Below are 57,671 nucleotides of genomic sequence, written 5' to 3' on the forward strand. Positions count from 1 at the left end.
AGCGGGAGAACATCCATTGTTCCCCGGTTCCGCAATAATATTTTAGTTATCGAAGATAAATGACTCGATCTCTTTCATAAGTTTTACTCTTCTTTTATTTCTCCCATCGGGAGAAATAAAAGGGATTTATGCAAGAAGTCTACTGATCTCGATCATGCGGATTGCTGATTAACGCTTTTAGTTGATCAGACATCTCAAAATTTAGGTTAATGTTTTTAGGTGGAATCGGTTGCTGGAACCATTTTTGATACATTTGATTGATTTCGCCTGAAGCATAAGTCGCTTTGATTGCATCATCGACCACCTGTTTAAAGCCTGTATCGCCTTTGCGCAGCATACAGCCATAAATTTCTTGGATAGGTGCAGTACCGACAATATCCCATTTACTTGGATCTTTGGCTTTGGATTTCTCACCTGCAAGTAGAATGTCATCCATCATGAACGCGACAGCACGACCATTTTGTAACATCAGGAATGACTCAGCATGGTCTTTGGCTGAAATGATTTCACCAATTCCTAATTCTTGTTGATGCTGGCGAATATAGCGCTCAGATGTGGTGCCTGCGGTCGTAACTAATTTTTTACCTTTTAAATCAGCAAAATCCTTAATTCCTGAATCCTTCGCCGTTAACAGTCTTGAGCCGACCTCAAAGAAACCGATAGAGAAATCGACTTGTTGCTGTCGCTCTTTATTATTCGTGGTAGAGCCACATTCCAGATCCACAGTACCGTTCGACACCAACGGGATACGATTTTGACTGGTGACGAGGTTATAGCGGATTTTCAGATCAGGCATGTTGAGTTTTTGCTTAACTGCCTCTACAACTTTAAGTTGTAAATCATGTGCATAACCCACAGGTTGGTTCGGGCTTGCTGCAATGTAGGAAAATGGAATGGACGAGTCTCGATAACCCAGCACGATCGTGCCAGAGCTTTTAATTTTGTTTAAAGTACCTGATGTGGATGTGTCACCTTCAGTGGCTTTATCACCAGCAGCAGGTGCTTTGTTGTCACTACAAGCACTTAAGCCGAACATTAAAGCGCTTGCGCAAAGCAGAGAGGTCATGGTGCGTTTATGTGTCATGTACAAAACTCCTTTTGTATCGTTATGGACGCATTCGTCATTGTTACTATTGAGCGGTCAGTTTTTATGAAAATTAATATCTTTTTATATGTATAAAAATACATTCATTTTCATATTAATAGACTTCAATACGGTTGCTCAAGCGATATTCTTTACGGTTTTGTTACCAGTAACTATTGATGAATTAAGCAATTTTTAAATCGGTGAATTACAGTAAAAATTGCAGGAAATAGAAAGCATAATGTGTGCCATGATTTGTGTTTTTTAAACAGGGTAAGAGATAAGATTTCAGTGCGTATCGAATGATTATGAGAATCTAGAATAGATGTGCCGCTTTCACTGAGACAGAGGAGAGGAGAATAAGCGAATCAGAAGATTTCTTTTAGACACAAAAAAAGCGGCATTAAGCCGCTTTAAAATATTGAAAAATTAGAACATTGATTCGTCAGAATTTGCTGAAACCTTATGAATCGAAAGGTCAGCACCACGATATTCATCTTCTGCTGATAAGCGGATGCCAATCGTCAGTTTTAATAAACCATAGACGATAAAACCACCAATCAATGCAACGCTAATCCCTAAACCCGTGCCGATCAATTGAGAAATAAAAGAAACACCGCCTAAACCACCAAGTGCTTGTTGACCAAATATTCCTGCTGCAACGGCACCAAAAGCACCACAGACACCATGTAAAGGCCATACCCCGAGTACATCATCGACTTTGAGTTTGTTTTGCGTGTAAGTGAAGAAATAGACAAATATTGCGCCTGCACATGCACCAATCATCAATGCCCCAATTGGATGCACAATATCAGAACCAGCACAGATTGCTACAAGACCTGCCAGCGGACCATTGTGTAAGAAACCAGGGTCATTTCTACCCATAAAGTTGGCTGCCAACGTACCACCAGCCATCGCCATAAGTGAGTTGATGGCTACCAGTCCAGAGATGGCTTCGACACGTTGCGCACTCATCACATTAAAGCCAAACCAACCAACAATCAAAATCCATGAACCTAAAGCAAGGAATGGAATTGATGACGGTGGATGAGCACTAACACGACCATCTTTTTTGTAGCGACCATTTCGAGCACCTAACAACAGCACCGCCGCTAACGCAATCCAACCGCCCATGGCATGCACAACCACTGAACCAGCAAAGTCATGGAAGGGTGCACCAAATTGGTTTTCTAACCACGTTTGCACACCATAGTTACCATTCCAGATCATACCTTCAAAGAATGGATAGATCAGGGCAACCAGCAGTAAAGTCGCTAATGCTTGCGAACGCATCTTTGCACGTTCTGCAATACCACCAGAAACAATCGCTGGAATGGCGGCTGCAAAGGTGAGTAAGAAGAAGCAACGCATCAGGTCATAGCCATGATTGGCTGATAACAGCTCACCTGTTACAAGGAAGTTTTGACCATAGGCAATCCAATAACCAACGAAGAAGTAGGCGATGGCTGAGATACAGAAGTCTGTCAGGATTTTGCTGAGTGCATTGACTTGGTTTTTGTGACGTACTGTGCCTAACTCGAGGAATGCAAATCCTGCGTGCATTGCAAGCACCAATACGGCACCAAGTAATAGAAAAAAGATGTCTACATTTTGCATAACATGCTCGATATAAGTGCTAAATCTAATTTTGATGCAAAATAAATGATCATTTTTTGCACCAAAATGGATTTATCGAATCTAAAGAACTTGAGCCATCTTAAGGAAGCTCATTTTGATGCACTGAGCTATGCAAAAAACGCACCAATTTAGAGGGTGTGTTTTATTTTTGGTGAAAAGTGGTGCGTCTATAAATATATGTCAGATAGATCGCGCTATTTTTAATGAGCCGTGCAACATTGCAACGCTTGAATGAGAATTAGAAGTACGATGTTCTAGCCTTCAAAAATCATGTTGGGTGTATGAGCAGGAAAAACAGGTTTTAATATGTGAGCAAATCATCTTTAATAAATGGCGTGTTGGGTTCATTGAAAAACACCAATGAACAGTAGAAATAAAAGCTGAGTAAAGTAATGAATAATATTGTTCTGGCCCTGTTTCCTTTAGTTGCGTTCATTGCATCAGGATATATTTTCAAAAAATACCATTTCTTGAGTAAAGAGTTTTGGGCTGGAGCGGAGAAGTTAAATTACTATATTTTATTTCCAGCTTTATTATTCAATACTTTAGCCACCACAAAAATTGATTTGCACAGCCTGAGTAGTGCTGTTATCGCGATGTTGATCGTGGTGCTGACGGTCACTGCTGTCATGTATGTATTACGAATGTTTTGGGATATTCAGCCCGCGCGTTTTGGTGTGCATGTCCAGAGTATGGTCCGTTTCAATACTTATATTGGTTTAGCGTTGGTCGCCTCTCTCTTTCAAAAAGAAGGGATGGCGATTTTGGTGATTTTACTGGCACTTTGTATTCCATTGGTCAATGTGATTTCAGTGCTAGCTTTAACCACCAAAGAGCAGATGGCGATCAAGCCTGTTTTGATTGCGTTGCTGAAAAATCCGTTGATTGTTTCTTGTATTGTGGGTGGGTTGGTCAATGTATTAAACATTCCGATTTGGGATGGTCTTTCTAATTTGATCAAGCTTTTTTCAGCGTCGAGTTTGCCACTAGGTTTGTTATGTGTTGGCGCGGCTTTACAGTTTATGCAGATGAAAAAAGATATTGTGGTGTTATTAGCTGATACTTTTGCCCGACTCTTGGCTGTACCTGCATTGGCTTTTCTCGTATGTACATGGTTGGGTTTGCCAAGTTTACAAACTCAAATTTTAGTGGTGTTCTTTGCTCTGCCAACGGCTTCTGCTGCTTATATTTTAACAAAGGTGTTGGGTGGAGATAGCCAGCTGATGGCTGCCGTAATTAGCTTTCAGACCTTATGTGCTGCCGTGACCTTGCCATTGGTGATTTGGTGGATATCTTAAGCGATGAATACCTCAGCTAGCCATTTTGGGTTCTTTTAAAAATAATATGCTGTTTCATACACAAAGGAAGGTTTACTACCTTCCTCGTTTGATTGTTGCTACACTTTTTCCTTTTCAGGTGGATGAGCATGTCCTTTGATCTCAAAGTCAGCTTACAGCAAGGAGCTGAGCCGTCTGTACAGCAGAAAAAGCTGAATCGCCTGATTGATAAAATAGAACAGCAAAAAATCAGTCTTGCCACATGGAAAAATGCCCAAGCCGAAATTCAACAGCACACACGGCAAAAACTGATGCCTGTGTATCATGAACTACATGAGGTGTTATTTCAGCAGTTAGATCAACTTTGGAATCTGTTACACAGCCATGAGTTTTCCAAAGTTGATGTGCAACAACTAGATGAGAAAATTGCCCAACTTGCGCACATGTTGAAACGCTCTCAGATGTTGACTGATGAACAGTTAAAGCTGGTGCAGCAAATCGATAGCTTTTATCAGCAACATGCACAACAATCGATTAAAAAGTCTAAGAAGGTGCAGTCAGCCAAGTTTGAACAAAATGAGAGTTTTGAGCAAAGTGCAGAATTAGAAGAAGATAATTTTGAGCAGTATGCTGCGGAACAACAACAAGCTCGTGAACAAGCCAAACAACTTAGACAACAACAGAAACGTGAACAAGCTGAGCAAATGGCAGCACAGTCGCTAAAAACAGTGTATTTAAAAATTGCTGCCATGATTCATCCTGACCGTGAACAAGATGAGACCAAGAAAGAAGAAAAAACTGAGTTGTTTCAGCAGGCAAGTCAAGCCTATGAACAGCAGGATTTGTTTTATTTGCTGAAGCTGCAGTTACAGCTTGAACAGAATAAGGGGTTAGGGGCGAAAGAATTATCTGCTGAACAATTGAAGTTTTATAGACTGGCTTTGGATACACAGAGTCAGCAGCTAGAAAGTCAAATTAGCGAGATTTTAGACTCGTTTCAGTTGGCGAAGAAAGTAAAAGTGGAACATGTACATATTGGTGATGTATATAAAGCCATAGATGCTGATTGTGCTGAGTTAAAGCAACAGTTGAAATGGGAAAAAGAGCGTTTAAAGCATATGAAGAAGGTGAGTGGGGTGGAGATGTTGTTAGGCCATGGGGTGCTTTGATGTATTGAACCCTGTTTGCCAAGGACAGGGTAACGATACTTCTAGCTATCAATTAATAAGAGTCAGCAGTTGTAGGAATTTTTTGCTCAGCTAGATCAAATTTTTTATTAGCTATTCCGAAAGGAATATGAACAGAAGCGATGCTATCTGCCGTTTTTTCTAAATGAGTAACTTGATCATCAAAGAAAATATGAGGATTTAATATTTCTAAAACTCTACGTTTTTCAATGCCACCTAAGAAAAATGCTTCGTTTATTGTATCTATTCCCCACGCTCTCAAAGAGTTTATCACTCTTTTATGGGCAGGTGCATTTCTTGCTGTAACAATTGAAAGTCTTAATCTACTTTTATAATCCGAGTTTCGAGACTGATAGTTAATTTCTTCTTTTTGTAAAGTTGAAAGTTCTTTTAATAATTTATGTAAAGGACCAATATTTGCAGGTTGATTAGCTAAATTTTCTTCATTTTCAATAAATGCTGAAAGTCCACTTTCTTTATAGACTTGTTCTGAGGAATCATCTGCTATAACACCATCAAAGTCGAAAGCAATTCGTAATTCTTCATCATGTTCAATATCAAAGATATTGCCTTTTAGAATTAAGCCAGCGGGATAACCAGCGGTAATTGCTTGGTTTACATCAGTCTCATTAGCAGACAAAAATAAACTGATATTCAGAGCATCAATATATTTATGGGGTGTTCGACCTTGTAAAAAAATTGCTCTTTTTATATTTAAGCCATAATGCTCGATAGAGTTCATAACCCGTAAACCAGTGTTTGGGTCATTTCTAGAAAGTAAAATAACCTCTACAAATGGCTTATCTTTAGGAAAAATACTATTTAAACTTAGAAGGCGCTGAATAAAAGGGAATGCAACGCCTAGGTCTAGAATCACATTTTCATTTTTATGCTGGTATTCTCGGTATACAAGTTCACCTTTCGTTCTAAATACTTCATCGGATTCTTCTAAGTTGAATAGTGCGCTTGAGGCTAATCCGATTACTAGTTTTTGGTCTAAATTATATCCGCTCATATAGTCCTGGTTAATTAATAATATTAAATTAAAGTATAAATCATTAATTTAGGTGATCTATAATTATTTAATTGGAGTAAATTTTTATTAATATTGATGTAAGGGTGAATGCTTTTAAAATTAAAATATTCCTAGAGTTAATCCTCCCAAAAAGGTAAAGCTTAATAGGAAAACAAAAGTTCTATATATTAAACTACACTGACCTAAAAACCCTTGATGGGCTTTCATGTAGTCTTTTGCTATTTTTTTATAGGCTATGCTAGTTTTATCCAAATTTGTTGTTAAGTAAAATATACTTAATATTAAGCAAAAGATAGCCACTTTTTGAATAAATAATGAATCCGCGCCAGTATTCTTTGCTAAGAATAAACTTAGAGATATAGGAATAATGGCAAAAAATCCCAATTTATTTAAATAATTATAATATTTATTAGCGATATAATCGTTATGATTGGAAATAATCATTGTTAGTTAATCCACATCCTAATTTTTATAAAATATAGAACATTTTTATGAAAAGGAAAAGCCCATTTTAGGGCTTTTCCTTTTTTATTAAAGCGCTGCAATCTGATCCATATTGTGCTTAATTTTCACTAACTGATCAGCAAACTCAGCAAGTTTAACTTTTTCACCCTCAACCACAGCCGCAGGTGCTTTAGCAACAAAGCCTTCATTTGCCAATTTTCCAGCGATTTGATCATGTTGCTTTTGAACCTTATCCAAGTCCTTCTGCAAACGACCTAACTCAGCTTTAGGATCAATCAAGCCTTTCATTGGTACAAATACCGAAGCATGGCTGACAACGCTAGAGCAAGAAAGTGGTGGTTCTTGATCTTTGGTTAAGAATTCAATGCTTTCAACTTTTGCGAGTGCTTTGAATAGCGCTTCAATACGAATGATTTGTTCACGCTCAACATCAGAAGTGTTTTGCAACAACACTGGCAGTAAACGTGCATTACCTAAGCCCATTTCACCACGAATATTACGTACCGCACCAATCAAACCTTGTAGCCAATGCATATCAGCTTCAGCCTGTTCGTTTACACGCTCAGGGTTCGCAACAGGGTATTGCGCAAGCATAATACTTTCGCCTGAAATACCGAGTTTCGGTGCAAGTGTTTGCCAGATTTCTTCAGTCAAATACGGCATCAACGGATGTGCAAGACGTAAAGAGGCTTCCATGACTGCAAGTAATACACGACGCACTTCCGCTTTACGCTCAATAGAGACATTCTCATCGTTCAGAACAGGTTTGGTTAACTCAACGTACCAGTCACAATACTCATTCCAAATGAACTCGTAAATTGCTTGCGCAGCCAAATCTAAACGGTAAGTCGCAAAAGCTTGTTGTACCGCAGCTTCTGCTTTTTGCAGACGGCTTACGATCCACTGTTCAGGCAGTTCCCAAAGATCTTGACGAATTTCAGAACTAATTTCTTGGTTTTCACAGTTCATCATCACGAAACGGGTTGCGTTCCAGATCTTGTTGGCAAAGTTACGATATCCTTCAACACGCTTCATATCGAACTTAATGTCACGACCTGTATTAGCAAGCGCACAGAATGTGAAACGAACTGCATCCGTACCGTAAGCTTGAATACCCTCTGGGAATTCTTTACGCGTTGATTTTTCAATCTTCGCTGCTTGTTTCGGATTCATTAAACCCGTGGTACGTTTTTGTACGAGGTCTTCAAGGTCGACACCGTCGATCAAATCGAGAGGGTCTAGTACGTTACCCTTAGACTTCGACATTTTCTGACCTTCGCCATCACGGACTAAGCCATGAACGTAAACCGTTTTAAACGGTACTTGTGGCGTACCATCTTCATTCTTCATGAAATGCATCGTAAACATAATCATACGAGCAACCCAGAAGAAGATGATGTCAAAACCAGTGACTAATACATCTGTTGGGTGGAAAGTCTTGAGGAAATAGTTTTCCGCATCTTTCTTGGCATCGCCCGTCCAACCTAAAGTTGAGAACGTCCAAAGCGCTGATGAGAACCATGTATCGAGTACGTCTTCATCTTGGTTTAATACAACATCAGCAGGGATGTTGTTTTTCGCACGCACTTCAGCTTCGTCACGACCAACATAAATATTGCCTTCAGCATCGTACCAAGCTGGGATACGATGACCCCACCAAAGCTGACGAGAGATACACCAGTCTTGGATATTGTTCATCCACGCCATGTACATGTTGCTGTACTGTTCAGGTACAAATTTAATGTCACCATCTTTCACTGCTTTAATCGCAGGTTCAGCCAATGGCGCAATTTTTACATACCATTGATCCGTTAATAAGGGCTCAACGATCACACCTGAACGGTCACCGCGAGGTGGTTTCAACGTATAAGGTTGAATTTGGTCTAACCAACCTTCAGCTTCTGCTTGTTCAACCAGTTTTTTACGTGCTACGAAACGCTCTAAACCAATATAGTCCGCAGGAGCAGGGATGGTTTTAGAAATTTGTTCGCCTGCTTTTGCGATGTATTCAAATTCAGCCAACACTTCTGCATTTTTATTGAAGATATTGATGATTGGTAGTTCACAACGCTTACCGACTTCATAGTCATTGAAGTCATGTGCAGGGGTGATTTTTACACAGCCTGTACCGAATTCTTTATCAACATATTCATCTTTAACGATTGGAACGGCACGACCTGTAATCGGTAGGATAATGTTTTGACCCACAAGGTGCGAGTAGCGTTCATCATCAAGCGCCACGGCAACCGCAGTATCACCCAATAATGTTTCAGGACGCGTGGTTGCAACCACGATGTGGTCTTTACCATCATGCGTACGCAGTGATTTGTCTTCAAAGAAATATTTGAAATGCCACAGTGAACCTGCTTCTTCTTTATCAGACTCAACTTCTAGGTCAGAAAGGGCAGTTTGTAACTTAGGATCCCAGTTAACGAGACGTTTACCACGATAAATCAAACCATCTTCATGTAGTTTTACAAACACTTCTTTTACTGCATTGGACAAACCTTCATCCATGGTGAAGCGTTCACGTGACCAATCTACCGAAGAACCTAGACGACGGATTTGACGTGTAATTGTACCGCCTGATTGTTCTTTCCATTCCCAAACTTTTTCGATGAATTTTTCACGACCTAAGTCATGACGGCTAACACCCTGAGCACCCAATTGACGTTCAACCACCATTTGCGTTGCGATACCTGCATGGTCTGTACCTGGTTGCCACAAGGTGTTTTTACCCGACATACGGTTATAACGGGTCAGTGCATCCATGATGGCATTGTTAAAACCATGCCCCATATGCAAGCTACCAGTGACGTTCGGCGGTGGAATCATGATACAGAATGATTCACCTTGACCTGACGGTTTGAAATAACCTTTTTGTTCCCAAGTTTGGTACCATTTTTTCTCGATCTCAGTTGGATCGTAAGTGGTTGCGATATTTTGAGCAGATTGAGCGTCAGTCATAGTACAGAAGATCAAAATAGAATAAAAAATTGTGTCTATTGTAGCAAAAATCTGTCGAATCTGTTGTCATTTCACTGACGCCTAAGCTTATCTCATTAAATAACTTCACAAAGTGGCAACAAGCCGACGAAATGCGTTGGTTTTTTACGAATAAAACGTTAAGTTTATGTATATTGGATCACATAATTAAATAATGATGATGCATAAAACAACAAAATAACAATGCTAAAAACTTAAATAAAGGGATGGTTCATATGAGTTATTCAATTCTTTTGAAAATTAACGACGTTACCCATGGGCAGTTTGAGTCGATCCGTCAACAATTAAATACGGGCAGTAATGAAAGCCAATCCCGTGTTTTGGGGGAGGTGCTTTCCGAGATCGCATGTGACATCGTAGAGCAAGTATTCTCGGTTTTACTGATCCAAAATCGTAAACCATCCCATTTGACCCAACAAAATTCAGCAGAATCAGAAAAAGTCATTCAGCAAATCACGGGTGCTGTACGTAAATATATGCCATGGTCGATTGCTTTATTTAGCAATGATCGTTTATGTCCTTTTGCCAATTATTTTTCAGATATGATCAAATATCATGATGAACAGGTCTATGTTTCTTATCCGATAGACCCGCAATTGGTACAGCAGGTACATACCTTAGTAGAACAATTAAAACAAAATGAAATCAAGGATATGATGGATGTTTTTCAAACATTGATTCAGATCGTCGATTTGGGTGTGACCAATTTGGTTCGTGAACCGAAGAAATGTCTGAATTTTAATCGTGTAGTGGATAAAACCTTAAGCGGCGTCATCAATATGACCGCACAATTGAGTTATAAGCGTTTAGAGAAAATGGGAACGCAGGTCGACACTGGCGCGGCAACAGCATGTGTGAACCATTTTTTGGCACTTATGCATACAGAACCGAATTAGGTTGTGCTAAAGTCGGTAATGAAGAGCCAAAACGATAGAAAAGATCATTTAATTTGATAAAAGGCTTGTTTTGACAAGTCTTTTTTTTATGGAACTCAAAAAATTAAGGTTGTGAGGATGAAGACCGCCGTTTTTTTAAATATTCATGCGGATACATACGCCAGATTTGCCCATATTCGGACACAATTATTGCAAGCGAGCAAAGAAAGTCAGGCAAATGCATTAGGGAGTGTTTTGTCTGAAATGGCTTGTGAAGTGGTTGAACAAGTCTTCATGGTGCTATTAAACGAAAACCAACAGCACTCAAAAACAGGTGAATCTGAAAAAGTCATTCAGCAAATATTAGAAGCGATTCGAAAATATATGCCTTGGTCGATTTCTTTTTTTAGCAATGAACGTTTAGTCCCTTTGGTAGAGTATTTATCGAAAACACTTTTAATCGAAGATGACAAGATTTACATGACTTATCCTGTAGAGCAACAGCTTGCTCAGCAGGTGATCGCCTCGGGACAGAAACTCGCTGAAGGCGATAGTCGTGAAATTGCAAATGCTCTGAAACGATTGACAGAAGTGATTGATGTAGGCGTTACGCACTTAATTCGTGAGCCTAAAAAATGCTTAAAGTTCAATTTTGTGGTCGATAAAACCTTAAATGGCGTGATCAATATGACCACGCATCTCGGTTATAAACGTTTAGAAAAGTTAGCCACTCAACTCGATCAGCAAGTGGCGGTAACCTATGTTGATTATTTCCTAAAATTTATGCGTCACCCAGCGGACGGAGGGTAGAAATATGGCAAAGCTTAAAACGCTTGAAAATAAAGTGGTATGGATTACCGGAGCATCTTCTGGTTTAGGCAAAGCCTTGGCACGTGAATGTGCTTTGCAAGGTGCGCAAGTAGTGTTGACATCACGTCGTTATGACGAGTTAGAAGCTGTTCGCATTGGTTTATTAAAGCCTGAGCAACATATTTCGATTGCCGCTGATATTACCGATGAAGCACAAGTTCGTCATGCTTATGAGCAAGTCTTGGCATGTAAAGGGCGTATTGACTGGCTCATCAATAATGCAGGACTGAGCCAGCGTGCTTTGATCCAAGACACCACCATGCAAGCTGAACGCACCATCATGGAAGTGGATTACTTTTCACAAGTATTTTTGACCAAAACGATATTGCCGACTTTTCTAAAGCAAAAATCAGGTCGTGTCGTCTTTGTTTCGAGTGTCGCTGGTTTGTTGGGTACGCAATACCGTGCGAGTTACTCTGCTGCCAAAGCCGCTATTCACATGTGGGCAAATAGCTTACGTGCTGAAGTGGCTAAAGATGGAGTTGACGTATCGGTGGTTTTCCCAGGTTTTGTCAAAACCAATGTTTCCTTCAATGCCTTAAATGGTCAAGGGAAGCCCCAAGGTCATCAGGATGAAGCGATTGAAAATGGCTTAGATGCTGATATTTTTGCGGAACGTGTGGTTGCATCACTGATGGCAGGTGAAGAATATATTGTTGTAGGTGGCAAAAAAGAGCAATTGGGTGTGTTGGTATCGCGCTTGTCACCAAGTTTGTTGTACAAAATGATTCGTAAAAGCAAAGTGAAATAAGTGTGAGTAGTCGTAAAAAAGCAGTCTTTAATTGGAGTGGCGGAAAAGATTCAGCTTTAGCCCTTTATACTGTATTGCAGCAAAATGAGTTCGAAGTTGTTGCGTTATTAACAACGGTCAATGAAGAAACTGAATTGTCTTCGATGCATGCCATTCCACATGCACTGCTTGAAAAGCAAGCTGAAAGTATTGGGATTCCGTTGTACCCAGTGCTATTGCCCAAAGATATAAATATCTATGAACAGCGGATGCAGGATGCTGCCAATCATTTTAAAGCACAGGGCGTTCAACATTTTATCTTTGGGGATATTTACCTCAGTGATGTACGCAAATATCGAGAAGATCGTTTACATCCTTTAGGGATCGAAGTGGTTGAACCGATATGGAATCTCAACTCAACTGAAGTGATGCAGGATTTTCTAGCCTCTGGGATTCGCACCAAAATTATTGTGACCGATGCGACCAAGCTAGATGACAGTTTTATTGGGCAAGATATTGATGCAGCCTTAATTGAGCGAATGCCCGCAGAGGTTGATGTATGTGGTGAAAATGGTGAATACCACACTTTCGCTTATGCAGGGGCGATATTCAAGCATCCTGTAGATTTTGAAATTATTGAAACTCGCAAGATGTCTTATGAGTTTAAATTAGAGGATGGTGAGGAAAAAATCTATCACTATTGGCAAGCGATTTTTGCAGCGTAAGGTGGATGTCCTGTCCAATTGAAATTGAACAGGACATTTTTTTAATGCGGCTTGATAATGACTGTGCCATAGGCAAACACTTCAACCATTCCACCTTGCATTCCCATTTCAGTGGTGCTGAGGCGCACGCCTAAAATCTGATTGCCTCCCATGGATCTGGCTTGTTGTTTTAAACGGACAATCGCTTCGCGGCGAGCGCGTTCGACGACACTTTCATAACTGATTAAGCGGCCACCTAAGATATTTTTAATCGATGCAAGTATGAATTTGAAATAATCATGTGAAATGACCACATTGCTGCTAATTAAATGCCCAGCATGCTCGCTGCTTGCAAATCGACGGCTATCCAATTGAATATCGGCCAACAAGCGCTCTTTTTCATCGAGCTCTCTCAAATGTTTTTGTTCGTTATAACGACCAAAGCCCCAACCTACAGAAAAGAGAATCAGGAAAATGACAATTTGAAAAATTAAGCCATCCATTGCATTTTCCTATGAACTAAATGGATCTGGGAGTTTTGGAACAATTGGTTGTACCACCACAGCAGTGCCATAGACGAAAAGCTCCGAAGCACCCTGCGCAATGTTAGAGGTAGAAAAACGAATCCCAACGACAGCATTGGCACCTAAGCCTTTTGCTTTCTCAACCATACGTTGCATCGCTTCTTGGCGAGACTCTTCTAACAATTCTGTATAGGCCGTTAATTCTCCCCCGACAATATTTTTTAGACCTGCGAGAAAGTCTCGTCCGACATGTTTACTGCGAACTGTACTGCCATAAACGACATCAATTTGACGTAAAATCTCATGACCGGGTACTGATTCTAAATTACTTAATAACATCGTATTTTTTATACCATTAGACATTCCCCTTGAAGATAAGAAATATTGAGCATGCTTGCAATAAAAAAGCCCACCGAAGTGAGCTTTTCTTTAAAATAAGAAAGATTATGGTGTGTAATGCTTTTCAGAACTCGAAAGTTGCGGTGCCACTGTTTCATTCGTGCTGGCTTTTAACCCGCCACCCAGTGTTTTATACAGCTCAACCTGATTGTTTTGTTCAGCTTGTTGTAACAACAATAAACCTTGTTCTGCTGAGTACGCAGAGCGCTGAGCATCCAATACAGTTAAGTAGCTATCAATACCTGCACGGAAACGGGCATTAGATAGTTTATAGGTGGTATTGGTTGCTTCAACTAAACGACGTTGTGCCGTTAAGCGTTCACCAATATTGGCGCGTGTTGCCAGTGCATCATTCACTTCACGGAACGCAGACTGTACAGACTTTTCATAGTTAGACAGCGCAATTTTCTGATCAGTTTCAGAGATTTTGATATTGGCTTTACGAGTGCCCCAGTCAAAAATTGGTAAATCTAGACTTGGTCCGATTGACCATGATGCATTGCCTGATTTGAAAAGATCACTCAAATCAGTTGATGCATAGCCAGCGGTACCTGTCAGACTAATGGTCGGGAATAATCTCGCTTTTGCAGCACCGATATTTGCACCTGCAGCACTTAAATTATATTCCGCAGCTTTAACATCTGGACGGTTATTGAGTAAATCACTCGGTAAACCAGCAGAAGATACATTTTGCTGCGTAACACGTTGCACAGGTTGCTTAGGCAATAGGTTTTGCGGTACAGGCTGACCGACCAACAGGTTCAACAAGTTGCTTGCTTGAGCAATTTGAGTTTTATAATTTGCAACATCATTACGCGCAGTTTCAACTGAAATCTGAGCCTGACGCAAAGGTACTTCACTGTCGATACCGACATCAAAACGCTTTTTGTTCAGGTTATAAGAGTCGAGCTGCGCTTTAAAGGTCTGTTCTGCAAGTTTCAAATTTGCAGTCGCAAATGAATAACTCAGCCATGCTTGTGTCACTTCACTAATCAAACTGATTTGTGTTGAGTCACGCGCACTTTGGGTCGAAAGATAACTGTCGAGCGCAGCATCTTTTAAACTACGGACGCGGCCCCAGAAATCTAACTCATAAGCGGTCACACCCAAACCAACTTGATAAGTTGAATATGGGTTATTTGGATCACGGGTAGGGGTAACTTGACGAATCGCACTACCACTCGCCCCAATCGTTGGGAGTTGGTTGTTTTGTGTAATTCGATACTGTTGTTGTGCACGTTCAATATTTAAAGTTGCTGTGCGCAAGTCACGGTTGTTACTCAAAGCTAAATCAATCACTTCAAGCAGGCGAGGGTCAGCAAAGAACTGCTTATAACCCTGTTCAGCAATAGAAGTACCAGAAGCGCTGTTATATGCATAGCTTTCTGGAATATCGGTTTTCACGACCGGTTCTGGGCCGCGCATGCTTTGACATGCAGTCAAAGCAAGCGCAAGTGCAGATACCGCAATGCTACGACCTGAAATAGACCATACTGTTTGCATCACGATTTATGCTCCTGAATGTTTGTAGTTTTTGGTTGGTACTTAAAGATACTACGAATCCACACGAAGAACACTGGGATAAAGAAGATACCTAAAAGTGTTGAGGAAATTACGCCACCCAAGACACCGTAACCCACTGAGTGCTGACTACCAGCACCAGCGCCAGAAGAAAGCGCGAGTGGAAGAACACCGAAACCGAAGGCAAGGGTGGTCATAATGATTGGACGTAAACGCATTTTTGCTGCATGTAATGTTGCCTCAAGCAGCTCCTCACCTTGTTCTTGTAGATCTTTTGCGAATTCTACGATCAAGATCGCATTCTTTGCAGAAAGACCAATCACGGCAATAATCGCGACTTGGAAGTAGATGTTATTCGAAAGATTTGGATCATCTTTCAGTACCATACCAAAGTAAGTTAACAAAATTGCACCGATGATGCCGAGTGGTACAACCAGTAATACTGAGAATGGAATAGACCAACTCTCATACAATGCGGCTAAGCAAAGGAAAACGATGAGTAATGAAAGCGCGTATAAGAATGGCGCTTGAGCACCTGATTCACGCTCTTCAAGTGATAAACCTGTCCATTCGTAGTCGAAACCTGTTAAGCCCATCGATGGCAGCTTGGCAATAATTTCTTCTACGGCTTTCATGGAATCACCAGAACTTGTACCTGGCGCAGGTGTTCCTTGAATATTCACTGATGACACACCGTTATAACGCTCAAGACGCGGTGAACCATAAGTCCATTTGCCTGTCGCAAACGCTGAGAATGGAACCATTTCACCTAAGCTGTTACGAACATACCATTTGTTCAGGTCGTCAGGCATCATGCGGCTGTCTGCCTCGCCTTGGACGTAAACCTTTTTCACACGACCACGGTCAATGAAGTCATTGATATAAGAACCACCCCAAGCCATGCTCATAGTACTGTTGATGTCTGCAATGCTGACACCCATCGCACCGGCTTGTGCCTGATCGATCATGATTTGATATTGAGGTGTATCTTCTTGACCATTTGGACGTACGCCAACCAGTCGTTTGTCTTGCGACGCTAAGCCTAAAACTGCATTACGTGCCGCAATCAGTTTGTCATGACCTTGACCCGCAGAGTCTTTCAGTTGCAAGTTAAAGCCAGCAGTAACACCCAATTCAGGCATAGCAGGGAGCTGTAATGGCATGATGTATGACGCATCTTTGACGATCATATTGAGTGCCATACCACGCTGAATAAGTGCACCAATCTGCGTCTCTGGTGTCGAACGACTAGCCCAATCTTTTAACTTAATAAAGCCAATACCCGCATTTTGTCCCACGCCTGTAAACGAGAAACCAGAAACGGTAAAGATAGATTCGACAGACTCTTTTTCATTCATAAAGAAGTCGGTCATGGTATCAATGACTTTATCGGTACGATCAAGTGTTGCATTCGGCGGTAATTGAACCAACGTCATGACCACACCCTGATCTTCTTCTGGTAAGAATGAAGACGGAAGTTTTTGGAACATGAACACCAATAAACCAATCACGGCTACATACAGAATGCCAGAGAAAAACTTAGCAGTCAGCATACGACTCACGCCGTTTTGATAGCTATGTGAAACGCGTTCAAAGCTACGGTTGAACCATCTAAAGAAGCGAGCAAAGATATTATTGCTTGGTGCTTTATTTGGATCATGCTGTTTCAATAGTGTGGCGCACAGGGCAGGAGTGAAGGTTAATGCAACAATCAAAGATAAAACCATCGCAGTAACGAGGGTAATCGAGAACTGTCGATAAATCACCCCAGTGGTTCCGCTAAAGAATGCCATTGGTACGAATACCGCACTCAGTACGCTGGTAATACCGACAAGCGCACCAGAGATTTGTTTCATTGACTTTTCAGTCGCCGCAACAGGATCAGAGTGTTCCTCAGTCATCACACGTTCGACGTTTTCAACCACGACAATGGCATCATCGACCAGTAGACCGATCGCCAGTACCATCGCAAACATGGTCAATGTGTTGATCGAGAAACCAAAAATATTGATGACAGCAAATGTACCCAATACCACGACAGGGATTGCCAATGTTGGGATAATGGTGGCACGCCAGTTCTGTAAGAACAGGAACATGACGATAAATACCAAGATCACCGCTTCAATTAAAGTATGAACAACACTCTCAATCGATAGCTTAATAAATGGTGTAGTGTCATACGCCAGTTTATCTTCAAGACCCGCAGGGTAGTTTTTGCGTAATTCAGATAAACGTTCTTCAACGGCTTCTGCGGTATCCAGTGCATTGGAACCTGTTGCCATTTTAATGGCCAGACCACCTGCAGGCTTCCCGTTAAACATTGAGTTAAACGCATAGCTATCAGAGCCTAATTCTACACGAGCAACATCTTTTAAGCGGACTTCAGCACCAGCAGCAGTGTTTTTTAAGAAAATATTCTTAAACTGCTCAGGGGTTTGCAATAAACTTTGCGCATTTACAGTGGCATTGATCACTTGATCTTTAACTGCAGGTGCACCACCCAACTGACCCACTGCAACTTGTGAGTTTTGCGCTTGTAGCGCTCTAGCAACATCACTTGGGGTTAACTGGTAGTTTGTTAGTTTTGCAGGATCAAGCCAAATGCGCATTGCATAAGAGCCACCAAAGACTTGTACTTCACCTACACCGGCAACACGACTAATCGGTTCTTTAATCGATGAGTTTACATAGTCCTTAATATCGGAGTCTGACAAACTATTATCTGGTGAATAAAATGCAATTACTTGCAAGAAGCTTGCACCAGATTTTGTGACAGTTACACCTTGACGTTGTACGTCTTCAGGTAGAAGTGCCGTTGCTGATTGTAGTTTGTTTTGAACTTGGACTTGAGCAATATCAGGATCAATACCTTGTTCAAAGTTGATTTCAATCGATGCTTGACCATTACCAGAACTGTTAGACGAAATATAACGTAAGCCATCTAAACCATTCATCTGTTGTTCGATGATCTGGGTGACCGTATTTTCAACAGTTTCTGCTGAAGCACCAGGATAGGTTGCAGAAATGGTAACGGTTGGTGGAGCAATCGTAGGATATTGGGCAATAGGCATCTTTGACAAGGTTAAAATACCTGCCAACATGATAACTAGTGCGATCACCCATGCAAAAATGGGGCGATGGATAAAAAATTGAGCCATTCAATCTGCCCCTTATGCTTTCACAGTTGCTTTTTGTTCTGCTTGAGCTGGTTTGGTTGCATTTTGTGGATTTGCTGGTTGAGCTTGATAAGGTTTTGCTGAAACTTCCTGACCATCTTTCACTTTAGCAACACCATCAACAATCACTTTGTCTCCAGCTTTAAGCCCATTGGTGATGACCCAGTTTTGACCTTGTACATTTGCAGTCTCGACTGGACGTGTTTCAACCGCACCTTTGGCATTGACCAACATCACTGTCGCCTGACCTGTTGGTAAGCGTGTCACTGCAGCTTGTGGAATCAAATAAGCATTTGGAACCACACCCTGAACAATTTGCGCTGTTGTATACATGCCTGGAAGTAACAAATGGTTTGGGTTCGAGAACACCGCACGTAAGGTTACTGTTCCAGTATCTTGGTTAACAGATGCATCAGAGAAAGTGAGTTGCCCTTCGATTGGATAGGTTGAACCATCTTCAAGTTTCAACTTTACTTTGGTGTTGTTGCTGTTGCTTAAGCTGCCTTTGCTGAGTTGTTGGCGTAAACGCAATAACTCTGCACTAGACTGGTTAATATCAACATAAATCGGATTAAGTTGTTGAATCGTCACCAATGGCGCAGTTTGGTTCGCTGTAACTAACGCACCCGCTGTTACAGATGAGCGACTTGACTGACCTGAAATAGGTGAACGAATGGTTGAATAACCAAAATCAACTTCAGCATTATTAACTTGAGCCTTAGCTGCTGAAACTTGCGCTTCAGCGACATTCACTTGGCCAAGTAAGTCATCATACTCTTGCTTTGATACAGCGTTGCTAGAAACAAGCTGTTGATAACGGTTTAGCTTGGTCCGAAGAGACGCTAAATTTGCTTGTTGTTGCAAGAGCGAAGCTTTGGCCGTGTCTAATGACGCACGGTTAGCACGAGAATCAAGCTCATATAGTGCTTGACCTTCAGAGACATAACTGCCTTCAGTAAACAGACGTTTTAAAATAACACCACTGGTTTGTGGGCGAACTTCTGAAATTTGATAAGCAGATGTTCGGCCTGAAAGTTCAACGTTTTGTTCAATACTCTGTGGTTGTGCAACAATCACACCGACTTCAGTAGGTGGCATTTTTTGTGCAGCAGCAGCTTGCTGTGCATCTTCTGGATCTTTGCTACAACCAACAAGTGCAATGCTTGTTGCTAATGCGCAAGCAGTGAGGGCGGGTGCCCAAAGCTTAGCCGACATCATTGTTCCACCTCAATTTAGATTTTGGATCTAAAAAAATTGTTGTTGAAATTGCTTTGATACAGCCATAACCAAAGCAACGAAGTCCAAATTAACCCTATTCCCCAACCAGCGAGCACATCTGTCGGGTAGTGAACCCCTGCATAAATTCGCGATAACCCCATCATAATAAACCACAAAGTAGATACTAAAATGACAGGAGTACGGTATCTGTGCTGTTGCAGCAGCAACATGACTAAACTCGCAAGGGTTGCAGCATAAAGACTATGGCCACTTGGGAATGATGCGCCATAAGGTTGGACCAAGTGGTAAATCTCTAAAGGTCTTGCTCGATCAACGCTCCATTTCAGAAGCCAACCAATCGTAATACTTCCACTTATACTCAATGTGATAAAAATTAAACTTTTATAGTTTTGAATCCAAGTTTGATATACACACAAAAAAGCAGTGAAAAAGAATAAAAATGGCATTCCGCCGAGTAGCGAAAGCACAATAGCAGCATGGTTCAATGGAGTTGAACGATGCTCAAATAATGCTTGAATACTCAATGGATCTAAAGTTGATGTGGTTGGATAAAACAATCCAACCCCACTTAAAACTAAAAAAAAGCAACCAATACAAAGTAATAGGTACGGCATGCGGAACTCGTTATTGGCATAACCATTTTCAGGGCTATAGAAAGTTTAGTGTACTCTTGAGTACACTTTAGGTCAAGTCTTGAAATTTTATGATAATTTATTTCAATGTTTTTTTAAGGTTTAGTAAAAAAATATAACAAAATTTGATGAGCGTCTCACTTTTTATCTGTTGTACTTTTTTCTTCCACGGCAACAGGTTGCTTAGGTGGCCAGAAAAAATCACTTGTCCGAGTGAGGAAATGCGTCATGACCAAATTCGCCAAAGGTTTCCATTGTGCAAAACGAACACGACGGGCACGTAAAGCCACGATAATGGTCAGGGTAAAGCTCACAAATAAGTTGGTTAAACCAATCAGCAGAACACCCAAGAATGACACAACGATTAAACCAATATCAGGTGATCCAATGGTCATCAAACCTTGAATGAAATTGGCCGAAGCAAAGGCGATGTGACGGATATCTAAAGGAAGACCTAAAATAAAGCCAATCGTTCCCATGCTGCCTAACATGATCCCAAATAGGAAATTACCAGCCAAAGCTCCTAAGTTGGTTTCAATATAATTGGCAAATTTGTCGAGTCGTTGTTGTCCCATCCAGCGTTTCAAACGGCGGTGTTGTTTTAGTCGAGGACCGACGTTGCGGTAAACAGCTAAATTATCGAAATAACCCGCAATCAAACCTGAAAAGAATAAACACACGCCCGCGATTGCTGCATGAGGAACTGCAAGCGAGGTAAAAGGATTTAAGCTATGTAGTAGCGCTGCAGATTTGGCGTGATTGAGTAAAGGTTCATCCAAGTAAAACTGCCATGAAAAAGTGATCAGCGCTGCAATAGGGATCGCAATCGAGATATTGCCGAGGATCGCAATAAATTGAGTACGGATAATATTAATAATCAGCGCTGCTAACTCAGCTATTTGTGCGGTTTTACTACCTTTTTGCTGTTGAACGGTCGAGGCCAGTGCAGCGGCGGTCATTGCCGGTTGTTTGGTTGCAACAGTGAAATGCAACACATGGATCAGCATAAAACCCAAAGAATAATTCATGCTATACAAAAATGCATGTGCAAAAGGTGCGAGTACCAACCGAGCGGTTAATATCTTCAAGGTTGCCATCATGGCAATAATTGCACCTGCACCAGCCGCTGCTTTGTACATGCCAAAGAAACCTGCTTTGTCTGTACTTACATAATGCTCGCCTGTTTTACTGGCATTTTCAGTCACTTGCAGCGCGATTAGTTCACTGGTAGAAGAAAGTAAGTGTCGGACACTTTTTTCATCATAATGGGCTTTGGTTAAATCGATTAGAAGTTCGCCCAGTGATTTATATCGAACCTCATCTTTACTGGCCAACAAGCTCAGTAACAGTTCGATGCGATCTATGGCTTGTTCTAATAACGAAAGCAAATAAGTCAAACTAATGCTGACACCAATTCGCCTAGTGGCGCGGCGAATCTTGAGTACAACATCACGACATTGATCTAGCATTACAAAGGCTTGCGAAGCATCTGGCGGTGGAAGCACCACAACTGCATCTTGGTCGTCGATTTGCTTTTTATACTTCTCAATAAAATCAACAATATCTCGGTTTTGCGCTAAAAACGGAGATTCATATTCGGTAATATCAGGCTGAGCATTAATAAATTCAGGGTATAAACCGATACCACTAATCCGATAGGACAAAACCGTAATGGCTTTAATCAGCTCACTTTTAGAAATTTGCTTTTCGAGTGTATTACTTTGACCTTCACCAATTAAATTAAACAGCGTAACCCAATCTTGGTTTTCAATCAGCTCTAACCACTCATGATCATTTTCTTGATGAAAAACTTTTCCAATCAGTGTTCTGAGTTGATTGCCTTCTTCTACTAGAGGGAGGAAATGCGCGCCTAGACGTTGACTTAACTGATTCCAGAAACCATCTAAAGATAAAATCCCGCTGTCAGCATATAAGCTAATTTGTTTGTATTGACTCATCAATCTGACGATGAAGTCTTGTAATAAAGTGGCGGAAGTGGGCGTCAATAATAATATTCTGACGAAAGCTTGAAGAAGCTGTTTAACCTCTTCAGCGTCATTGGGATTTTTGGGACGTAAACGATTGACCAATTCAATAATCAGGTTTTCGTCAAGAACAGCTTGTGGTTGATCAAGCTGTTCCTGCATTTTTAAAAATAAATCAGATAAATTTAAATGCATGGACACTCAGAAAGTTATTGTAGTCGATGTAATGCCATTAAAGTCAAATTGATCAATGCTTGGCGATATTCATTATCTGGTAGAGCTTTTAAAGCCTCTAAAGCGGCGTCCGTTTCCTGTTGGGCACGTTTTTGACAATAGTCTAAACCGCCCGAGTTGTGCACTATTTCAATGACTTTATCCAAATGTTCAACACCACCAGTAGCGATGCTACGACGAATAATCGCATGATCTTCACCAGTAGAGTGAGCCAATGCAGAAATTAACGGTAAAGTAGGTTTACCTTCCATCAAATCATCGCCAATATTTTTACCTAATGTTTCTGCATCAGAGGTGTAGTCTAAAATATCATCAATAATTTGGAATGCATTGCCAAAATGACCTGCAAATCGACGTAAAGGCTCACGATATTCCTCTGTACCCGCCAAAATCGCAGCACCTTCGGTTGCGAGCTCAAATAAACGAGATGTTTTTCCGTGAATAATTCTTAAATAGGTTTCTTCAGTGGTGTCTGGTTGATGTTGTGATTGAAGTTGTAACACTTCACCTTCAGCAATTTCACAAGTACCTGTCGAAAAATCTTTTAACAAGGTCATGTTATTTAAATCGACCAAAAGATCGAATGCACGTGAAATCAAGAAATCGCCGACTAAAACAGCAGTCTGATTGTTCCATGTCGCATTGGCCGTTGGTCGTCCACGACGCAAGTTAGACTCATCGACAACATCATCATGAACCAAGGTTGCCGTGTGTAGCATTTCAATCACAGCCGCCAAATGTTGGGCTTGCTGCATGTTGGCTAAACCACAGGCACGAGCAGCGAGTAGGCACATAATTGGGCGCATACGTTTACCGCCAGCTTCAACCACATGTTTACTAACCGACATAACCAAGCCAACTTTAGAGCTGATCCCTTCATTGATGAGTTGATCCATCGCAGCAAAATCTGTCGCAACAGGGGAGAGAATGTCTTGCTTGAAATCGACGACCATATGAAGAAGAGCCTCGTATAGATGGGTGAATGGTGTAAGTGTACCAAGTAATCTGTTGCTAAACAGTGATAGCAACTGGGTAATTTGTCATTTAAAACATGACGATGTATTTTCTGATCTTAATTTAGCCACAAACAGCGCGCTTCTCAGATAATGCAGAGACGGCACTGAGTGAGACCTTCTATAAACACAGTTCATTTTGGTCATATTTACTTTTTGAAAATGTATTGCAAATCACAGAAAGAATCAATCAAAACAATGTGTCATCAATCTATTTGATTTTATTATAAAAAATAAATAATGCGTGTATATGTGTGCATTTATGCAAAATCACTTGTTGTTTGATCAAATTTCACTTAAAATTTGTCCCCTTATATACCCCAGTGGCGTTCGTTTTAAGCTCGATATCTTCCTTTATCGGCACGACGACACGGGCATGTTGGAGTACATTATGTACGCAGTAATCCAAAGCGGTGGTAAACAGCACCGTGTGGTTGAGGGTGAAACCCTTAAAGTTGAATTATTGAAAGCTGAAACTGGTGCAACGATTACGTTTGATGACGTACTTATGCTTGTAAACGGCGATAGCATTCAAATCGGTGCTCCAGTTGTTGCTGGCGCGAAAGTAACCGCAGAAATCGTTGGTCATGGTCGTCACGACAAAATCCGCATCATCAAAATGCGTCGTCGTAAACATTACCGTAAACAACAAGGTCACCGTCAATGGTTTACCGAGTTGAAAATTACGAGTATCGCAGGCTAACACGAGGAGTAAATAGACATGGCAACTAAAAAAGCCGGTGGATCGACGAAGAACGGTCGTGATTCGAATCCTAAGATGTTAGGTGTTAAAATGTACGGTGGTCAAACTGTGACTGCTGGTAACATCATCGTTCGTCAACGTGGTACTGAATTCCACGCTGGTGCAAATGTTGGTATGGGTCGTGACCATACTTTATTTGCAACTGCTGATGGCGTGATCAAATTTGAAGTGAAGGGTCAATTTGGCCGTCGCTATGTAACTGTTGAAGTGTAAGCTTTAATCGTTCAGAAGAACCCGCATTTGCGGGTTTTTTTTATGACTGCTTTTTGGACTTATGTGTTTTCGTTTGAATATTTCCCAAACTTTCCTGTTTTTAAGTCTTCGTAAGCTTGTAAAATTTCATCATAGTTATTCATCACAAAAAAACCATGCCCATTTAGCGGTTCATGTAGAGGCTGGGCTGATAAGAATAAAAAATCGCAATTTTCTAAAGCGGTGATTTCAACATCTGTGTCGAAGCTAGACATCATCGCCATCGCTTGTTCTTCTAAAATATCTTCGTCTACGCTGAACTGAATTTTTCCTCTACGCAAATAAATGAGCGTGGTATCACCATGACTCGCAGGAAGTATAGTTCGATGACCTTTTTTAAGGTGTACATCTAACACGTTCATTGGAGTAAAGGTTTGGGCAATGCCTTGAGTATTTTGGTATTGACCAGCAACGATACGGACATAGCCAGTATCATTTTCAAATAAGATTTTAGGAATATCTTGGTTTAATAAACTTTGGTAACGTGGCGCAGACATTTTATCTTTTGCTGGTAAGTTGACCCATAACTGCACCATTTCGAAATAACCACCTGTCTCACGAAATTCAGGGCTAAATTCTTCAATATGCTGTATGCCTGATGCAGCGGTCATCCACTGCACGTCACCTTGATGAATAATCCCGTGATTACCGGTCGAGTCGATGTGCTGTAATTCACCTGAGAAAACAAAGGTAACTGTTTCAAAACCACGATGTGGATGTTCACTTACACCCTTTTTATTACTTTTAGGCTCTAAACGACCGGGTCCGAGATGGTCCAGTAACAGAAAAGGCGATGTGGTATTGCCAAGTTCATGGTGAGAAAATACAGAAAGTGCAGGGTAGAAGTCCCCGATGGCAAATCGAGTGTCATTGCGATGGATAAAGGCGAGGCTTTTCATTATTTATACTTTTCCAGTGAGTCGTCTTTAGACTAAAAAATCCCGTATTGCGTTTAGTTTATTCTTTATCCAACACTTCTACTATCTTAAAAGAATGGGAAAAGTTGCAGGGCTGTTTTAGTCATTCAAAATCAAATTTTTGCTATTACAATATCTACATAAAGGCTGCAACTTCATACATAATGCAGAACTTTGCGACACGAACTACACAAAACCGATGCTTTTCTTCATTCTTTTCATGATTGAAAACAGTAAGATGTCGTCATTACAGTAGAAATTTGATAGAAGGTTCACTTTATGAATTTCGTAAAAAAAATAGCTTATGCTGCAACGCTTAGTGCAATGACACTGGCTCCTGTTGTAACGACCCAGTCATATGCTGCACCTGTCGCTGCATCGGCTCAGCAAGCAACCACAAGTTTGGTTCAGCAGTTATCCAGCTTACAACGATTCACTGCAGATTTTGAACAAACCACCAAAGTGACCAATAATAAAGCTGTACAAAGAAAAGGACTGACTGCTCAACACATGAATCAAACCTTTAAAGGGGTGATGAAGGTTGAACGCCCAGGAAAATTCTTCTGGGAAATCACCAGTCCATCTAAACAAACAATTGTGACGTCAGGAAAAACTGTTTGGATTTATGATCCAGATTTGCAGCAGGCAATTCGTCAAAATTTAGATGATCAAGTTGCCAATACTCCAGCATTGTTGTTATCGGGTAATACTAATCAGATCATGCAGTCCTATCGAGTGACTCAACCTGATCGCTCTAAGCGTTACTACACGTTATATCCTAAACAGGAAGATAGTACATTTCAGAGTTTAACCATTAGCTTTGGTGCAAATAAAGCGCCAAACTTGATGATTTTACAAGATTCATTGGGTCAAACCACGTATGTACGTTTTAGTAATGTAAAAGTCAATCAAGCCATTCCTGCTTCGGTCTTTAATTTTGAGCCCCCGAAAGGCACAGATATTATTGATCAGTGATTATTTTGATCAACTCAGCAAAAAGCCGCATTTATTGCGGCTTTTTGCTAGATACATTTCTTAATTTCAACTCTGAACAAAGCTTTGTATAGTGGGCTAAAAGATCTGAGACTTGTATGACAATGAATCCGTTAAAATTATCAAAAATTATTCCAGCACTTTCTATTGTTACGGTGATTGTATTTACAGGGTGCCAACCGAAGCAAGATCCACAAAATAACAGTGCGACAGACACGACAAACAAAGTCGATATTCCATTGATTCAGGCGCAAGTGGTGGCAGTTAAGCTGCCTAAACAGCAAGTATGTTTGGAAGATGGTTGTACCAATTATGATCTTCAAACCATAAAAACCAATCAGCAGTGGATTGATGATTATTTTATCAATCGTATGAAGAAAGCAGAGCCGAATGCATTTGCTGATTTATCAGATCAACCAGTAAAAGTACCAGAAGGTGAGCCATCTTTAAGTGAGAGTAGTACTTATGTACGCTTTGTGGGGCAGAACTACAATCTAGCGACATTTGCCATTCATAGTTATGCCTATCCCGCTGGTGCGGCGCATGGTATGTATCATCAAGAATTTGTAAATTTTGATTTAGCGACTAAAAAACATATTAGTGCGAGTGAATTGATCAAAGACGGTGTGGAACAAGAATTGCGAGATGAGCTGTATGTTGCAAATCAAAATTGGTTAGATGAGCACAATATTAAAAAAGATCAATTACAGGTCAGCGATAATTATTACTATGGTGTAAATGGCATTGTTTTTGTTTATCCACTGTATGAGCTGGCTTCCTATGCAGAAGGGATGAGTGAGTTGAACTTGCCATATTATGCTGCAAAAGAATTTATCAAAGCAGAATACTTACCAAGCTTGCCTAAAGTCCCGAACTAATCTAAATACAACATCTGCAATTGCGAGGTAGATGCTGTATTTTTTTAGGTTAAAGCCTTACACTATAGCCAGTTTTTTCTCTATTCATGATTGATTATGATCGACCCAAAATTACTTAGAAATAATATCGAAGTGGTAAATGCTGCTTTGGCAAAACGTGGTATTCAGCTCAACGTACAAGAGTGGGCTGATTTAGAAGTGCGCCGTAAAGATTTGCAATCCAAAGCTGAAAACTTACAAGCAGAGCGTAATGCTGGTGCAAAGCAAGTGGGTCAGATCAAAAAGTCGGGTGGAGATGCTTCAGAAATCATGGCGCGTATGGCTGCGATTGGTGATGAAATCAAAGCGGCTGAAGTCGCTTTGGCTGAGTTGCAAGCAGAACTTGAACAAAAATCGCTTGCGCTTCCAAACTTGCCAGATGAGTCTGTACCCACAGGTAAAGATGAAAGTGACAATGTCGAAATTTTGAAGTGGGGCACACCGCGTCAATTTGACTTTGACATTAAAGACCACACTGATCTTGGTGAATGGATGGGCGGTCTTGAGTTTGAAACTGCAACCAAACTCACAGGTTCACGCTTTAGTGTATTGAAAGGACCTTTGGCTCGCTTACAACGTGCTTTAACCCAGTTCATGCTCGATACGCATACCCTTAAAAATGGTTATACCGAAGCTTATGTTCCGTATTTGGTAAATGCGGATACCTTACGTGGTACAGGTCAATTGCCAAAATTTGAAGAAGATTTATTTAAGCTTCAAGGCGAAAAAGAATACTATTTAATCCCAACGGCTGAAGTGCCAATCACAAATTTCGTTCGTGATGAAATCATTGATGCAGATCGTTTACCGCTTAAATACACTGCACATACTCCATGTTTCCGCAGTGAAGCTGGTTCTTATGGCCGTGATACACGTGGTTTGATTCGTCAACATCAGTTCGATAAGGTCGAAATGGTGCAAATCGTGAAGCCAGAGCACTCAATGCAGGCACTCGAAGATTTAACTGCACACGCAGAGGGCATTTTGCAGGCGTTAGGCCTACCATATCGCAAAATTTTGCTCTGTGGTGGTGATATGGGATTCGGCGCTATCAAGACTTACGACTTAGAAGTGTGGGTACCAAGCCAAGAAACTTACCGTGAGATTTCTAGTTGTTCGAATATGGGCGATTTCCAAGCACGTCGTATGAAAGCACGCTACCGTGTGGATCAGAAGAAGATCGAATTGGTGCATACTTTGAATGGTTCAGGTTTAGCAGTTGGACGTACGCTACTTGCTGTGATGGAAAACTATCAGCGTGCTGATGGTTCTATCGAAATTCCTGAAGTTTTACGTCCATATATGGGTGGTATTTCCTATATCGACTAAAATGCATCGAATTTGTGCATAGTTTTTGCTTTAACTCGATCAGATCTAAAAATATAGAGGCATAGCGTGGATATTTTCCCAATCTCTTTAAAGTTGCAACAGCAACGTTGTCTGATTGTGGGTGGTGGGCATATTGCCTACCGCAAAGCAAATCTGCTAGTCAAAGCTGGTGCAATTGTTGATGTTATTGCACCAGATATTGAGCCTGAACTGCGTTTATTGTTAGAAAAATCATCAGGGCAATATATTCAAACGGCTTTTTCTGAAAATATTTTGGCAACACCATATCGTTTAGTTATTGCGGCAACAGATCAAGCCGAAGTGAATAAAACGGTATTTGAGCAATGCGAACAGCGTAATATTTTAGTGAATAGTGTGGATGATATTCCACACTGTCGTTTTATGGTACCCGCGATTATTGATCGCTCACCTTTGGTCATTTCAGTTGCTTCAAATGGTGCATCACCTGTTTTATCGAGACAGTTGCGTACTCAGATTGAAACGATTGTGCCGCATGGCATGGGTAAGCTTGCAGAGTTTTCTGGACAATGGCGCAAACAAGTCAAAGCTAAAATAGCCAATCCTGATGAGCGTCGTATCTTTTGGGAAAATTTGTATGCCAGTCCATTAAAAGAGCAGGTCTTTAATGACAACGTGGATGTGGCAAATGATCTGATTCAGCAAGCACTCACTGAATGGACTGCACCCAAGGGTGAGGTCTATTTGGTCGGTGCTGGGCCGGGTGATCCTGAGTTATTGACATTAAAAGCATTACGTCTCATGCAACAAGCCGACGTGGTGATTTACGATCGTTTGGTTTCAGCACCGATTATGGAACTTTGTCGCCGCGATGCCACTAAGATTTATGTTGGTAAGGCGCGTTCCAATCACTCTGTTCCACAAGATGGCATCAATGCCTTACTGGTTGAGTATGCGCAACAAGGTAAACGTGTTTGTCGTCTAAAAGGCGGCGATCCATTTATCTTTGGTCGTGGTGGTGAAGAGATTCAAGAGTTGGTTGAAGCACATGTCACTTTTCAAGTGGTGCCTGGTATCACCGCTGCTTCAGGCTGCTCTGCCTATGCGGGTATTCCGTTGACACATCGTGATTATGCCCAGAGTGTCCGTTTCTTGACTGGACATTTAAAAGAAGGCTCGCCTGAGCTACCTTGGAACGAACTGGTTTATGAAAATCAAACCTTAGTTTTATATATGGGCTTGGTCGGTTTGGAGCGTATTTGTGAGCAACTCATTGCGCATGGGCAGCGCCCAACCATGCCTGTTGCTTTAATTTCTAAAGGTACAACCCCTGAGCAAAAAGTTGTGGTGGGAACATTGGCGGACATCGCCACCAAAGTATCCGAACATCAAATCGTAGCGCCGACTTTAACCATTATTGGTGAAGTCGTCAGTCTACGTGAACAGTTAAAATGGCAATAAAATCTCTCCCAGCCTCTCTTTAAAAAAGAGAGGAGTTCCTCCCTTTGAAAAAGGGGGATTAGGGAGAATTATGAAAAGTAGAGAAAATTTGTGATTCATGTCGTCCTATACGAACCTGAAATTCCAGCGAATACAGGTAATATCATCCGTCTATGTGCCAATACAGGTGCGCAACTACATTTAGTTAAACCTTTAGGCTTTGAGCTAGATGATAAAAAGTTGAAACGTGCAGGACTGGATTATCACGAATGGGCGAGAATGCAAATTTGGGACAATATCGAATTATGTCTTGCTGATTTAAAAGCCAAAGGCGTAGAACATGTCTTTCCACTTACGACAAAAGGCTCTGCAACACCGCATACTGTTGATCTCAACCGTCCTGTTGCGTTGTTAATGGGACCAGAAACCCGTGGCTTACCTGAGCAAGTACGTTTGATGTTTCCACAAGAACAGTGGATACGTCTGCCAATGGCTGAAAACTCCAGAAGTTTAAACCTTTCCAATGCAACTGCAGTTATTGTGTATGAAGCGTGGAGACAGCAAGGCTTTAAACAACTCTGATTTTATAGGGCTTTATATATCACCACAGCCCGCTTTGTAGACCAAGCACAGTTTGATACCAGTGACTGGTTTTCTCAGTTGGCTTATTGGTCCAGTCGCCATCTGATGCGAGTATTGATGAAATTCCAGCCGGGGATTTAGAAACGGCAAAACACTATGCCCAACGTGTAAAAACGATTGTAGATCGTCTTAGTACTGCTTAAAAGAAAAGGTGCAGTTTGAAAACTGCACCTTTTTAAATGAGTCAGATAGCGACTAAATTAGTGTTTATCGTCAAACTCATTGTATTGTGGCGCATTGTACTTAAAGCCTTTGGTTTTATAACCGAGGTAAAGCACACCAAACATCGCCCACCATAAGCCATATTTCAATGCTGTTTCTTCAATCTCGAGCCATAAGGCAAAGATACTGATGAAACCACATAATGGCACGACCACATAGTAGATGATGTCCTTTATATTCTTGGTTCGACCATCACGTAGTGCATAACGTGAGATTACCGACAAGTTTACAAAGGTAAAGGCTGTTAAAGCACCGAAGCTGATTAATGAAATCACGGTATCGAGTTTCATAAAGCCTGCAGACAACGCCACGATACCTACGATCACGATGTTATACGAAGGTGTAAAACTTTTTGGGCTGATGTGACCAAAGATCTTTTTGTTAATGATGCCATCACGACCCATCACATACATCAAGCGAGAGACGCCTGCATGGGCAGAAATTCCCGAAGCCATGACCGTTACAATTGCAAAGGCCAATACATACGATTGGAACAGTGAACCACCCACGAGCAATAGAATTTCTGGTTGTGTTTCAGCAATATCTTTAAAGTAACTGCTTGGGTTACCAGGGAAATAAAGCTGAATGAAATACGTGCTGATAATGAAGATTACGCCTGCAAATAAAGCAGTTAAGAAAATTGCTTTAGGCAGAGTCTTCTCAGTATCTTTGGTTTCCTCAGCAAGTGAGCTCAATGAGTCAAAGCCGGTAAATGAGAAGCAGAGCAGGGTTGCACCAGTGACTAACGCACCAACTGAGGTGAGCTCATTCCAGAATGGTTCTAAACTCCAGAGTTGGTATTGGGTTTCGGCAGTGATCGGACCATCCGCGTTTACACCCATCTGCAATTTGCTGTAAACCAAGTAGGTAAATGTACCGATAACAATTAACTGTACCAGTACGATCCAACTATTAAAGTTTGCAACGAAACGCACACCGCGTAAGTTAACGCCCGTCATAAAGGCGGTCAATAGAATCACCCAAACCCAATGATTAACACTTGGGAATAGTGCAGTAAGATAAATTCCTGCAAGGATGATATTGACCATTGGTGACAGTAGATAGTCTAACCAAGACGACCAGCCCACCATAAAACCGACATTCGGATGAATCGATTTTTGAGCATAGGTATAGGCTGAACCGGACGATGGATAGCGTCTAATCATATGTCCATAGCTAATCGATGTCAGCAAAATGGCAACCAGTGCGAAGATATAAGAGGTTGGGACGTGGTGATTACTTGCTTCCGATACTAGACCGAAAGTATCAAATAACGTCATTGGTTGAATATATGCCAAACCAATAATGATGACGTGCCACAGACCTAATGTTTTTTGCAGTTTAGCTGCTGATTGAGTCCCAGAGATGTTTGTCAACGGCGTTACCCTCGTTATCGTTGATCAAGGATCAGCTATGGTTTAAGGATCATTCGAGACGAAAATGATCCCCCCTACAGAAAAAAAAGCGAAGTGCGCCAATCTATCCTAAATTGGCATAAATTGTCAGCCCTTTTATGCTTTTTTAGCAATTTTTTTGCCAATTGGGGAGAAAAGTAGATGAATTATGGGTTCACTTGAAATACAAAAAACCCTGAGTACCATTCTTGCGGAGTCATGCTCCTTGTGCTTTAGTTGCACTGCAAGGGTAGGGTATCAGGGTTTTGAGTAATAATTATTTATTTAAATAATTGAATTACCATGCTTTTTGTAAAATCTCGCGAAGTTCTTTAAGGTTGGCTTCTTTTGGATTGTAAATGATAGAACCATCATTCAAAGCCTTTTCTGCCACTTCATCGAGTTGTGCTTCAGTAATTTTACCTGTTTCACGTAATGTACGTGGGAGTTTGGTCAGGCTATATAAACGATCACGCATGGTCAAAATTGTCGCAATTGCTTTATCTGCACGTTGATTTGCAGGGGTTTGAGCATAGATGTCTGCACCCGCAAGTGGCAATAATAACTCACCAATTTTTTGACCATTCACTTCTTTGTTGTATTCCAACACATACGGCAGGAATAAACTCATGCATAAACCATGAGGTAGGTGAGCAACTGCACCCAAAGCATGACCAAGTGAATGCACTAAGCCAACCATTGAGTTAGAGAATGCAATCCCTGCCATAGTTGACGCTTGCGCTAGTTCTAAGCGACCTTGGGCATCACTTGGATTGTCTAAAACTTTAAATAGATTTTCGCTAATCTTTTTGATACCTGCACTCGCATAAGCATCGCTTAATGGATTCGCAGCTAAACATGTATAGGCTTCAACACAGTGTGTAAGCGCATCCATACCTGTCATCGCTGTCAGATGAGGCGGTAGCGTCATGGTCATCCGTGGATCAAGAATCGCAGCGTGTGGCATCAGGTAATATGATGCAAAAGCCAGTTTTACATTACGTTGCGTATCGGATACCACAGCCACCATGGTTGCTTCTGAACCAGTACCTGATGTAGTCGGAATAACAAAGAATGGTTTTAATGGTTTTGGTAGGTTATGCGCACCTGAGTACTGGAGTAGGTCATCGCCGCCCTCAGATACTAAGATGTTAGTTGCTTTAGAGGTATCAATGACCGAACCACCACCAATCGCAATAATCGCATCACAGTTTTGCTTACGGTAAAGTTCAGCCGCTAAACGTACAACTTCTAAGCTTGAATCTGGTGGAACATCATCAAAGATTGCACCGATGACGGCATCTGTGGTGCTAAAAGCAGCTTCAATTGGGCTAAGCAAACCATTTGCACGCACGCCTTTGTCGGTAATGATGAGCGGGCGTTTAGAGCCTAAAGTCGCGAGTTCAAATGGGATATGCTCTAACGCAGCGTTACCAGCAATGACTTTTACAGGACAGAAAAATTCGTAATAAGGCTTAGCCATGTTAAGCGCTCCGTTTGAAATATGATTTAGCGACTTTGAGATAAATGTTTTTTGCACCTGTGAATTTTTCTTTTAATGTCAATTCAGCTGGGTAGCGTTTTACTGCAAGTGAAGCGACCAATTTAGGCAAGATCAACGCTTCCATTTTATTTAAGCAACGTACTAGACGAATTGCACTGGATACATCGCCATCAGCAATCATACGATCATTGGCAAAGGCTTGAGCTGTACTTTCCTGAAAAGAGAAAACCAAGAAAGCATGGGTCAAATGTTTAAAGGTAATGGTTAAATCAGGCTTGCCTTTGTAATTAGATAAAAGCTCTAATGTTTTATCTTCTGTCACTCGTGCAACAAATGCAGGTCCATTTGGAAACACATTCATTGAAAGTATAAAATGAACAGGAAACTTTGACACTTCCTCGTGTACTTCATCATCCACTTGACTTGCCATGACTAAACCGCGACCCACGACATCCATCATGAGTTTGACGTAGGCAAGTTGCAAAGTGGGCTTCACTGCTTTGGTTGAAATCACTTGCGTATCCCTTGTTAAAATTATGCAAAAGCAAATTTAGAGTATTTACTCTAATTTATTTTTTTGAAATTGAAAAGTAGTTTATTCAGATTTGACTGAGAGGTCACGAAAGAAATCTGTATTCTGTAAATAACAAATAAAATCCTGACTGACTTGCTCAAAGCTTGGGTAATTCTTCAGCAAGTCTTGTAAGCGTACCATTTCTAAACCTGCGTATCCACAAGGATTAATGGTTTGAAAACCAGCGAGGTTACAATCAATATTGAGCGCTAAGCCATGATAACTCCGACCACGGCGAATTTTAAAACCCAGTGAACCAATTTTACGTTCATCGACGTAAACGCCGGGAGCATCGGACTTGGCATAAGCTTTAATTTGGTATTGTTGAAGTGTATCGATCATGGCTTGTTCAGTGAAACTAACTAAGCTACGCACATTCCATTTCAAGCGATTTAAATCAAAGAGGAAATAAGCCACCAGTTGTCCTTGGCCATGCCATGTGATTTGTCCACCACGATCAGTCTGAACGATCGGGAGATCACTTTGCATCAGGATATGTTCAGCTTTGCCTGCTTGTCCTTGAGTCAGTACATCTTGGTGTTGTAATAACCAAACCTCATCAGGTGTATGTTCATCCCGAATCTCGGTAAAGTTTTTCATGGCTTCAAAGCGATCTGTGTAGTCTTGAAGATCATTGAAGCAACGAATGATTAAAGAGGGCTTATGATCAACGCTCATTACAACCTTATTTCCTTTGGTTTTTTCAACTTTATGTAATTATTTGAATGATATAAACAGAGAACCGTTAAAACGCTGTGCCATGATCTAAGTTTTTACGTATTTTTCCCGTTTAAAAGAAAAATCCAAAACACTTTCGTATTTTGGATTTCTTCATTAAAGCGCTGTCTTAATTAAAGGACAAGCGGCAAGATCTGCGTATAAGGCATGAACTTGTTCCAATTCTTCAAAACGCAATTGCGCTGTTAAAGAATGGTATTTGCCTGTACGTGAAGGCTGAACTTTTACTGTTTCGCCATCAAATTCAGGGAAGTGCTTCTGCAAAATATCAACAACAGCCACTCGAAGTTCATCCCCTGCATTACCAATCAATTTGATCGGATAGTCCATCGGGAAAACCCAAAGATGTTCTTGCAATTCACGAGAAGGAGTGCGGTCTAACATGAGCAACCTCTTTAATTTGAAACGCCTGCATCAGCGCAGGCGTTTTTGATCTAATAGATAAATGGGGATGAAGTGCTTAACTTCAAGTCCTGCACGATCACCTTGTAGCGTATGCTTCTCAAGCTTTGATCGTAGCGCAAAACTTCCCAAATATTAGTCGTTTTCCAAGAATGAACGTAAGTGTTCTGAGCGAGAAGGGTGGCGAAGTTTACGCAAAGCTTTTGCTTCAATTTGACGAATACGCTCACGTGTTACATCAAACTGTTTGCCCACTTCTTCTAAAGTATGATCGGTTGGCATATCGATACCAAAACGCATTTTCAATACTTTCGCTTCACGTTCAGTTAAGTTTTCAAGTACTTCGCGCGTTGCTTCTTTTAGACCTTCTGAAGTGGCTGCATCAATTGGAGAAGTGATGTTGCCATCTTCAATGAAGTCACCAAGATGCGAATCTTCATCATCACCGATCGGTGTTTCCATCGAAATCGGTTCTTTTGCGATTTTTAGTACTTTACGAACTTTAACTTCGTCCATTTCCAAACGTTCGCCCAATTCTTCAGGTGTAGGCTCACGCCCCATTTCCTGAAGTAGCTGACGAGAAACACGATTGATCTTGTTGATGGTTTCAATCATGTGTACTGGAATACGAATGGTACGTGCCTGATCCGCAATCGAACGCGTGATCGCTTGACGAATCCACCAAGTTGCATAGGTCGAAAATTTATAACCGCGACGATATTCAAACTTATCTACGGCTTTCATTAAGCCGATGTTACCTTCTTGAATAAGATCGAGGAATTGCAGACCACGGTTGGTGTACTTTTTCGCAATCGAAATAACCAAACGTAAGTTTGCTTCAACCATTTCTTTCTTAGCACGACGAGCTTTCGCTTCACCAACAGCCATACGTTTAGAAATATCTTTAATATCCTTAACGTTTAACTCAAGCTCTTTCTCAATATCGGCAATCTTTTGTTGGAAAGCCAATACATCAGGGCGAACTTTTTCTAAATGTCCTTTGATCTCAGCAGGTGCCTTCGCGATTTGCTCATCTAACCATGCTGGGTTAGATTCTTGCTCAGGGAACGAAGTACGGAACTGGTGACGATCCATACGACCACGACGTACTGCATAGCGCATGATTTCACGTTCATTGGTACGGATTTGTTCATGTGTACCACGAATCATTTCAGAAATGATGTCAAATAGACGCGGGGTAAATTTGAACATCATAAAGACAGTTGCGAGTGACTCGAGCGCAACTTTTGCTTCTTCGCTATTGCGACCATGCTCTGCGATAACTGTCTTTGTTTCGTTCCAAGCTCTTTCTAATTCAGTGAAACGCGCTTTAGCGATTTCTGGATCTGGACCTGAGTCAGCTTCAGAATCATCATCACTTTCAGATTCTTCTTCGTCATCATCGTCTAGTTTAACTTCTTTGGTTGTTTTTACAGAATCAGTTTCTTCTACAAGTTCTGCTTCTTCAATGACTTCAGGAATTTCTTCGTCAGATTCTGGGTCTAAATAACCAGACAGAATATCGGCAAGACGACGTTCACCTGTTAAATAATCATTATATTCTTGTAATACCACTTCGACTGCGTTTGGCCAGTATGCGATAGAATGTAAAACATCACGTATGCCTTCTTCGATACGTTTTGCAATACTAATCTCGCCTTCACGAGTAAGGAGTTCAACTGTACCCATTTCACGCATATACATACGTACAGGGTCAGTCGTACGACCAGGTTCGCTTTCAACCGACGCTAATACAGCAGCAGCTTCTTCTTCAGCAACTTCATCTGTTGTTTCAGTAGATTCACCAAACATGGTGTCATCGGTTTCTGGTGCACGTTCATGCACAGGAATACCGACATCTTGAAGCATTTGAATAATGTCTTCAATTTGCTCACTTTCTGTAATTGAGTCTGGGAGATGATCGTTAACCTCAGCGTAAGTTAAGTAACCTTGTTCTTTGCCTCGGCTAATCAGAGCCGCTACTTGTGAAGTAGGGGAATGCATATCGCTCATCTTTGCTTACTCTTTGTTGAATCTGTGGCGGTGAAAAACCGTGCATGATAGCACAATTCACTGGGAATGTTTTGGATTTGATCCGTTTGCTTTAAATAAAAAATATGTTTGATTTTAAGGTCGTGTGTTGAATATGGGGTTAAGCAATAATTTTTCAAGACTTAAATTCCTAAAAGCGTTTTTTATTGGTGATGTCCTTAGACTATAAATACACAAAAAAACCGCCGAAAAAAAGTACAAAACATCATTTTATAGCGAAAAAATCAAATAAAACTTGACACGGAAATCTAAGACAGATAAATAGCGGCTAGACCCATTTATATTTTTGCATTACGAGGTAGTGTTAGTGTCTTCTACAGATTTTGAATTAGATGATGATAACTACGGTGAGGACGATGCTGGTTTTGATGAGTCGTCAAGTAAACTCACCGCTAAAGAATCATTAGAAAAGCGCCGTTTAATTGATGATCTACTGGCTCAGCGCCGTTTGGAACGAGAATTAAAAGATTTTGACTATGATTTCGACGACGATGATCTTGATGACGAAGACTAAGCAAAATTGCTGAGACTTTATGTCCTAAAATGTTATGCTGTTGTGGATGAATTTTTTAGAATTGGATAGAGAATGAGCACGTTAGATTTAGACTTATTGAGTAATTATCTTGACGGTGATCAAAACGAATACGGTCTAGATTTCGCTGCGACTCATGGCTTTTTGTGTGCGATTGCGGTCGGCCCAAAATTTGATCGTTGGTTAGATGAGTTATTCGATAGTAATCAAAAGAAAGTTCCAACTGATGTGATTGAGCAAATCAAGCTTTGGTTGGAGGCGCTTCGCCAAAATTTAGCCAATGAAGATGGAATCGAATTTCCATTTGAAATCGAAGAAGCAGATGTGGAATCGAGCTTGGGTGATTGGAGCGTTGGTTTTGTTGATGCGATGTTCTTAAATGAAGATGCTTGGTTTGCACCTGAGTTCGAAGAGCAGTTGATTGATCTAACTTTGCCGATCATGGTGTTTAGTGGGATTGATGAAGAAGATCCGCAAATGGAATCTTTCCGTCGTAATGGTCAGTTGATGGACGAATTAGCTGAAGAAATTCCAGATAATTTGAATGAGCTTTATTTAATGTACCACACGCCAGCGTGATGGTACGGCTTGCGCCGCTACAATCGCCTTGCGCCGCTACAATCGCGGCTCATGTACCACACGCCAGCTAAATAAGTCTCAACGATCTAAGTTTAGTCGCTTACGATCTGTGTAAAAGATTAAACGTCCCTAGAGGACGTTTTTTTTCATGAGTAGATCAAAAGCATTGATCGCTAAAGAGATTAATCAATACTTTTGTGTCCGACATAAAGTTTAATCATTCGTCGAATGTTTGCTTAGACACCAAGCATGTTCATATGCGGTGAGTTTGCCTTTTAGATTTTCAGTATTTGATGCTAATAATTTAATATCGTAATAACTTGCATAATGTGCCACTAGTTCATATTCAGGAACAGAAAAGGGTGGTCCTGCTAATAGTTTTTGATCGTAGTCTAGGCTGATAAGTAATTGTGGTGCTTGGTTTGTGATTTTTAAAAGATGTTGCGTATATGATGTGCGCATTTGCTCTGGTAGTGCGATTAGCGCTGCTCGATCATAAATTGCATCAATCTTACCGATTTGGGCTGCTGTTAACTCAAAGAAATCACCGACAAAGAGGTCAATCTGAGTATGCTGAAAATGAGTCAAGTGACCTATTTGGGCTTCTTGAAAAGAGAGCCCTAAGTCTAAAATTAGATCTTGAATCGCAATTGGACTCAGATCTATCGCTATCACATGATAGCCTTGCTCAATGAGCCAGTTTATATCTAGGCTTTTACCGCATAGAGGAACAAAAATGGTTGCGCCTTTTGCTAAATTTAAGTACGGAAAATATTTTGTAAGTAAGGTGTGAGGCTGATTTTGATGAAAACCGATGTTATTGGTTTGCCATTTGTCATGCCAGAAATCATGTTGCATTTTTAAGTCTCAATCTTTATTTAGAATTATCTTTTTGACAAATAAAATTTCTTTGCCAATCGCCACAGAATATAACAGACAGCAATTGTTAAAATGATATAACCGACGCGTTGTATGACCGCTGTCATTAATGCCTGATTTTCACTAAAATAATAACCGACACAGGCAAGAAAACTGGTCCAAATTACGGTTCCAGCAGCGCTATACGTCATGAATTTACCAAAAGGCATCTTGCTCATTCCTGCAGGAATACTAATCAGCGAGCGAACTGCTGGAATCATTCGACCAAAAAAGACAACACGATGCCCGTGCTTTTCAAACCAAGTTAAAGATTTTTCCAAGTCAGTTGTGCTTATTCTTAAATATTTGCCATAACGTGCGATAAAATTGAATAAGTGTTGCTGTGGAATCTTTCGACCAACCCAATACAACAGCATTGCGGCTAACAGTGAGCCTGCACTTCCTGCAATAATCACACCGATCAAACTCAGGTCACCTTTCGCAGCCGTGTAGCCCGCTGAGGGCATAATCACTTCTGATGGTATAGGTGGAAAAACATTATCGAGAAACATGAGAAACGCGATACCTAGATAACCTAGTTTCTCCATGATCGATATGACCCAATCTTCTAGCCCCATAGTGCCTTTGAACGTTATTTGTGAATTTAAAGCAGCTTAATTGCGATTCGATGAATGCTCAATATGGTATTGGTTAACCGTTTTAACAAAACAAAAAAGCCTTAGTCGGAACTAAGGCTTTTGAAATTCTGGTGTATATACGCTTATAGGCGTTTGCGTTTTGCAGCAGTAATTTGTGATTGACGCATACGGAAGCCTGCTTTTTGTTTGTCCGTTGTTTTATCAATACAATAAGCACATGAAACACCGTGTTCATAGCTTGATAACTCTGATTCGGCTTTGGTCAGAGGCCAACCACACGCATGACATTTGATGTTTTCACCTTCTTCAACACCGTGCGTCACCGCAGTTCGACCATCAAAGACAAAGCATTCACCTTCCCAAAGACTTTCTTCGGCAGGGGTTTCTTCGAGGTATTTTAAAATACCGCCTTTCAGATGGTAAACCTCGTTAAACCCTTCTTGTAAGAGTAGGGAGGTTGATTTCTCACAACGAATACCACCTGTACAGAACATCGCAATTTTTTTGTCTTTATGCTGCTCAAGGTTTTGTTTTACGTAGTCTGGAAATTCACGGAAAGATTCAGTTTTAGGATCAACTGCACCCTTAAATGTACCTGCTTTATATTCGTAATCGTTACGTGTATCAATTAAGATCACATCATCACGCGCAATCAGTTCGTTCCATTCTTTTGGATCAAGATAGTGACCCACTAAATCACGTGGTTTAACTTCTACGCCTAAAGTCACAATTTCATTTTTAAGTTTGATTTTCATTTTACGGAATGGTTTGTCAGAGCTATGAGACTCTTTGTATTCCATTGACGTAAAACCTTCATCTAGTAAAAAACGATGAATTGTATCAATTGCTGCACGATCACCTGCAACTGTGCCATTAATTCCTTCTGAAGCTACAATCAGAGTTCCACACAAATTGATACGATTCACTAAGTCTAAAAGACGTTGTTGCAGATCAGCTGCATCTGAAACTTCTTTAAATTGATATAGTGCCGCAACAACCCAATTTGTGGTCGCTTGCTGTTCTACAGGTGCAAGCTGTTCTACAGTAGCGTTCATGGATAACTCCAAATGTATTAAGATAGGAAAATTAAGGCGCACATTTTAGCGCGAAATCTGAAAATAAGCGAGAAAACCATAAAATTAATATGGTTTTATAGGAGTTGGTTTTGAGTAGTGATCGTCGAATTCCATCATTGACTCCATGTGCAGGGCGTTGTTCAACGGTGTTTGGTGATTTGGTTTGTCGTGGTTGTCGCCGTTTTAATCATGAAGTCATTCAATGGAATACATATAACCCAGAACAAAGATTGGCGGTGTGGCGGCGCTTAGATGCGCAGCTAGACCAAATTTTGGTTCCGTTGTTGCCCAATGCTGATCTCCAGCATGTTGAAGGTTTTATTCATAGTCGGCATATTCGCATACTAGACACCGCGAGCCGAGGGCGTAAGCTTTATCATGCCCTAAAGCTTTGTGAAAAAAATAAACAACTTGCCCATGATAGTGGTTTGGGTGTGACTGATAAGCAAGTAAAGCCGATCTGGGATGAGTTTGAGCGTCGTGTATTGGCTTTGGCCAAGGCGAGTTATGAATTGGCTTGGTTACGGGCAAATGGTATTAGCCATAACTTGATGCGTTTATTGGAAGATGATGATTGATGCGTTGATTACGTATGCTCTTTTGATTTTCAAATAAAAAAAGCTGCCATATGGCAGCTTTTTAAACATTAACTTTGTTTTAAAATTAACGTTTGATATCGCGTTGAGTCTCGCCAGTATAAAGCTGACGTGGGCGACCGATTTTGTACGGAGATGCGTGCATTTCTAACCAGTGGCTGATCCAGCCAACGGTACGACCAAGTGCAAAAATAACAGTGAACATATCAGTTGGGATACCGATTGCTTTTAAGATAATGCCTGAGTAGAAATCGACATTTGGATAAAGCTTACGTTCAACGAAGTACGGGTCGTTCAGTGCAATTTTCTCAAGTTCCATTGCAAGAGCAAGCTGAGGATCATTGATACCAAGTGCTTCAAGAACTTCGTCACACGTTTGTTTCATGACTTTTGCACGTGGATCAAAGTTTTTATACACACGGTGACCGAAGCCCATGAGTTTAACTTCTTTGCGCTTCACTTTTTCCATGAATTCAGCAACGTTTTCTACGCTACCGATTTCATCTAACATGCGAAGTACAGCTTCGTTTGCGCCGCCGTGAGCAGGTCCCCAAAGTGCAGAAATCCCTGAAGAGATACATGCGTAAGGGTTAGCACCTGTAGAACCAGCGAGACGTACTGTCGATGTAGACGCATTTTGCTCATGGTCAGCATGAAGCGTGAAGATACGATCCATTGCTTTAGCAAGAACAGGATTTACTTTGTAATCACGGTCAGCAGGTGTTGCAAACATCATGTGTAAGAAGTTTTCTGCATAACCTAAATCATTACGTGGGTAAATGAATGGTTGACCTACTGTGTACTTGTAGCTCCAAGCTGCAAGAGTAGGGATTTTTGCAATTAAACGAATTGCTGTAATTTCGCGGTGATTAACATCTTCAATATCTAAAGCGTTGTGATAGAACGCAGATAAAGCACCAACAACACCAACCATGATCGCCATAGGGTGAGCATCACGACGGAAACCATTAAAGAAACGGCTAACTTGATCGTGAACCATCGTATGGTTGCGCACTTTAGCGTCAAATTCTGCTTTTTGTTCAGCAGTTGGAAGCTCACCATTTAACAATAAGTAGCAAGTTTCTAAGTAGTCTGCTTGAGTCGCTAATTGATCAATTGGATAGCCACGGTGTAATAACACACCTTTGTCACCATCAATGAATGTGATCTTAGATTCGCAAGCAGCTGTCGCCATAAAACCAGGATCGAAAGTAAAGTGACCAGATGCCAATACATCTTTAACGTCAATTACATCTGGGCCCAATGTGCCGCTGTAAATTGGTAATTCAATTTCTTTGCCATCAAGCTGTAATACGGCTTTTTTGCCAGTTGCTGCAGACATTCAATAGATCTCCTGTCCTGGTGAATGATTATCTGACTCGAAATCCTAATCTTGTCATGTGCGAATCAGACGGTGTCAAAATTTGCTATAAGATTAGTGGCTACTAAAATTTTGTCAATTATACTTAGGGATAAAAAATGACGTTGCTACAGTCAATTAGTCATTCAGTATCAAAGGAAAAACTGAGTAAAATCACAGCACCGGTCGAGTATAATATGTCAAATCATGTTTCAGGTGCATAAAAAAAATGAAGCATCAGTACAATTGTAAGTAAATTTTTATTTCGGCAATATTTTGGTGCTTATAAAATAAAGACTTAGAATAATTCAAAATCCTATATACCTCGTGGCTTAGAGCTGAATAGTCATTGAAAAAATACTGGAAATGTGTATTCATTTTGGAATAATTGATTCATTGTGGTGCGCTTGTTTGTATAAAAAAAACTCACTTCTTTTTTGTATGAGATCGCAAGGAATAGATTATTGATTATTCATATTTAATATATAAATGGGGGGTATTATTTTTGACAATATTTATAACGGTGTGATTTGCACTGAATTTACGCTAAAAACGTGTATTTTTTATGAAATAAACAAGAAAAAATCAATGGAAGTGAAAAATATTTATAAATAATCCCTTGTTATTTTTATCTTTAAAAAACATGTGGATATCTTATTTTTATTTGGTGGTTTATCATTGTTATTGTCGCTGCACTCGTGAATGATTCTTATTTAATGGGTTTTTAGACTAAAGCGAAATCTGATTGTTTGTATTTTGATATTTCACGTCTTATAATTCGGTGTCGTTATATATAGGTTAGGCATGTGCTGTTCTTGCCTGACAATGCCAGCTTTCCTTTGAATTAATTCAAACAAACTCCAGTTGGAGTTTCTACCTACAGGATGCCCGCTGTGAAAAGCAACAGACCTGTCAATTTGTCCATGGGTCAAGTGTTAGCGGTAAATTTACGCTCACCCGTGGCTATTGCATCAATTCTACACCGTCTATCAGGTGTAATCGTTTTCTTACTCGTCGCAGTTCTTTTATGGATTTTGGATAAATCTTTATCTTCACCAGAAGGATTTGACTACGTTAAAAATGTCGTTTTCGGAAATATCTGTGTACGTTTTATCGTATGGGTATTTGTAGCCGGCCTAATTTTCCACTTCATCGCAGGGATCAAGCATTTGCTTGCTGATGTCGGTTTTGCTGAAGAGTTACAAAGTGGTCGTATTGCAGCTACAGTTTCATTAATCTTGTCTGCGGTTTGTATTGTCGCAGCCTTCGTATGGATTATGTTCTGATGAAAAGTGCTACAGGTTTAACAGGTTCAGGTTCTCGCGATTGGTACATCCAGCGTGTTAGTGCTGTGGTGTTGGCTGCTTATACTGTTGTTATATTCGGTTGGATCCTTTGCAATAGCGGATTCGGTTATGAACAGTGGGCTGGCTTTATGTTGACTTTGCCAATGAAGATTTTTTCTTTATTAGCAGTGTTGTCGCTGGTTGCACACGCTTGGATTGGTATGTGGCAAGTCTTTACTGATTATGTAACGACTCGTCAAATGGGTCCTTCGGCTTCAGGTTTACGCCTTGTGCTCACTACTGCTGTGATTATTTCAGTATTCGTGTACGCAATCTGGGGTATCCAGATTTTCTGGGCAAATTGATAGGAAGAGATCATGGCAACTACCCCTAAAGAAAATTATTCAAACATCCAAACCCTATCATTTGACGCAGTTATCGTCGGTGGTGGTGGTTCTGGTATGCGTGCTGCTTACCAACTTGCTCAAGCTGGTTTAAAAGTTGCGGTATTGACCAAAGTATTCCCAACACGTTCGCATACGGTTGCTGCTCAAGGTGGTATTGGTGCGTCGTTAGGTAACATGCAGGAAGATAACTGGCACTATCACTTTTATGACACGGTTAAAGGTTCTGACTGGTTAGGTGATCAGGACGCAATCGAGTTTATGACACGTGAAGCACCGAAAGTTGTTTATGAGCTTGAACACTTAGGTATGCCTTTTGACCGTAATGAAGATGGTACGATCTACCAGCGTCCATTTGGTGGTCACTCTGCAAATTACGGTGAAAAAGCTGTTCCTCGTGCTTGTGCTGCTGCTGACCGTACCGGTCATGCATTGCTTCATACTTTGTATCAAAGCAACGTGAAAATGGGGACTCAGTTTTACGTTGAATGGATTGCATTAGATTTAATCCGTAACGAAGCAGGCGACGTACTTGGTGTGACAGCGATTGACCAAGAAACAGGTAATATTGCTGTGTTCCAAGCCAAAGCAACATTATTTGCTACTGGTGGTGCAGGTCGTGTTTACCGCGCATCTACCAATGCTTATATCAATACTGGTGACGGTCTTGGTATGGCGGCGCGTGCAGGTATTCCATTACAAGATATGGAATTCTGGCAGTTCCACCCAACAGGTGTTGCGGGCGCGGGCGTATTGTTGACTGAAGGTTGTCGTGGTGAAGGTGGTATCCTTCGTAACAAAGACGGCGAACCATTTATGGAACGTTATGCGCCGACTTTAAAAGACTTGGCACCACGTGACTTCGTATCACGTTCTATGGACCAAGAAATTAAAGAAGGTCGTGGCTGTGGTCCTAAAGCGGATTATATCTTATTGGATATGACGCATTTGGGTGCTGAGACGATTATGAAGCGTCTACCATCTGTATTTGAGATTGGTAAGAAGTTTGCAAACGTTGACTGTACCAAAGAGCCAATTCCTGTTGTACCAACAATCCATTATCAAATGGGTGGTATTCCTACCAATATTCATGGTCAAGTGGTTGTACCGCATGGCGTGGAAGAAGGTGAGTTTTCTGCACATTATGATAAAGATTCGAAAGAATATACCTATAAAGGTACGCGTGATTATGTAAAACCTGTTAAGGGCTTTTACGCAATTGGCGAATGTTCTTGTGTGTCTGTACATGGTGCAAACCGTTTAGGTACGAACTCATTGCTTGATCTTGTTGTGTTTGGTAAAGCAGCGGGTGAACATATCATTGACTATGTGACTAAACATCATGGCGATGACTATGCTCCACTTCCAACAGATGTATTGGAAAATACATTGGCGCGTGTGCGTAAATTGGATGAATCTGCTACGGGTGAAAATGCACAAGAAGTTGCAGATGTTATTCGTGACATCGTACAAGACCATGCTGGTGTATTCCGTACTCAAGCGTTGCTTGACAAAGGCGTGAAAGAAATTCTTGCGATTGAATCACGTGTGCGTAACATTCATTTAAAAGACAAATCTAAAGTGTTTAACACAGCGCGTGTTGAAGCATTAGAAGTTGAAAATTTATATGAAGTTGCAAAAGCAACCTTGATTTCTGCTGCTGCTCGTAAAGAGTGTCGTGGTGCGCATACCGTTGTTGATTATGAATTAGCACCTGATCACCCGACTTATTCTTATGGTCGTCGTGATGATGAGTGGATGAAACATACGTTATGGTATTCAGCAGACAATCGTCTTGAATATAAGCCAGTACGTTTCCAGCCATTGACGGTTGAAGCAATTGAACCTAAGCCACGTACATTCTAATTGGGAGAACAAAGATGAGTAGAGGCACTCGTACATTCGAAATCTACCGCTATGATCCTGATAAGGATAAAGCGCCGTACATGCAAACTTATAAACTTGAGTTAACCGATAAGCACCGTATGTTGCTTGATGCGTTACTTGCGTTGAAAGTGCAGGATGAGACATTAACATTCCGCCGTTCATGCCGTGAAGGTATTTGTGGTTCGGATGGTGTGAACATCAATGGTAAAAATGGTTTGGCTTGTTTGTGGAACCTGAACGACTTACCAGAGAAGATTGTGATTCGTCCTTTACCTGGTTTGCCAGTCGTAAAAGACTTGGTCGTAGATATGAACCAATTCTATGACCAATATAACAAGATTCACCCATTCTTGATCAATGATCAACCTGCGCCAGCTAAAGAGCGTTTACAGTCTCAGTCAGAGCGTGAACATTTAGATGGTTTGTATGAATGTATTCTTTGTGCATGTTGTTCAACAGCATGCCCATCATTCTGGTGGAACCCTGACAAGTTCCTTGGACCATCAGCTTTGTTAAATGCATATCGTTTTATCATTGACTCTCGTGATACAGCGACGCAAGAACGTTTGGCTCGTTTAGATGATCCATTCAGCTTGTTCCGTTGTAAGGGCATCATGAACTGTGTATCGGTATGTCCTAAAGGGCTAAACCCGACGAAGGCAATTGGTCACATTCGTAATATGTTGTTAGATCAAGCGGGATAATTTCGTTTTCTAACGCAAAAACGGAAGTTTCGAAAGGAGCTTCCGTTTTTTATTTGTTGGGGTTTTGCTTCTAAAAATTGCAGGTGAATAAGTCCCTGAATGTGTTAATTAGACATATAAGTCATATTGTTAAGCTTAATAATAAAAATGGATATGTGATGATGTGGCTTATTTTTAAACACTGTGCGTGATGTTTGTGCAAGAATTGTAGCGTTTGTTAAACTTTGGTCGATAAAAGCGCAACTTTTATAAAAAGGGCGGTATATTAGAGCATAATTTGATGTATGTATTTCGCTGCTTTATGGATGGTATGTGTCAAAAAAATCAATCCCCGCTTGATAACATGTTAGCATTTCTGCCACAGCTAAAAGCAAAAAATAAGTTTATTCTTAGAGGTGTCTTCGGCTGATATCTCAAGCTTTTATTTTGGCTTTTTTTACTGGGGAAGTCATTTTAGAAAAGTTAAAGCTTGATTTAATTTTTCTAAAATGATTTGCAAAAAATTGCTCGATTTCATCGAGTATAAGAATGAGTTATGTGCTTTGAATTGAAAGTGCATAGCTCATTTATTACATCAAAGGAAATATTCCGGATGTGTAGTAATGATGTCTCAAGGTCGTAAGATCTTGGGCTGTAGTGTCTTGTTACCAATTTGACATTATGAATCATGGGTGCGCTTAAAAGGCAACCCGTAATATTTTTTGCAATAGGAAATGGGTCCAAAAATGCAAGAAGTTGCTGACGCGCTGCGTCTTGACACTGAACTTTCTGCTGATAGTGCAGCGTATATTGAAGATCTTTACGAGCTGTACCTATCATCTCCAACCTTAGTCTCTGAGGATTGGCGTGAATATTTTGATAAATATCCTAAAGGTGATCAGCCACACGGTAATGTGCGTGAACAGTTCCTTTTATTAGGACGTAATGCCAATCGTGTGCAACCTATGGTACAAAGTACTGTTAGTACAGAGCACGAGCGTCGTCAAATTGGTGTTTTACAACTCATCGCTGCGTACCGTAACCGTGGTCATCAAAAAGCTAAACTTGATCCATTAGGTCTTGCGAAACGCGAAGAAGTTCCTGACCTTGATTTATCTGAACATAATTTAACTAAATCTGATCTAGATACTGTATTTAATACAGGCAATCTTGCAATTGGAAAAGCAGAAGCAACATTGTCAGAAATGATTGAGGCAATGGAAGCAACTTACTGTGGTTCAATTGGTGCAGAGTATATGCATATTGTTGACACCAAAGAAAAACGTTGGATTCAACAACGTTTGGAAAGTGTTCGCGGTAAATTCCAGTTAAATGCAGAGCAGAAAAAAGCTGTACTTGAGCGCTTAACGGCAGCTGAAGGCTTGGAAAAATACCTTGGCAACAAATTCGTTGGCGCAAAGCGTTTTGGTGTGGAAGGCGGTGAGTCTTTTATTCCAATGGTCAACGAGCTGATTCAACGTGCAGGTGCAGTTGGTTGTAAAGAAGTTGTGATTGGTATGCCACACCGTGGTCGTCTCAACTTGCTTGTCAATATTATGGGTAAAAACCCAGCTGACCTTTTTGGTGAGTTTGAAGGTAAAAGCATTCATAAGAAAGGCTCTGGTGATGTGAAGTATCATCAAGGTTTCTCATCAAATGTGATGACCCCAGGTGGCGAAGTTCACCTAGCTTTAGCATTTAACCCATCCCATTTAGAAATCGTTGGTCCAGTGGTTGAAGGATCTGTACGTGCACGTCAAGTTCGTCGTAAAGATATCGGCGGTGATGACGTACTTCCATTGATTGTTCACGGTGATGCTGCATTTGCAGGTCAAGGTGTGAACATGGAAACCTTCCAAATGTCACAAACGCGTGGCTATACAGTTGGTGGTACGGTTCATATCGTGGTCAATAACCAAGTCGGTTTTACCACTTCAGATCCACGTGACACACGTTCTACAGAATACTGTACCGATGTAGCAAAAATGATTCAGGCGCCTATTTTCCATGTCAATGGTGATGATCCTGAAGCTGTTATCTTTGCGACGCAAATTGCACATGATTTCCGTCATGAATTCCGTAAAGACGTGATTTTGGACTTGTTCTGCTACCGTCGTCGTGGTCATAACGAAGCGGATGAGCCATCTGGTACTCAACCATTGATGTATCAAGTCATTAATAAAAAAGCGACAACACGTACTTTATACGCAGACCAATTGGTACAAGAGAAAGTGCTTGATCGTTCGACTGCTGATCAAATGGTAGAGGATTATCGCGCTGATTTAGAGGCTGGTAATCACGTTGCCAATGCATTAGTACGTGAACCAAATAAACACATGTTTGTCGATTGGACGCCGTATCTAGGTCACGAATATACAGATGTTTGGGATACAACTTTTAATATCGATCGTTTGAAAGAACTTGGTAAAAAGATGAATACATTACCAGAAGGTTTTGTGTTGCAACGCCAAGTGCAAAAAGTGATTGATGACCGTGTGAAAATGCAAGCCGGCGAAATGCCACTCAACTGGGGTGCTGCTGAAACTTTAGCTTATGCAACACTTTTGGATGACGGTTTCCTTGTGCGTATTACGGGTGAAGACGTAGGTCGTGGAACGTTCTCTCATCGTCATGCAAAATTACATAACCAAGTTGATGGTTCTGTATATATTCCTCTTTGTCACATTAAAGAAAATCAGCCTCGTACAGCGGTATATGATTCTTTATTGTCTGAAGAAGCTGTACTTGCATTTGAATATGGTTATTCAACCACTTTGCCAAAGAGTTTGATCGTTTGGGAAGCACAATTTGGTGATTTCGTTAACTGTGCACAAGTGGTGATTGACCAATTTATCGCTTCTGGTGAGACCAAATGGGAACGTGTATGTGGTCTGACGATGTTGTTACCTCATGGTTATGAAGGTCAAGGCCCTGAGCATTCATCTGCACGTTTAGAGCGTTTCTTACAGCTATGTGCTGAAGAAAATATGCAGGTGATGACACCAACGACTCCAGCGCAAATCTTCCATGCGTTACGTCGTCAAGCGGTTCGTCCTATTCGTAAGCCTTTGATCGTGATGTCACCGAAATCTTTATTACGTCACAAACTTGCGACTTCAACTTTAGATGAATTAGCAAATGGTGCATTCCAAACTGTGATCGATGAAGTGGATCAAATCAACAAAGCTGAAGTGACTCGCTTAGTGCTTTGTGGTGGTAAGGTTTATTACGATTTACTCGAAAAACGTCGTGAGCTTGGTTTAAACAATACTGCGATCGTTCGTCTTGAACAATTGTATCCTTACCCAGAGCAGCGCTTAGCTGAAGTCATGGCTACATATCCAAACATTGAAGATCTTGTTTGGGCACAAGAAGAACCGAAGAACCAAGGCGCTTGGTTGTTCATCGTTCCTCGTTTATATGAAGACATGCTTAAATCTGGTAAACAAATTCGTATTAGCTATGCTGGTCGTGAAGCATCTGCCGCACCTGCCTGTGGCTCACCGTACTTGCATGCAAAACAACAAGCTCAGCTCGTCAATGACGCACTTGCAATTGAAGCTGAACAATCAGGAGATTCTCAATAATGGCAACCGAAATTAAAGCACCGGTATTCCCAGAGTCAGTTGCTGACGGTACGATCGCAACTTGGCACAAGAAAGTAGGTGAACCTGTATCACGTGATGAAGTGATCTGTGACATTGAAACCGATAAAGTTGTTTTAGAAGTGGTTGCTCCAGCTGACGGTAGTTTGGTTGCAATCATCAAAGACGAAGGTGAAACAGTACTTTCTGACGAAGTGATTGCACAGTTTGAAGCTGGTGCTGTTTCTGCGGCTGCTCCTGAAGCTGCTGCACCAGCGGCTGAAGCTCCTGCTGCATCTGCGCCAGCGGCTGCATCTACTCAAGCAGTTGATCAAAACCAAGCGCCTGCGGTTCGTAAAGCATTATCTGAAACAGGTATCAATGCTGCTGATGTACAAGGTACAGGCCGTGGTGGTCGCATCACTAAAGAAGATGTTGCTGGTCATCAAGCTAAACCTGCTGCATCAGTTCAACCATTAAGCGTTGCTGTAGGCGAGCGTATCGAAAAACGTGTTCCAATGACGCGTTTACGTAAGCGTGTTGCTGAGCGTTTATTGGCTGCGACACAACAAACTGCAATGTTAACGACATTCAACGAAGTTAACATGAAGCCAATCATGGAAATGCGTAAGCAATATAAAGATGCTTTCGAGAAGCGTCATGGTGCTCGTTTAGGCTTTATGTCTTTCTTTGTTAAAGCGGCGACTGAAGCACTAAAACGCTACCCAGCGGTGAATGGTTCTATTGATGGCGATGATATCGTTTATCACGGTTTCTATGACATCGGTGTTGCTGTATCGAGTGAACGTGGCTTAGTTGTTCCTGTACTTCGTGATACTGACCGTATGAACTATGCAGAAGTTGAAAACGGTATCCGTGACTACGCTTATAAAGCACGTGACGGTAAATTAGGTATCGAAGACATGACTGGTGGTACGTTCACGATCACCAATGGTGGTACTTTCGGTTCATTGCTTTCAACGCCGATTTTGAATACGCCGCAAACAGCTATTTTGGGTATGCATAAGATCCAAGAGCGTCCAATGGCGGTAAATGGTCAAGTTGAAATCTTACCAATGATGTATTTAGCACTTTCTTATGACCACCGTTTAATCGATGGTAAAGAAGCTGTAGGTTTCTTGGTAACAATCAAAGAGTTGTTAGAAGAGCCAGCTAAACTCATTCTCGATCTTTAATACATTAATTATAAATCTCCTCTAACCCCTCTTTACTAAAGAGGGGGAGTCTCCCTTTGAAAAAGGGGGATTTAGGGGGATTAATCGGAGATAAAAATGTCTCAACAGTTTGATCTTGTTGTTATTGGCGGTGGACCTGGTGGTTATGAAGCAGCGATCCGTGCTGCACAACTGGGTTTTAAAGTTGCTTGTATCGAAAAACGTATTCACAACGGTAAGCCATCTCTAGGTGGTACGTGTTTAAACGTGGGTTGTATCCCTTCTAAAGCATTACTCGATTCTTCTCACCGTTATGAAGCAACGATTCATGAACTTGCTGAACACGGTATTAGCACAGGCGAAGTTAAATTTGATTTAGATACTTTGCTTGCTCGTAAAGACAAAGTTGTAGAACAATTGACAGGTGGTGTTGCTCAATTACTGAAAGGTAATGGTATCGAGTGGTTACAAGGTACGGGTAAATTACTTGCTGGTAAAAAAGTAGAATTTACGCCTTTCGAGGGTGATGTACAGGTTTTAGAGCCTAAGTACGTGATTCTTGCGACGGGTTCTGTCCCAGTAAATATTCCTGTAGCACCTGTTGATGAAGACTTAATCGTTGACTCGACTGGCGCATTAAAATTCCCAGAAGTTCCAAAGCGTCTGGGTGTGATTGGTGCAGGTGTGATCGGTTTAGAACTTGGTTCTGTATGGCGTCGCTTGGGTGCAGAAGTTGTTGTATTTGAAGCAATGGATACTTTCTTGCCGATGGCGGACAAAGCATTAGCGAAGGAATATCAAAAAATCTTGAAAAAACAAGATTTAGATATTCGTATCGGTGCAAAAGTATCTGGCACAGAAATTAACGGTCGCGAAGTAACCGTTAAGTATAACCAAGCTGGCGAAGACAAAGAGCAAGTGTTTGACAAGCTCATCGTTTGTGTAGGCCGTAAAGCGTATGCAGAAGGTCTATTGGCAGAAGACTCTGGTATTAAATTGACTGAACGTGGTTTGGTTGATGTCAATGATCAATGTCTAACATCTGTTGAAGGCGTTTACGCAATTGGTGACTTAGTTCGTGGTCCAATGCTTGCACATAAAGCAATGGAAGAGGGCGTAATGGCTGTTGAGCGTATTCACGGTCATGCTGCTCAAGTGAACTATGACACGATCATCAGTGTTATTTACACGCATCCAGAAGCAGCTTGGGTTGGTCTAACTGAAGAACAAGCTAAAGAAAAAGGTCATGAAGTTAAAGCAGGTCAATTCCCGTTTGCGGTGAATGGTCGTGCATTGGCTGCTGGTGATACTGCTGGTTTTGTTAAATTCGTTGCTGATGCCAAAACAGATCGCCTGTTAGGTATGCACGTTGTTGGTCCAAATGCATCTGATATCGTACATCAAGGTATGATCGCACTTGAATTTGTATCTTCAGTTGAAGATTTACAATTGATGACTTTTGGTCACCCAACATTCTCTGAAGTTGTACATGAAGCAGCGCTTGCTGTTGATGGTCGTGCAATCCACGCGATTCAACGTAAGCGTAAATAAATTAAAAGTGTGGTTCGCCACACTTTTTTTGAATGATGATGATCGCTTTTATAAGGTGATCATTTACTCAATATGTAGCAGTCTAGTTTTAAGTACATCTAGGCTGTATCACACAAACAACATAGTAGGTAACTAAATGAACTTACATGAGTATCAAGCTAAAGCGTTATTGAAAGAATATGGTATGCCAGTACAAGAAGGTATCTTGGCAACCAATGCAGACGAAGCAGTTGCTGCATTTGAACAGCTTGGTGGTAAATTCGCAGTAATGAAAGCGCAAGTTCATGCTGGTGGCCGTGGTAAGGCTGGTGGTGTTAAAGTTGCAAAATCTAAAGAAGATGTTATTGAATTCGCTAACAACATCATTGGTACTCGTTTAGTAACGTATCAAACAGATGCAAATGGTCAACCAGTTAACAGCATTATCGTTGCTGAAGACGTTTACCCAGTTGAGCGTGAGCTTTATTTGGGCGCGGTTGTAGACCGTTCTAGCCGTCGTATTACTTTCATGGCTTCTACCGAAGGTGGTGTAGAAATCGAGAAAGTTGCAGAAGAAACGCCTGAAAAAATTATCAAAGTTGAAGTTGACCCACTTGTTGGCTTACAACCATTCCAAGCGCGTGAAGTTGCGTTTGCTTTAGGTTTGAAAGACAAGCAAATTAGCCAATTTGTAAAAATTATGGCTGCTGCTTACCAAGCATTTGTAGAAAATGATTTTGCATTATTTGAAATTAACCCACTTTCAGTTCGTGAAAATGGCGATATTTTATGTGTTGATGCGAAAGTAGGTATCGATTCTAACGCGCTTTACCGTTTACCTAAAGTTGCTGCTTTACGTGACAAATCTCAAGAGAATGAGCGTGAATTAAAAGCATCTGAATTTGATCTTAACTATGTTGCTTTAGAAGGTAACATCGGTTGTATGGTGAATGGCGCTGGTCTTGCAATGGCTACAATGGACATCATCAAGCTTTATGGTGGTCAGCCTGCAAACTTCCTTGACGTTGGTGGCGGTGCGACTAAAGAGCGCGTAATCGAAGCGTTCAAAATCATCCTTGCGGATACATCTGTACAAGGTGTTTTAATCAACATCTTCGGTGGTATCGTACGTTGTGACATGATTGCTGAAGCAATTATTGCAGCGGTTCAAGAAGTAAATGTAACTGTACCGGTTGTTGTTCGTTTAGAAGGTAACAACGCTGAGTTAGGTGCTAAATTACTTGATGAATCTGGTTTGAAATTAATTTCTGCGAACGGTTTATCTGATGCCGCAGAAAAAGTTGTAGCTGCAGTTAAAGCGTAAGGAGTATCAATCATGAGCGTATTAATTAATAAAGACACTAAAGTATTGGTACAAGGTTTTACTGGTAAAAACGGTACTTTCCACTCTGCACAAGCTTTAGACTACGGTACAAAAGTTGTCGGTGGTGTGACTCCGGGTAAAGGTGGTTCAACTCATCTTGACTTACCTGTATTTAACACAATGAAAGAAGCTGTACGTGAAACACATGCTGATGCAACTGTGATCTATGTACCAGCTCCATTCGTTTTAGACTCAATCATTGAAGCAGTTGATTCTGGCGTTAGCCTGATCGTTGTGATCACTGAAGGTGTTCCAACAATCGACATGCTTAAAGCAAAACGCTACTTAGAAACTAACGGTAACGGTACACGTTTAGTTGGTCCTAACTGCCCGGGCGTGATCACTCCAGGCGAATGTAAGATTGGTATTATGCCAGGTCACATTCATCAACCAGGTCGTATTGGTATCATCTCACGTTCAGGTACATTGACTTATGAAGCGGTTGCTCAAACAACTAAGCTTGGTTTAGGTCAGTCTACTTGTATCGGTATTGGTGGTGACCCAATCCCAGGTATGAACCAGATCGAAGCGCTTCAATTGTTCCAAGACGATCCAGATACTGATGCAATCATCATGATCGGTGAGATCGGTGGTACAGCGGAAGAAGAAGCTGCTGAATTCATCAAATCTAACGTGACTAAGCCTGTAGTAGGTTACATCGCTGGTGTAACTGCACCTAAAGGTAAGCGTATGGGTCACGCTGGCGCAATCATTTCTGGTGGTCAAGGTACTGCTGAAGAGAAATTCGCTGCATTTGAACGTGCGGGAATGGCTTACACTCGTAGCCCAGCTGAGCTTGGTTCAACAATGATGCAAGTATTGAAAGAGAAAGGTTTAGCGTAATACGTTAGATTTTAATCTGAAAAAAACCCCAATATTTTTTATTGGGGTTTTTTATTGGAGTGAATAAATAATTTATTCAGATTTTGGCTTTAAGTTCTGAGTCAAACCATTAATATCACCACCTTGTAAGCCAAGTTCACTCATCAAGCTATCGATCAATGGTGCTTGTGAGCGGTAGCGTAGGGCGCTATTCACGACCTGATCAGATAAAGAAGCTTGGCTATTTTCAACTGCTTCGCCAGATCCGCCGCTTCCACCAGCAAAACCACCTAAACCATTGACCTGTAAAATCTTGATGTCATCAATATTTTCCATTGGTTTAACACTTTCACGGATAATATCTGGTAAATGTTTAAGAAGTGCTAAGCGTACTTGCATTTCTACCTGTTCAGCAGAGAGTACGTTGGCTGCTTCATTGACAGCACGTGTACCTTCAGCATCAACTTGGTATTGTTTTTCTAAGGCTTGAGCAAGCAATATTTTTGCATCCGCTTCACCTTTTGCTTTTAAGCGAACCTTCTCAGCTTCGGCTTCAGCACCAATACGGACTGCCTCAGCTTCATCAGCAGCAGCCTTTTTACCTGCATCAGCAGCCACCGTAATCGCAATCGCATCTTTCTCAGCAGATTGTTTTGCTGCAACCAATTCAACGGCTTTCTGACGCTCTGCGCGTTGTGTTTCACGCACGGTGATTACTTCTTCTTCTGCTTTTACTGCTTCAGCACGTGCTTTATCGGCTTGCGCTTTGGCTTCAGATTCAGCACGAGACTTTTCAGCAATGGCAATGGCGCGATCTTGCTCTGCAAGTTCAATGGTTTTCTTTTGTTCAACTTCTGCTTTTTGAATGAGCTGTGCTTTTTGAATATTTTCATTTTCAACATCACGCGCCGCTGCAATACGCTTCAATTCAACTTCACGCTCAGCAGCAATACGTGCTTCTTCAGCTTCACGTTTTTTGCCAGCTTCTTGAGACGCAATTTCAGCCGATTGTTCAGCTTTTCGAATTGAAATTTCTCGCTCTTGTTGTAGTTTTGCGTATTCTTCTTCACGTGAAATTTCAAGACGTTTACGTTCAGCTTCTAAATCTTTACTGCGAATGGCAAGATCAGTATCTTGTTCGATATCGTTACGTTTTTTACGACGATCCTCAATGGTTTCTGTCAGCTTGGTTAAACCTTCAGCATCGAACGCATTTTGTGGATTAAAGAATTTAAAGCTGGTTTGATCCAAGCCTGTTAATGACACTGTTTCAAGCTCTAAACCATTCTTTGATAAATCTTCTGATACCACTTGCTGAACTTTTTGCACGAAGTCGACGCGTTTTTCATGTAGCTCTTCCATTGCCATTTCTGCGGCAACTGCACGTAAAGAGTCTACAAACTTACCTTCAACTAAATCTTTTAGTTCAGGTGGGGACATGGTCTTTCTACCCAGCGTCTGAGCAGCCGTTGCAATTGATTCAGCCGTTGGTTTAACGCGAACATAAAACTCAGCCATAACATCGACACGCATACGATCACGG

General features: G+C 41.0%; 49 protein-coding genes and 2 pseudogenes (1 of these 51 running past the window's edge). 26 read left to right on the plus strand and 25 right to left on the minus strand.

The window, feature by feature from the left end; genetic code table 11:
* Window positions 1–139 precede the first annotated feature (139 nt).
* Window positions 140–1,084 carry a transporter substrate-binding domain-containing protein gene (locus tag MMO38_RS01425; RefSeq protein WP_004669287.1) on the minus strand — a complete coding sequence of 315 codons (945 nt, stop codon included), beginning with the start codon at window positions 1,082–1,084 and terminating at the stop codon, window positions 140–142.
* Window positions 1,085–1,513: 429 nt separating this feature from the next.
* Window positions 1,514–2,701, minus strand: coding sequence for an ammonium transporter (locus tag MMO38_RS01430; protein WP_004669285.1), 1,188 nt, complete (start codon window positions 2,699–2,701; stop codon window positions 1,514–1,516).
* A gap of 413 nt (window positions 2,702–3,114) precedes the next feature.
* Here MMO38_RS01430 and MMO38_RS01435 point away from each other — a divergent pair, with 413 nt between their 5' ends.
* Window positions 3,115–4,020, plus strand: coding sequence for an AEC family transporter (locus MMO38_RS01435; RefSeq protein ID WP_241322214.1), 906 nt, complete (start codon window positions 3,115–3,117; stop codon window positions 4,018–4,020).
* Between the two features lie 128 nt (window positions 4,021–4,148).
* Window positions 4,149–5,168 (plus strand): molecular chaperone DnaJ, encoded by a 1,020-nt coding sequence (locus MMO38_RS01440; protein ID WP_241322216.1) that lies wholly within the window; start codon window positions 4,149–4,151, stop codon window positions 5,166–5,168.
* Window positions 5,169–5,220: 52 nt separating this feature from the next.
* Here MMO38_RS01440 and MMO38_RS01445 read toward each other — a convergent pair whose 3' ends face one another.
* The 3 genes from MMO38_RS01445 to MMO38_RS01455 form a co-directional block, all read right to left on the minus strand.
* On the minus strand, window positions 5,221–6,201 hold the full coding sequence (locus MMO38_RS01445) for a 5'-nucleotidase (RefSeq protein WP_241322217.1): 981 nt from the start codon (window positions 6,199–6,201) through the stop codon (window positions 5,221–5,223).
* A 120-nt stretch (window positions 6,202–6,321) separates the two neighbouring features.
* Window positions 6,322–6,666 (minus strand): hypothetical protein, encoded by a 345-nt coding sequence (locus MMO38_RS01450; RefSeq protein ID WP_241322219.1) that lies wholly within the window; start codon window positions 6,664–6,666, stop codon window positions 6,322–6,324.
* Window positions 6,667–6,753: 87 nt separating this feature from the next.
* Window positions 6,754–9,654 carry a valine--tRNA ligase gene (locus MMO38_RS01455; RefSeq protein WP_241322224.1) on the minus strand — a complete coding sequence of 967 codons (2,901 nt, stop codon included), beginning with the start codon at window positions 9,652–9,654 and terminating at the stop codon, window positions 6,754–6,756.
* 254 nt (window positions 9,655–9,908) lie between these two features.
* Between MMO38_RS01455 and MMO38_RS01460 the strand changes: the two genes are divergently transcribed.
* The 4 genes from MMO38_RS01460 to MMO38_RS01475 all read left to right on the plus strand — a co-directional run bounded on the left by MMO38_RS01460 (window position 9,909) and on the right by MMO38_RS01475 (window position 12,893).
* A complete protein-coding gene (locus tag MMO38_RS01460) occupies window positions 9,909–10,589 on the plus strand; it encodes a hypothetical protein (protein ID WP_241322225.1) in 681 nt (226 codons plus the stop codon).
* A gap of 117 nt (window positions 10,590–10,706) precedes the next feature.
* Window positions 10,707–11,378 carry a hypothetical protein gene (locus MMO38_RS01465; protein WP_241322226.1) on the plus strand — a complete coding sequence of 224 codons (672 nt, stop codon included), beginning with the start codon at window positions 10,707–10,709 and terminating at the stop codon, window positions 11,376–11,378.
* 4 nt (window positions 11,379–11,382) lie between these two features.
* Entirely contained in the window at window positions 11,383–12,189 is an 807-nt protein-coding gene (locus MMO38_RS01470; RefSeq protein WP_004669268.1) for an SDR family NAD(P)-dependent oxidoreductase, read from the plus strand.
* A complete protein-coding gene (locus tag MMO38_RS01475; protein ID WP_241322285.1) occupies window positions 12,186–12,893 on the plus strand; it encodes a diphthine--ammonia ligase in 708 nt (235 codons plus the stop codon). The genes MMO38_RS01470 and MMO38_RS01475 overlap by 4 nt, the downstream gene beginning before the upstream one ends.
* A 41-nt stretch (window positions 12,894–12,934) precedes the next feature.
* Here MMO38_RS01475 and MMO38_RS01480 read toward each other — a convergent pair whose 3' ends face one another.
* The 8 genes and pseudogenes from MMO38_RS01480 to sdsA form a co-directional block, all read right to left on the minus strand.
* Complete coding sequence (locus MMO38_RS01480; protein WP_005195529.1) at window positions 12,935–13,375, minus strand: YbjQ family protein; 441 nt, start codon at window positions 13,373–13,375, stop codon at window positions 12,935–12,937.
* A gap of 9 nt (window positions 13,376–13,384) precedes the next feature.
* Window positions 13,385–13,735 carry a YbjQ family protein gene (locus tag MMO38_RS01485; RefSeq protein WP_034594934.1) on the minus strand — a complete coding sequence of 117 codons (351 nt, stop codon included), beginning with the start codon at window positions 13,733–13,735 and terminating at the stop codon, window positions 13,385–13,387.
* Window positions 13,736–13,840: 105 nt separating this feature from the next.
* Window positions 13,841–15,298 (minus strand): multidrug efflux RND transporter AdeIJK outer membrane channel subunit AdeK, encoded by a 1,458-nt coding sequence (adeK, locus tag MMO38_RS01490; protein ID WP_005195530.1) that lies wholly within the window; start codon window positions 15,296–15,298, stop codon window positions 13,841–13,843.
* Complete coding sequence (gene adeJ, locus MMO38_RS01495) at window positions 15,298–18,474, minus strand: multidrug efflux RND transporter permease subunit AdeJ (RefSeq protein ID WP_005195531.1); 3,177 nt, start codon at window positions 18,472–18,474, stop codon at window positions 15,298–15,300. Before adeJ ends, adeK begins: the two co-directional genes overlap by 1 nt.
* A 12-nt stretch (window positions 18,475–18,486) precedes the next feature.
* Window positions 18,487–19,710 carry an AdeA/AdeI family multidrug efflux RND transporter periplasmic adaptor subunit gene (locus tag MMO38_RS01500; RefSeq protein ID WP_241322227.1) on the minus strand — a complete coding sequence of 408 codons (1,224 nt, stop codon included), beginning with the start codon at window positions 19,708–19,710 and terminating at the stop codon, window positions 18,487–18,489.
* A pseudogene (locus MMO38_RS01505) lies at window positions 19,697–20,345 on the minus strand (phosphatase PAP2 family protein). Before MMO38_RS01505 ends, MMO38_RS01500 begins: the two are co-directional and overlap by 14 nt.
* A 155-nt stretch (window positions 20,346–20,500) precedes the next feature.
* Entirely contained in the window at window positions 20,501–22,543 is a 2,043-nt protein-coding gene (locus tag MMO38_RS01510; protein WP_241322228.1) for a site-specific recombinase, read from the minus strand.
* Window positions 22,544–22,557: 14 nt separating this feature from the next.
* Complete coding sequence (gene sdsA, locus MMO38_RS01515; protein WP_004669250.1) at window positions 22,558–23,535, minus strand: All-trans-nonaprenyl-diphosphate synthase; 978 nt, start codon at window positions 23,533–23,535, stop codon at window positions 22,558–22,560.
* A 451-nt stretch (window positions 23,536–23,986) separates the two neighbouring features.
* Between sdsA and rplU the strand changes: the two genes are divergently transcribed.
* Window positions 23,987–24,298, plus strand: coding sequence for a 50S ribosomal protein L21 (gene rplU, locus MMO38_RS01520; RefSeq protein ID WP_004669248.1), 312 nt, complete (start codon window positions 23,987–23,989; stop codon window positions 24,296–24,298).
* An 18-nt stretch (window positions 24,299–24,316) separates the two neighbouring features.
* Window positions 24,317–24,571 carry a 50S ribosomal protein L27 gene (gene rpmA, locus MMO38_RS01525; RefSeq protein WP_004669246.1) on the plus strand — a complete coding sequence of 85 codons (255 nt, stop codon included), beginning with the start codon at window positions 24,317–24,319 and terminating at the stop codon, window positions 24,569–24,571.
* Window positions 24,572–24,630: 59 nt separating this feature from the next.
* Here the strand turns inward: rpmA and MMO38_RS01530 are convergent, their stop codons facing one another.
* A complete protein-coding gene (locus MMO38_RS01530) occupies window positions 24,631–25,509 on the minus strand; it encodes a pirin family protein (protein ID WP_241322230.1) in 879 nt (292 codons plus the stop codon).
* 297 nt (window positions 25,510–25,806) lie between these two features.
* On the opposite strand from MMO38_RS01530, the gene lolA reads away from it, so the two are divergent.
* The 6 genes and pseudogenes from lolA to MMO38_RS01560 all read left to right on the plus strand — a co-directional run.
* On the plus strand, window positions 25,807–26,502 hold the full coding sequence (gene lolA / locus MMO38_RS01535) for an outer membrane lipoprotein chaperone LolA (protein ID WP_241322231.1): 696 nt from the start codon (window positions 25,807–25,809) through the stop codon (window positions 26,500–26,502).
* 116 nt (window positions 26,503–26,618) lie between these two features.
* Window positions 26,619–27,398: an RsiV family protein gene (locus tag MMO38_RS01540; protein WP_241322233.1), complete on the plus strand. Its 780-nt coding sequence runs from the start codon at window positions 26,619–26,621 to the stop codon at window positions 27,396–27,398.
* Window positions 27,399–27,494: 96 nt separating this feature from the next.
* Entirely contained in the window at window positions 27,495–28,766 is a 1,272-nt protein-coding gene (serS, locus tag MMO38_RS01545) for a serine--tRNA ligase (RefSeq protein WP_241322235.1), read from the plus strand.
* A gap of 66 nt (window positions 28,767–28,832) precedes the next feature.
* Window positions 28,833–30,206 carry a siroheme synthase CysG gene (gene cysG / locus MMO38_RS01550; protein ID WP_241322237.1) on the plus strand — a complete coding sequence of 458 codons (1,374 nt, stop codon included), beginning with the start codon at window positions 28,833–28,835 and terminating at the stop codon, window positions 30,204–30,206.
* Between the two features lie 90 nt (window positions 30,207–30,296).
* Complete coding sequence (locus tag MMO38_RS01555; RefSeq protein WP_004669235.1) at window positions 30,297–30,767, plus strand: tRNA (cytidine(34)-2'-O)-methyltransferase; 471 nt, start codon at window positions 30,297–30,299, stop codon at window positions 30,765–30,767.
* Between the two features lie 74 nt (window positions 30,768–30,841).
* Window positions 30,842–30,970, plus strand: a pseudogene (locus tag MMO38_RS01560) (NADPH-dependent FMN reductase); the annotation flags it as partial.
* A gap of 57 nt (window positions 30,971–31,027) precedes the next feature.
* Here MMO38_RS01560 and MMO38_RS01565 read toward each other — a convergent pair.
* The 6 genes from MMO38_RS01565 to rpoD form a co-directional block, all read right to left on the minus strand.
* Window positions 31,028–32,425, minus strand: coding sequence for an APC family permease (locus MMO38_RS01565; protein WP_004669233.1), 1,398 nt, complete (start codon window positions 32,423–32,425; stop codon window positions 31,028–31,030).
* Between the two features lie 316 nt (window positions 32,426–32,741).
* Window positions 32,742–33,926 (minus strand): iron-containing alcohol dehydrogenase, encoded by a 1,185-nt coding sequence (locus tag MMO38_RS01570; RefSeq protein WP_241322239.1) that lies wholly within the window; start codon window positions 33,924–33,926, stop codon window positions 32,742–32,744.
* 1 nt (window position 33,927) lies between these two features.
* On the minus strand, window positions 33,928–34,461 hold the full coding sequence (locus tag MMO38_RS01575; RefSeq protein ID WP_004669229.1) for a hypothetical protein: 534 nt from the start codon (window positions 34,459–34,461) through the stop codon (window positions 33,928–33,930).
* An 81-nt stretch (window positions 34,462–34,542) separates the two neighbouring features.
* Window positions 34,543–35,199 (minus strand): lipoyl(octanoyl) transferase LipB, encoded by a 657-nt coding sequence (lipB, locus tag MMO38_RS01580; RefSeq protein WP_241322241.1) that lies wholly within the window; start codon window positions 35,197–35,199, stop codon window positions 34,543–34,545.
* 156 nt (window positions 35,200–35,355) lie between these two features.
* Window positions 35,356–35,643, minus strand: a complete 288-nt coding sequence (locus MMO38_RS01585; protein WP_004669225.1) for a DUF493 domain-containing protein — start codon at window positions 35,641–35,643, stop codon at window positions 35,356–35,358.
* A gap of 153 nt (window positions 35,644–35,796) precedes the next feature.
* Window positions 35,797–37,674: an RNA polymerase sigma factor RpoD gene (gene rpoD / locus MMO38_RS01590; RefSeq protein WP_004669224.1), complete on the minus strand. Its 1,878-nt coding sequence runs from the start codon at window positions 37,672–37,674 to the stop codon at window positions 35,797–35,799.
* 346 nt (window positions 37,675–38,020) lie between these two features.
* Between rpoD and MMO38_RS01595 the strand changes: the two genes are divergently transcribed.
* Window positions 38,021–38,227, plus strand: a complete 207-nt coding sequence (locus tag MMO38_RS01595; RefSeq protein WP_004669223.1) for a hypothetical protein — start codon at window positions 38,021–38,023, stop codon at window positions 38,225–38,227.
* Window positions 38,228–38,299: 72 nt separating this feature from the next.
* Window positions 38,300–38,824 carry a YecA family protein gene (locus tag MMO38_RS01600; protein WP_241322243.1) on the plus strand — a complete coding sequence of 175 codons (525 nt, stop codon included), beginning with the start codon at window positions 38,300–38,302 and terminating at the stop codon, window positions 38,822–38,824.
* Window positions 38,825–39,037: 213 nt separating this feature from the next.
* Here MMO38_RS01600 and tmpT read toward each other — a convergent pair whose 3' ends face one another.
* The 3 genes from tmpT to MMO38_RS01615 all read right to left on the minus strand — a co-directional run bounded on the left by tmpT (window position 39,038) and on the right by MMO38_RS01615 (window position 41,396).
* Window positions 39,038–39,682, minus strand: a complete 645-nt coding sequence (gene tmpT, locus MMO38_RS01605; protein WP_241322244.1) for a thiopurine S-methyltransferase — start codon at window positions 39,680–39,682, stop codon at window positions 39,038–39,040.
* A gap of 26 nt (window positions 39,683–39,708) precedes the next feature.
* On the minus strand, window positions 39,709–40,320 hold the full coding sequence (locus tag MMO38_RS01610; RefSeq protein WP_241322245.1) for a DedA family protein: 612 nt from the start codon (window positions 40,318–40,320) through the stop codon (window positions 39,709–39,711).
* 143 nt (window positions 40,321–40,463) lie between these two features.
* Entirely contained in the window at window positions 40,464–41,396 is a 933-nt protein-coding gene (locus tag MMO38_RS01615) for a rhodanese-related sulfurtransferase (protein WP_004669211.1), read from the minus strand.
* Between the two features lie 110 nt (window positions 41,397–41,506).
* Between MMO38_RS01615 and MMO38_RS01620 the strand changes: the two genes are divergently transcribed.
* Window positions 41,507–41,995, plus strand: a complete 489-nt coding sequence (locus MMO38_RS01620; protein ID WP_005195556.1) for a DUF1289 domain-containing protein — start codon at window positions 41,507–41,509, stop codon at window positions 41,993–41,995.
* Window positions 41,996–42,080: 85 nt separating this feature from the next.
* Here MMO38_RS01620 and gltA read toward each other — a convergent pair whose 3' ends face one another.
* On the minus strand, window positions 42,081–43,355 hold the full coding sequence (gene gltA, locus MMO38_RS01625) for a citrate synthase (RefSeq protein WP_004669207.1): 1,275 nt from the start codon (window positions 43,353–43,355) through the stop codon (window positions 42,081–42,083).
* Window positions 43,356–44,257: 902 nt separating this feature from the next.
* Between gltA and sdhC the strand changes: the two genes are divergently transcribed.
* The 9 genes from sdhC (at window position 44,258) to sucD (ending at window position 56,149) form a co-directional block, all read left to right on the plus strand.
* Complete coding sequence (sdhC, locus tag MMO38_RS01630) at window positions 44,258–44,659, plus strand: succinate dehydrogenase, cytochrome b556 subunit (protein ID WP_051064201.1); 402 nt, start codon at window positions 44,258–44,260, stop codon at window positions 44,657–44,659.
* Complete coding sequence (gene sdhD, locus MMO38_RS01635) at window positions 44,659–45,024, plus strand: succinate dehydrogenase, hydrophobic membrane anchor protein (protein ID WP_004669203.1); 366 nt, start codon at window positions 44,659–44,661, stop codon at window positions 45,022–45,024. The genes sdhC and sdhD overlap by 1 nt, the downstream gene beginning before the upstream one ends.
* Window positions 45,025–45,033: 9 nt before the next feature.
* Window positions 45,034–46,929, plus strand: a complete 1,896-nt coding sequence (gene sdhA / locus MMO38_RS01640) for a succinate dehydrogenase flavoprotein subunit (RefSeq protein ID WP_241322287.1) — start codon at window positions 45,034–45,036, stop codon at window positions 46,927–46,929.
* A 14-nt stretch (window positions 46,930–46,943) separates the two neighbouring features.
* The gene (locus MMO38_RS01645; protein WP_004669199.1) at window positions 46,944–47,654 is read left to right on the plus strand and encodes a succinate dehydrogenase iron-sulfur subunit; all 711 of its coding nucleotides are present in this window, start codon (window positions 46,944–46,946) and stop codon (window positions 47,652–47,654) included.
* Between the two features lie 725 nt (window positions 47,655–48,379).
* The gene (locus MMO38_RS01655; protein ID WP_241322248.1) at window positions 48,380–51,220 is read left to right on the plus strand and encodes a 2-oxoglutarate dehydrogenase E1 component; all 2,841 of its coding nucleotides are present in this window, start codon (window positions 48,380–48,382) and stop codon (window positions 51,218–51,220) included.
* Window positions 51,220–52,413, plus strand: a complete 1,194-nt coding sequence (gene odhB, locus MMO38_RS01660) for a 2-oxoglutarate dehydrogenase complex dihydrolipoyllysine-residue succinyltransferase (RefSeq protein ID WP_004669195.1) — start codon at window positions 51,220–51,222, stop codon at window positions 52,411–52,413. The genes MMO38_RS01655 and odhB overlap by 1 nt, the downstream gene beginning before the upstream one ends.
* A gap of 96 nt (window positions 52,414–52,509) precedes the next feature.
* The gene (lpdA, locus tag MMO38_RS01665; protein WP_121928580.1) at window positions 52,510–53,943 is read left to right on the plus strand and encodes a dihydrolipoyl dehydrogenase; all 1,434 of its coding nucleotides are present in this window, start codon (window positions 52,510–52,512) and stop codon (window positions 53,941–53,943) included.
* A gap of 136 nt (window positions 53,944–54,079) precedes the next feature.
* Window positions 54,080–55,246, plus strand: coding sequence for an ADP-forming succinate--CoA ligase subunit beta (sucC, locus tag MMO38_RS01670; protein ID WP_003655470.1), 1,167 nt, complete (start codon window positions 54,080–54,082; stop codon window positions 55,244–55,246).
* Window positions 55,247–55,258: 12 nt separating this feature from the next.
* Window positions 55,259–56,149, plus strand: a complete 891-nt coding sequence (gene sucD, locus MMO38_RS01675) for a succinate--CoA ligase subunit alpha (RefSeq protein WP_004669189.1) — start codon at window positions 55,259–55,261, stop codon at window positions 56,147–56,149.
* Between the two features lie 72 nt (window positions 56,150–56,221).
* Here sucD and MMO38_RS01680 read toward each other — a convergent pair whose 3' ends face one another.
* Window positions 56,222–57,671, minus strand: the 3' portion of a protein-coding gene (locus tag MMO38_RS01680; protein WP_241322250.1) for a flotillin domain-containing protein. It continues 260 nt past the right edge of the window; 1,450 of the gene's 1,710 nt are visible here — the last part of the coding sequence; its start codon lies beyond the right edge, outside the window — the gene reads right to left on this strand; its stop codon occupies window positions 56,222–56,224.

It is taken from the genome of Acinetobacter sp. NIPH 1852, from assembly GCF_022549455.1.
Classification (GTDB): Bacteria; Pseudomonadota; Gammaproteobacteria; order Pseudomonadales; family Moraxellaceae; genus Acinetobacter.

Bases quoted from the DNA above. Each gene is read 5' to 3' on its own strand.
- sdsA (WP_004669250.1), bottom strand. From the start codon at position 23,535: ATGGTCGTCGATTTCAAGCAAGACATTCTCTCCCCTGTTGCGACAGAT.
- MMO38_RS01610 (WP_241322245.1), bottom strand. From the start codon at position 40,320: ATGGGGCTAGAAGATTGGGTCATATCGATCATGGAGAAACTAGGTTAT.
- MMO38_RS01510 (WP_241322228.1), bottom strand. From the start codon at position 22,543: ATGCATTTAAATTTATCTGATTTATTTTTAAAAATGCAGGAACAGCTT.
- MMO38_RS01485 (WP_034594934.1), bottom strand. From the start codon at position 13,735: ATGTTATTAAGTAATTTAGAATCAGTACCCGGTCATGAGATTTTACGT.
- MMO38_RS01425 (WP_004669287.1), bottom strand. From the start codon at position 1,084: ATGACACATAAACGCACCATGACCTCTCTGCTTTGCGCAAGCGCTTTA.
- MMO38_RS01645 (WP_004669199.1), top strand. From the start codon at position 46,944: ATGAGTAGAGGCACTCGTACATTCGAAATCTACCGCTATGATCCTGAT.
- lolA (WP_241322231.1), top strand. From the start codon at position 25,807: ATGAATTTCGTAAAAAAAATAGCTTATGCTGCAACGCTTAGTGCAATG.
- MMO38_RS01500 (WP_241322227.1), bottom strand. From the start codon at position 19,710: ATGATGTCGGCTAAGCTTTGGGCACCCGCCCTCACTGCTTGCGCATTA.
- MMO38_RS01615 (WP_004669211.1), bottom strand. From the start codon at position 41,396: ATGAACGCTACTGTAGAACAGCTTGCACCTGTAGAACAGCAAGCGACC.
- lpdA (WP_121928580.1), top strand. From the start codon at position 52,510: ATGTCTCAACAGTTTGATCTTGTTGTTATTGGCGGTGGACCTGGTGGT.
- serS (WP_241322235.1), top strand. From the start codon at position 27,495: ATGATCGACCCAAAATTACTTAGAAATAATATCGAAGTGGTAAATGCT.
- rplU (WP_004669248.1), top strand. From the start codon at position 23,987: ATGTACGCAGTAATCCAAAGCGGTGGTAAACAGCACCGTGTGGTTGAG.
- MMO38_RS01435 (WP_241322214.1), top strand. From the start codon at position 3,115: ATGAATAATATTGTTCTGGCCCTGTTTCCTTTAGTTGCGTTCATTGCA.
- adeJ (WP_005195531.1), bottom strand. From the start codon at position 18,474: ATGGCTCAATTTTTTATCCATCGCCCCATTTTTGCATGGGTGATCGCA.
- MMO38_RS01600 (WP_241322243.1), top strand. From the start codon at position 38,300: ATGAGCACGTTAGATTTAGACTTATTGAGTAATTATCTTGACGGTGAT.
- rpmA (WP_004669246.1), top strand. From the start codon at position 24,317: ATGGCAACTAAAAAAGCCGGTGGATCGACGAAGAACGGTCGTGATTCG.
- MMO38_RS01530 (WP_241322230.1), bottom strand. From the start codon at position 25,509: ATGAAAAGCCTCGCCTTTATCCATCGCAATGACACTCGATTTGCCATC.
- MMO38_RS01450 (WP_241322219.1), bottom strand. From the start codon at position 6,666: ATGATTATTTCCAATCATAACGATTATATCGCTAATAAATATTATAAT.
- sdhD (WP_004669203.1), top strand. From the start codon at position 44,659: ATGAAAAGTGCTACAGGTTTAACAGGTTCAGGTTCTCGCGATTGGTAC.
- MMO38_RS01655 (WP_241322248.1), top strand. From the start codon at position 48,380: ATGCAAGAAGTTGCTGACGCGCTGCGTCTTGACACTGAACTTTCTGCT.
- rpoD (WP_004669224.1), bottom strand. From the start codon at position 37,674: ATGAGCGATATGCATTCCCCTACTTCACAAGTAGCGGCTCTGATTAGC.
- MMO38_RS01540 (WP_241322233.1), top strand. From the start codon at position 26,619: ATGACAATGAATCCGTTAAAATTATCAAAAATTATTCCAGCACTTTCT.
- MMO38_RS01465 (WP_241322226.1), top strand. From the start codon at position 10,707: ATGAAGACCGCCGTTTTTTTAAATATTCATGCGGATACATACGCCAGA.
- lipB (WP_241322241.1), bottom strand. From the start codon at position 35,199: ATGAGCGTTGATCATAAGCCCTCTTTAATCATTCGTTGCTTCAATGAT.
- MMO38_RS01445 (WP_241322217.1), bottom strand. From the start codon at position 6,201: ATGAGCGGATATAATTTAGACCAAAAACTAGTAATCGGATTAGCCTCA.
- sucC (WP_003655470.1), top strand. From the start codon at position 54,080: ATGAACTTACATGAGTATCAAGCTAAAGCGTTATTGAAAGAATATGGT.
- MMO38_RS01585 (WP_004669225.1), bottom strand. From the start codon at position 35,643: ATGTTAGACCGCACTCCTTCTCGTGAATTGCAAGAACATCTTTGGGTT.
- MMO38_RS01480 (WP_005195529.1), bottom strand. From the start codon at position 13,375: ATGGATGGCTTAATTTTTCAAATTGTCATTTTCCTGATTCTCTTTTCT.
- adeK (WP_005195530.1), bottom strand. From the start codon at position 15,298: ATGCAAACAGTATGGTCTATTTCAGGTCGTAGCATTGCGGTATCTGCA.
- tmpT (WP_241322244.1), bottom strand. From the start codon at position 39,682: ATGCAACATGATTTCTGGCATGACAAATGGCAAACCAATAACATCGGT.
- gltA (WP_004669207.1), bottom strand. From the start codon at position 43,355: ATGTCTGCAGCAACTGGCAAAAAAGCCGTATTACAGCTTGATGGCAAA.
- sucD (WP_004669189.1), top strand. From the start codon at position 55,259: ATGAGCGTATTAATTAATAAAGACACTAAAGTATTGGTACAAGGTTTT.
- MMO38_RS01460 (WP_241322225.1), top strand. From the start codon at position 9,909: ATGAGTTATTCAATTCTTTTGAAAATTAACGACGTTACCCATGGGCAG.
- MMO38_RS01570 (WP_241322239.1), bottom strand. From the start codon at position 33,926: ATGGCTAAGCCTTATTACGAATTTTTCTGTCCTGTAAAAGTCATTGCT.
- MMO38_RS01440 (WP_241322216.1), top strand. From the start codon at position 4,149: ATGTCCTTTGATCTCAAAGTCAGCTTACAGCAAGGAGCTGAGCCGTCT.
- sdhC (WP_051064201.1), top strand. From the start codon at position 44,258: ATGCCCGCTGTGAAAAGCAACAGACCTGTCAATTTGTCCATGGGTCAA.
- MMO38_RS01430 (WP_004669285.1), bottom strand. From the start codon at position 2,701: ATGCAAAATGTAGACATCTTTTTTCTATTACTTGGTGCCGTATTGGTG.
- MMO38_RS01455 (WP_241322224.1), bottom strand. From the start codon at position 9,654: ATGACTGACGCTCAATCTGCTCAAAATATCGCAACCACTTACGATCCA.
- MMO38_RS01470 (WP_004669268.1), top strand. From the start codon at position 11,383: ATGGCAAAGCTTAAAACGCTTGAAAATAAAGTGGTATGGATTACCGGA.
- odhB (WP_004669195.1), top strand. From the start codon at position 51,220: ATGGCAACCGAAATTAAAGCACCGGTATTCCCAGAGTCAGTTGCTGAC.